This window comes from Collimonas silvisoli, from assembly GCF_018305005.1.
Classification (GTDB): Bacteria; Pseudomonadota; Gammaproteobacteria; order Burkholderiales; family Burkholderiaceae_D; genus Collimonas; species Collimonas silvisoli.
Genome location: NZ_JAGQEG010000031.1, coordinates 1 through 56,972 on the forward strand (window position 1 = coordinate 1; position 56,972 = coordinate 56,972).

Consider the following 56,972-nt stretch of genomic DNA (forward strand, 5'->3'; position numbering starts at 1 on the left):
CAAACAGGCCGACAAACGGCGCGGTAGAACCAACCGACGCCAGTACCGCCATGCCGGTCTGCAATTTGCCTGAGACTTCGTCAATTGCCTGGCGCAATGACAACGTGACCCAGTCGCTGACTGACAATTGATCGTGCAAATGGCCTTTGTGCGCGGCATGGTGGCGCATCGATGAGACGCCAGCCTGGGCTACTTCGGCAAAAGGATTTTCCGTACCTAGCGTGGCGATTCCTTCCGGCAGGCTGGTGGTATCCCAGAACTGGTGGCCGGCAGCGTGGGCGGCACGCTGGAAGCGCAGAATTTGCAGGGCCTTGGTCAGGATCACATACCAGGACGCAATCGACATCGCCACCAACAGTACGGCGACGCTTTTAATGACGAAATCGCCCTGGTCCCAGAGTGCTTCCAATCCGTACGGACTTACTTCCATGATGAACTCCCTTGTATCTGTAAATTGAGTGCGGCTGCTTGGGCGACGCGCCAAGCGCGCCAGTGATTAATTGGATAACTGGAAATTGATAGGCACGATGGCAAACACCGGCAGCGGCTTGCCATCTTCCATATAGGGCTTGAACAAAGCCCGCATCACCGCCTGTTTGGCGGCCTCATCCAGACGGCTGGAGCCGGAGGATTTCTGTAGCTCGACACGCTCGGCGTGGCCTTTTTCGTTTATCAGGACCCGGATCACCGACTTGCCTTCTTCGCCCATGCGCTTGGAGACAGCCGGATATTTCACGTCTGGCGGCTGGATGTATTCGACCCCGGAGGTGATGGTGCGAGGCTGGGCAGGTGCGGCAACTGGCGCAGCTGGCGCCGGTGCAACCGCTGCTGCTTCGTGCTGTGGCGATTGCGGGGCGGCTGTCGGCACTGAAATTGCGGTTTCCGACGGCGTGTTGTTGACGACGGGCGTCGGGCGCGGTGGCGTAATGTTTTTCTTTACCACGGCGACGGTTTTCGGCGTTGCCGGCTGCGGTTTGGGAGGCGTGGGCTCAGGCGCCTTTTCCGGCGTGATGAAGCTGGCGAAGATTTCTTTCGGCATGGCTTGCGCGGCTTGATGAATCAGGCCGCTTTTCAAGGCCCAGAAAAAAGCCGCGTGAAGCAACAAGATCGCCCCTAACGGGCCGATACGTTTGATTTTTTTCCACGCAAGCGCAGGGGAGCTGATTGTTGCTGACGACATGGTTGCGCTGATCCCGCTTGAACTTACATCGCCATTAAGCGGCTTGTATATTTTGTTGGAATACCAATGCTTGAACATGGCGAAGTGCCGCCGGAGCCCGGTTATCCAGGCACTCGCGCAATACGCTTTTTGCACAGGAATGACATTTTCCGCAGCAGGTGGCAATGCCCAGGTTCTCGCGCAATTCGGACATGGAAGACATGCCCGAATCGACTGCTTGTCGAATTTTTCGATCCGAAACGTTATTGCAAACACAAACGATCATTTTTTTACCCTACTGCCATAGCTAGAAGGCAGATTAAGAAATAAAAGTCGGCCGACAAAGATGTTCTTGCGGCCTTTATGGTTTATCGATACTGCTCGATGTTGCTTCAGCACACCCGGTTCGCAGCCACGAATCTGCTGAACAGATTGTATTTCTCCGGCCGCGGCATCGTGCTCTCTACTACCGTGCCCCACTGCTCCGACAATTGCAGGCAGGTTGCGCGTAATACTGGCGCCAGATTCGGCAAATCCGCCAGCGCCTTCAAATGCCGCTCAATTACCGAGGCCAGCTTGACGCAAGCGCTGGTTTCATGGCTGTTCGCGGTGTAATGCGACATCAGGTGCAGCACTGCCGAGACCAGCAACTCCGGCTGCGCCGGCGCACCGTTTGGCTCTACGAAAGCCGGATTGATTTTCTCCGATATCATCAAGCGCTCCTATATCAGTATCTCGCTGGCTGGCGCTTGCTGCGGGCGGGCTGGTTATGGACCAATTAAAAACTGCCGTGCTTAAGCGGTCAGGATCAACTTGTTCAATTGCGTCAACCGCAGCTTGTAAATCCTGCCGCCGTGATCAATTTCCAGTTCGCGCATTTGCTTGAACAGATCCTGGCTCTTGATTCGCGTGACTGCTGATGCAACTGACTTGGTGATGCTGGACACAGGGGTTTTCTCAACTTGTGTTTCGCGTCGTATCGTCTGGCTCATTATAGTCCTTTCTGTAAATGCGAACAATTCGTATTTGTATTATTCGCTACTTGATCAGGGAATGCAAGTGCTTTTAATGTGCGGCGCCGGGGCTATCTGGAAATGATGCAAAACAGGCAATGCTGTTTTCTGGAGAGAGCGGGAGGGGAGCGGGAAGGGGGGTTAACGCAAAACAAGCGCAAATGCGCTTGTTTTATTGGGGGTGCGGCTAACTACGGCTATGCGGTCATTCGGCCTTCGGCTTGGCCGCTTCGCGCCGGTTGAAGCCGGCCACCATGTCGAAACGGAACAGGCGGCATTCGAGCGCGCCGTTGAAGAAAGGCGTTTTGCGCGCTTCTTTCAGGCGCAGCAGCTTGGGCAAGCCGAGATCGGCCGAGAACAAAAATACGCTCCAGCCGGCAAAGCGCTGTTTCAGCGTGGTGCCGAATGCGCTGAAGAAGGCGGTCAGCAAGTCGTCGCTGCTCAGAGTGCTGTCGCCGCGCACGCCGATCCGCTCGCCATACGGCGGGTTGGTCAGCATGATGCCGTGCTCGACTTCGGCAGGCGGTTTGACTTCCTGTGCTTCGATTTGTTTGATCGGCACTTCAAACAGGATGCCGGCGTTGCGCAGGTTGTTCGCCGCAATCTGCACCATGTCGCCGGAAATATCGCTGCCGAAAATGGTTGGCGTGGTCGGCAAAGGATTCGGCTTGAAGCTGCCCTTGATCGCCAGCCATTTCGCGCTTTCGAAATCGTTGAATTTTTCAAAGGCGAAGTGACGGCGGGCGCCGGCCGGGATGCCGGCGACGATCTGGGCTGCTTCGATCAAAATGGTGCCGGAGCCGCACATAGGGTCGAACAATACCGTGCCTGGCTTCCAGCCGGAGGTGCGCAGCAGGCCGGCGGCGAGATTCTCGCGCAACGGGGCATCGCCGGTTTCAGCGCGCCAGCCGCGCTTGAACAATGCCTCGCCGGAAGTATCGAGGTACAGAGTGAAATTGTGGGCGTCGAGAAAGCCAACGATACGCATGTCCGGGATGCCGGTATCTACCGAAGGGCGCTCATTGCACAGGTCACGGAAACGATCGCAAATGCCATCCTTGATCTTGAGCGTAGTGAATTGCAGGCTGCGCAGCGGCGATTTCACCGCAGTAACGTCGACCCGAATGGTGTGGCTGACCGGAAACCAGCTTTCCCATTCCTGTTCCAGCGTCATGTCGTAGATATCGTTTTCATTCTTGTATGCGCCATGCGTCAAACGCAGCAGCACCCGGCTGGCAATCCGCGAGTGCAGATTGATGCGCCAGGCGTCGCTCAGCACGCCGGAGCAATGGACGCCGCCGGGCACCTGGGTGTGGACCTTGAGCGTGACGGCGGGCGCGCTGAATTGTGCTATTTCATTCAGCTCTTCAGCCAGGGCGGCTTCCAGCCCGCGCGGGCAAGGACAAAAATACGAGTGTGAATCTGTTGCTAAGTGTGACATGGGGGACCTTTTATCCGTTGATACTACAGTTTTGCTTAGCTACCGTAATAGCTAACTTGTTTAAACAATCAATTAACTTATTTGGCCAACTTATCTGGCGAATGCGCGCTCCACAAAATCCAGCCGATCCTGGCCCCAGAACGCTTCGCCATCAACCACGTACCAGGGAGCGCCAAAGACATTGGCGGAAATCGCGTCTTCGGTAAAACGTTCGAATTCGCTCTGGACGCTGGCGGTTTCGGCCGATTTCAGCAAGGTCTTGCCGTCATGGCCAAGCTCCGAGGCGATTGCGATCAAAGTAGCGCCGTCGGCGATATTGCGTTGTTCGGCCCAGACTGCGCGCATTATAGCGCCGGTCAATATCATGGCGGCTTCCGTGCCATGCGCCAGCTGGGTGGCGATGATCAGTTTTGCGGCATCATCGCTCTGCACCGGGAAAAAAGCCGGTTGCAGGTTGAGCGGCACTTGCAGGTATTCGCTCCAGCGCCGCAACTCTTCCAGCCGGTAGGCCTGGCGCTGGGGTGCGCGTTTGGCCAGCGGCAAACCGCCGGAGCTGCTGAAGACCTTGGACAAGTCGCAGGGTTTTAATACGATCTTGACATCGTATTGCTTGACCAGGGTCTGCAGGCGCGCGTGGCCCAGGTAGGCGAAGGGCGAATGCGGCGCGAAATAATATTCACAGAGCTTACTCATGGCTAGTCCTCGGACGGCGTTAGAACGGTTTGACAACCACCAGGATGACAATCGCCAGCAGCAGCAGCACCGGTACTTCATTGAAATAGCGGAACCAGGTATGGCTGCGGGTGTTCACCCCGTTTTCAAATTTCTTCAGCAAGCTGCCGCAGGCATGGTGGTAACCGATCACAAGAATCACCAGGAATAATTTCGCGTGCAGCCAGCCATTGCCGGGACCTTTGCCTATGCCGTAACCCAGCCACAGCCAGGCGCCGAATACAATCGCCGGCAGCGACAATATCGACATGAAACGATACAGCTTGCGCGCCATCGTCAGCAATCTTTGGGTGGCTGCGGTATCGGTTTCCTGCGCCAGGTTGACCAGAATCCGTGGCAAATAAAACAAGCCGGCAAACCATGAAGCGATGAAGACGATATGCAGCGATTTGATCCAAAGCATGGTGTTTCCTTTTTTTGATTATTGTGGGAAGGGTAAGTTCGGTTACCTATAACGCCGGAACGCCAGAAAATCGGTTCTACCGGTGTCGGACAATAGCTTAAACGGGACCAGAGTTTTTCGCTCCGGTCCGCAGGCAAGGAACGCGTGAGCGCAGCGGTATCGACATGCCGCGAATGGCACCTTACTCGCGTACTTCTCCGTGTCCGAACACCACATATTTCAGGGAAGTCAAACCTTCCAGGCCGACCGGTCCGCGCGCATGCAGTTTATCGTTGGAGATGCCGATTTCAGCGCCCAGGCCAAATTCGAAACCATCGGCAAAGCGGGTCGAGGCATTGATCATGACCGATGCCGAATCGACTTCGCGCAAGAAACGCATGGCCCGTGAATGGTTCTCGGTGACGATGCTGTCGGTGTGCTGCGAAGAATAGGTGTTGATGTGGGCGATGGCTTCATCCACATCGGCGACGATCTTGACTGCCAGGATTGCCGCCAGGTATTCGGTGCGCCAGTCTTCTTCGGTAGCGGCGGCCAGGTACGGATATGCGGCCAGAATGCCGCGCGCCTCATCGTCGGCGCGCAATTCCACTTCTTTACCTTGATACAACCTGGCCAGTTGCGGCAATACCTGCGGCGCAATCGCGCGCGCCACCAGCAAGGTCTCCATCGTGTTGCAGGTGCCGTAACGATGGCATTTGGCATTGAAGGCAATTTTCAGGGCTTTGTCGAGATCGGCCTGGTCGTCTATGTACACGTGGCAGATGCCGTCGAGATGCTTGATCATCGGTACCGTGGCTTCCTTGATCAGGCGCTCGATCAGGCCCTTGCCGCCACGCGGGACGATAACGTCGACGTATTGCGGCATCGTGATCAGGGCGCCCACCGCGGCGCGATCGGTGGTGTCGACCACTTGTACCGCATCCGGCGGCAGGCCGGCGCCGGCCAGCCCCTCTTGCACCAGCTTGGCCAGCGCCTGATTGCAATGATGGGCCTCGGAGCCGCCGCGCAAGATGGTGGCGTTGCCGCTCTTGATGCACAGGCCGGCGGCATCCACCGTGACGTTGGGCCGGGCTTCGTAAATGATGCCGATGACGCCCAGCGGCACCCGCATCTGGCCCACCTGGATGCCGCTTGGGCGGTACTTCATGTTCGAGATTTCACCGATCGGATCGGGCAGGGCGACAATCTGTTCGAGCCCGGCGATCATGGTGGCGATGGCCTGCTCCGACAGCGTCAGGCGGTCCAGCATTGCCGGCGCCAGGCCGTTGGCGCGGGCGGTATCCAGATCGATCTGGTTGGCTGCGCGCAACAGGTCGGCGTCGCGCCGGATGGCTGCGGCAATCAGGCTCAATGCGCGATTCTTGACGGCGCTGTCGGCGCGCGCCATGGCGCGCGACGCAGCGCGCGCACGTTGTCCGACTTCGGTCATGTAGTGTTGGATGTTCATAAGTTCTATCAAATATGTGCGACTTTTAAACCCAGTTGCAGCAAAGCGTCCCAGGCATCGCCGGCGAAGGTTCTGGTGCGCAAGCCTTTGACCATTTTGTCGACCTGCGCTGCATCTTTCAAGGCCGCTTCCAGTGTCGCCAGACTCAAGCGCCGCAGCGCCGGCTCCATCAGTCTTTCGCGTGGCCCCCAGATGCGATATTCCTTCAGGAGCGCGGGTATCGGTCGGCCCTGGATGGCTGCCGATTTCAATTTTAACAAGGTGCGGATTTCTTCGGAAAGCGCCCACAGCACCAACGGCAGCGCTTCACCTTCACCCTTCAGGCCGTCCATCATGCGTACCAGGCGCGCCGTATCGCCGACCAGCATCGCTTCATTCAGCTTGAAGACATCATAGCGCGCGACGTTGAGCACTGCATCGTGGCATTGTTCGAAACTGAGTTTGCCCGGCGGATGCAGCAAAGCCAGCTTCTGGATTTCCTGATGCGCCGCCAGCAGATTGCCTTCGACCCGATCGGCGATGAAATCCAGCGATTGGCGGTCTGCGCTTTGTTGCTGAGCCGCCAGCCGGACGCCGATCCAGTTCGGCAAGTGGGCCCGCTCCACCAGCGGAATATCGATATACACAGCGCTCTGTTGCAGGGTAGCGACCCAGGCGGCTTTTTGCGTGGCCCAGTCAAGCTTGGGCAGGCTGATAATCGTGACGTTGTCCGGATTGAGCGTAGCGGTATAGTTTTGCAAGGCTTGGCCGCCGTCCTTGCCCGGCTTGCCGGTCGGGATGCGCAACTCGATCAGTTTTTTATCACCGAACAGCGATTGCGACTGATTGGCGGCCAGCAACTCTCCCCATTTGAAACTACGGTCGACCACCAGCACATCGCGCTCGCTGCATCCGTTGCTGCGCGCACTTTTGCGTATCTTGTCGGATGCCTCCAGCGCCAGCAGGTGCTCGTCGCTGGTGATCACATACAAGGGCGCCAGGGTTTTCGCCAGATGGCCGTCGAGCACGTCGAACCGCAATTGCATGATTTAACCTTTAACCTTTGACCCTGTTATTTGGCAGGAGCGGTGCTGGCCGGAGTTGCAGCCGGCGCCGGCTGCTCAGACTGGGTCGGCTGGGCCGTCTTGAGCGCAGCCAACCGGCGCAGAACCTGTTGCACCATGTCGCTTCGCATGTCACGGTACAGCAGCACTTCTTCCGCACCCTTGGACAATTCTTGCGAGGAGTTATAGCTGATGTCGCGCTTCAAGGTGATCAGCGTCGCCGGCAACAACTCCTTCTTTTCCGCATCGGTCACGCGGAAAGTCAGTCGGTAATACAGCATGTATTCGCTGGCGCGGCCTGAGCTGTTGGTAGTCAGGATGACTTTCTCTTGAGTTTCGCCGAGCACTTCCAGTACCGCTTCGGCGCCTTCGGCACTCGGCAGCAGCTGTGTATTGCCGCTGGCCAGAATGTTGCGTTTTAACTCAATCCCCAGCGGCGAGCTGGGGGCAAAATTCATATAGAGCGACTTGAATGGCAGGTTGGCCGAACCGCGCAGATGAAAACCGCAGGCGCACAGCATCGCAGTCATCATCAGTATCAATGGCCAGCGCAGCCATGTGCGGGAATCTGCAGACATTCTGAGGGGCGTTCTATTCAACATTCGGAGATTCCTTGTTTCAAGATTCAAGGCCGGACGCATGGGGCCGGCCATACGATAAGCTAGGCGACGATATTGACCAGTTTCCCCGGCACCACGATGACTTTCTTCGGCGTGCCTTCGAGGTATTTCTGCACGTTCTCGTTAGCCAGCGCCGCCGCCTCGATGCTGGCCTTGTCGGCATCTTTGGCGATGGTGATGCTGCCGCGCAGCTTGCCGTTGACCTGGATCATCATTTCGATTTCGCTTTGTTCCAGCGCCTTGCCATCCACCTGCGGCCAGCTGGCGTCGAGGATATCGCCATGCACGGCGGCAAAGCCGAGTTCCTGCCACAGTGTGTGGGTGATGTGCGGCGCGACCGGATTGAGCACCCGCAGGAAAATCGACAAGCCTTCAGTCAGCACCGCATTGCTGGCCGGCGACTGGTCGAGCTTGGCGGCTTCCAGGGTGTTCAGCATTTTCATGCAGGCCGACACCACGGTGTTGTACTGGATCCGCTTCAAGTCATGGTCGGCCTGTTGCAAAATCTTGTGCACTTCACGACGCAAGGTTTTGTGCACATCGCTCAAGCCGGAAAAATCGGCTGCGACGCTTGGCGCGATGCTGCTGGCGCGGGCATAACTGAAGGCCCAGACCCGGCGCAGGAAACGATTGGCGCCTTCCACTCCGGCGCCGGACCATTCCAGAGTTTGCTCCGGCGGTGACGCAAACATGGTGAACAGGCGCGCGGTATCGGCGCCGTACTGGTCGATCTGGGCTTGCGGATCGATGCCGTTGTTTTTCGACTTCGACATCTTTTCCGTGCCGCCGATCTCAACCGGTGCGCCGTCCGTCTTCAGGATGGCCGTCAGCGGCCGGCCCTTGTCGTCAAATGTCAGTTCGACGTCTTCCGGGTTATGCCAGGTTTTCTTGCCGCTGGCGTCTTCGCGGAAATACGTTTCGTTGAGCACCATGCCCTGCGTCAGCAGATTGGTGAACGGTTCGTCGAACTTGATCAGGCCGAAGTCACGCATGACCTTGGTCCAGAAGCGGGCGTACAGCAGATGCAGCACGGCGTGCTCGATGCCGCCGATGTACTGGTCCATCGGCATCCAGTAATCGTTGCGTGAATCGACCATGGCGTCATTGCTCTTCGGCGAGCAATAGCGCATGTAATACCAGGACGAATCGACGAAGGTGTCCATGGTGTCGGTTTCACGGCGCGCCGGTTTGCCGCACTGGGGACAATCCACATGCAGAAATTTTTCGTGCTTGTTGAGCGGATTGCCGCTGCCGTCCGGCACGCAGTCTTCCGGTAACACCACCGGTAAATCTTTTTCCGGGACCGGCACATCGCCGCAATCGGCGCAGTGGATGATCGGGATCGGCGTGCCCCAATAGCGCTGGCGCGAAATGCCCCAGTCGCGCAGGCGATAAGTGACTTTCTTTTCGCCCAGGCCGCGCGCTGCCAGGTCGGCGGCAATCGCATCCACCGCTTGCTGGTAGTTGAGGCCATCGTATTTGCCGGAATCGACACAGACGCCGTGTTCCTTGTCGCCATACCAGTCGTGCCAGCTTTCTTCGGAATAGATTTTGCCTTCCACCGCAATCACCGGACGAATCGGCAGCACGTATTTCTGGGCGAATGCAAAGTCGCGCTCGTCATGCGCCGGCACGCCCATGACGGCGCCGTCGCCGTAGGTAATCAGCACGTAATTGCCAACCCAGACTTCGATTAGCTGGCCGGTCAGCGGATGCGACACGTACAAGCCGGTCGGCATGCCTTTCTTTTCCATGGTCGCCATGTCGGCTTCGATGACGCTGCCCTTTTTGCATTCGGCGATGAAATCAGCCAGTTCGGAATTGCTCTTGGCGGCGAAAGTGGCCAGCGCATGTTCCGGCGCCACGGCGCAGAAGGTCACGCCCTTGATGGTGTCGGCGCGGGTGGTGAACACCCACAATTTGCCATCGTTGATCAGTTGGCCGTTTTCTTCGATCTTGTGCGGGAAGGCAAAGCGCACACCGGTCGATTTGCCGATCCAGTTGGCCTGCATCAGGCGCACCCGTTCCGGCCAGCCCGGCAACTTGATTTCTACATGTTCCAGCAATTCTTCAGCGTAGTCGGTGATCTTGGCGTAGTACATCGGGATTTCGCGCTTTTCGATCAGCGCGCCGGAACGCCAGCCGCGGCCGTCGATGACTTGCTCGTTGGCCAACACGGTTTGATCGACCGGATCCCAGTTCACGGTGCCGGTTTTTTTGTAGATGATGCCCTGCTCCAGCATCTTCAGGAACATCCACTGGTTCCACTTGTAGTATTCCGGGGTGCAGGCGGTCATTTCGCGCGACCAGTCGATCGCCAGCCCCATCGCCTGCATCTGTTTCTTCATATGGGCGATGTTGGCATAGGTCCATTGCGCCGGCGGCACGTTATTGGCCATTGCGGCGTTTTCCGCCGGCATGCCGAACGCGTCCCAGCCCATCGGCATCAGTACGTTATAGCCATTCATCCGCAGATAGCGGTACATCACATCATTGATGGTGTAGTTGCGCACATGGCCCATGTGCAGCTTGCCCGAAGGGTAAGGCAGCATCGAACAGGCGTAAAACTTCTTTTTGTCCTGGCCGTTCTTGTCCTTGGCATGCTCGACGGCCTTGTAGGCGTCTATGGCTTGCCAATGTTCTTGCGATGATTTTTCGACGTCGGTTGGGCTGTATTTTTCTTGCATGACGGGAGCTAAAAGGTGAATGTTATTCCGCTTTGCAAAACGAACAAGACGCCAGGTCGTCGGCAGTAAGTCATACGTCGGCCGGGACGAAAGCGGTAGTCTGGTTCGTTACGAATCGGAATGGGAACTTGCCGGGCCAATAAATACTATAACGGCCCCGAACCGGTGATTATACTGGTTCGGATGCCGCTTTAGCGCACACGACTCGTGGCGGCAGGCGATACTTGATGGCTGGCCGGAAAACCGCGTCGTTTCAGGCGTCGTTGAATTTGCTGGAAAAGCCTGTCAGCGCCGCTTGGATCGCCCGTTCTGTCAGCTCAATGCGCTTGCGCGCTTCCGAGCGTTTGTGAGACGGGATTTCTTGCAGGTTGGGAGCGGTAATGGCGTCGCAGGAGAGCTGGTATTCGCCGTCGGGACGCCGGATGGCCCCTGATTCTTGCCAAAAATCATCATAATCGGCGAATACCTGGCCGATGCGGACCTGATGGAACAAGACCCGATTCTGATTTCCCACCAGGATCAGCTTCTTGCAGCCATAAGCATGGCCGATTTCTCTCACCAGGCGCAGCATCAGGCTTTTCGGCCGCAGGCCAAACATGTCGCGGGTGGCGTGGCGCACCCGTTCCTGGGCGTCGCTGCCGCGCGGACCCTGCAGGCAACCGATGCCGATGCACGGAATTAACTCGCTGCCGTAAAAAGTGAAGGCAACCGAGAACAGGCGTTGTTGGTCGCTATACAGGTCGAGCGCCAGCTCGCCCTCCCGGTCCAGGGTGGCAATCGCCGATAGCCGGATCTCATAGACGGCTCCGGATTTGCCGCTGAAGCTGCCTAGCAATAGCGGTGCTTTTGTTGCGCACAAAACCAGAGGGCTCAGGCCTTGCCGGAAAATGAAGTCGTAGTGACTGACCAGGATATTCAGCCGGTCCTGGCTGCGCAGGCGCAGCGACTGGTATGGACGATAGATTTTTTGCAGCAGCCGAGGCGTGGCGTGCGCCAGTTTGGCATGCATGGGCGTTGCATTCCAATAGGCCAGCCAGCGCTGCGTCTGTTGATAATGCACCACCGTGCGGATGCTTAGCTTGAGCTGCTTGGCAAAGTATGACAGGCCGCGTGGCGAGTGCATCAGGCAGGTGTACAGAGTAATGCGCGGCCCGCCGTTGCTGGCTGGGGCCGGGGCTGGCCGCAGGTAAAAGAGATGCGATATTTCCGATAGCAATGTCAGATTTTGCAGATGGCTATTGACGAATCTGATCACCTCACGGCTGACCGCCTTGCCATACCTGGTGTTCATGGCCAGCATCATTGCCAGAGAAACCAGGCCGGCGCCGAAAATATCCAGCGGATAATGCATGCCAAGAAATATCTTGGCCCAGCTGACGGCAAGCGACAGCATCACCAGCAACACACCCAGCCATTTGATCTTGATGGTCTTTGCCGTCCACAGCGTCAGGCCGGTGGCCAGGATGATGGCGATAGTGACGCTGGGCGAAATACAATGTGCGTTTTTGGCCTGGTATAGATAATCATTCCAAGCGGCTGGCGCCAAGGCACCCCACAGCAACGTAATGATTTTGCTGGACAATACCGCGGCGGTTGTCGTGACTATGGCTTTGAGAGAGAGCAGGCGGGTAGTTTTATTACCACTAATCCATAAGGCGGCAAGACTGGTCGGCACCAGATAGATCCCCCATTCGGCGATCGCCAGAGCCAGCATGAATGGAAGCCCGATAAACCCGGGAGTAGCATTAAATGTCGACCACAACAGATTGTAAGAGGACGAGGTCATATGCTTGAGCGATTAGAAGAGGGGGGGAAGGAAGTGCCGGAATAGTGATCAAAATGCAAATAAATTAGGTTGGTATTCAATTTATTGTTTTTTTGAAATATAAAGATACAAATGAATATAGAATGTTACATGTAAATTTGCAAACTAGCGCCATTTGATAAAATTATTAAATTGCCAAGCGGAAATTATTGGTATCGGGGCGATGCGCTGGACTGCAGGAGGGAAACTGCGGAAACGCGGGTAGCGTCAGGGAAATAGTCAGGGAAAAAGAAAGAACCCGGTAAGGCCAGGTGAGCGCCGGGTGTGGAACACGATTACTTTGTTGCGCCGTTTTTTCCAGGAACAGTGACGAAGCCGATTTTATTCAAGCCATTGTTTTGCGCCAGCGACATCACCTGCGCCAGGATCTCATAGCGGGTATCTTTGTCTGCGCGCAATTGCAGTTCCGGCTGCGGCTGGCGCTGGGCCGCAGCGATCAGGCGGTTGGTCAGTTCGCTTTCCGCAACCGGGGCGTCATTCCAGAACATCTTGCCGCTACGGTCTATCGACAGCGAAACGGTTTCAGGTTTTTCCGGCGCCGGCGCCGATTGTGCGCTAGGCAAATCGACCTTGATGGCGTGCGTGAAAAGCGGCGCAGTGATGATAAAAATTACCAGCAGCACCAGCATGACGTCGACCATGGGCGTGATATTGATATCCGCCATCGGCGCTTGATTCTGATTATCGTTAAAGCCGCCAAAAGCCATGTTTGCTCCTTAGTTGCTAGTCTTTTAGTCGCTGAATACAGCTGCGTGAATAATTATTTTCCGACCCGGCTGCCGGTAGTCAGGTAGGCGTGCAGGTCATGCGCAAAAGCGTCGAGTTCGGCCAGTGTAATCCGATTCACCCGGGTGAAAGCGTTGTACGCCAGCACTGCAGGAATCGCCACTACCAGGCCGAGGGCCGTCATGATCAGCGCTTCGCCCACCGGGCCCGCCACTTTGTCGATTTGTATGGTGCCGGCGTTGGAAACCGCCTCCAGCGCATGATAAATGCCCCAGACCGTACCGAACAGGCCGACGAACGGCGCGGTCGAACCGACCGAAGCCAGCAAGGTCAAGCCGCTTTCCAGGCGCGACGAAACGCGGTTGATTTCGCGGCGCAAGGTGCGCGTGATCAGTTCGCCCGGATCGGACGCCGCGTTCAGCGATGCTGCCGGCGTGCCGGCCGCCGGCGGTTTGATTGCCGCCGCATCGGCCGCTTGGCTGGCCAATGGCGAGTAGACGTTTTCGCTATCGAAGGGCTTGATGCCGGCAATCGCTACTTCCAGCGTCGGCGCTTGCCAGAAATCTTCCAGCGCCGCCGCACTTCTGCGGATGCGCCACGAACTCCAGGCTTTCGACAAGATGTAAAACCAGCTGACCACCGACATCAGCACCAACACGTAGGCCACCGTATGAGAAATGGCGTCAGTTTGCGCCCAATAACGTGCTAGTCCGAGAGATTGATCCATATCGCCGATCCGAGAAAGTAGGTTGTTGTGCGGCCGGCGTCACACTGCTGCAAGCAGCTTGCCGGCGGCTGCCGACGCTTTAGCGCAGACCCAGCACATCCTGCATGTCGTACAGGCCGCTGCTCTTGTCGCGCAAAAAGCGCGCTGCGCGCAAGCTGCCCTGCGCGTAAGTAACGCGGCTGGAGGATTTATGCGTGATCTCTACACGTTCGCCGATGCCGGCAAACAGCACCGTATGGTCGCCGACGATATCGCCGCCGCGGATGGTGGCAAAACCTATCGATGACGGATCACGCTCCCCGGTCACGCCTTCGCGGGCGTAGACGGCGACATCGTCCAGTTTGCGCCCGAGCGCGTCGGCAATGACTTCGCCCATCATCAGCGCGGTGCCGGAGGGGGCGTCTACCTTGTAACGGTGATGCGCTTCGATCACCTCGATGTCATAGCCGTGGGAAAAACTCTTGGCCGCCATTTCCAGTAATTTCAGCGTGACATTGACGCCCACGCTCATATTGGCAGCAAACACGATGGCGGTCTTTTTTGCCGCCGCCGCGATGGCCGCCTTGCCGGCTTCATCGAAACCGGTGGTGCCGATAATCATCTTGATGCCGTTGGCGGCGCAATAATCCAGATGTTTCAGCGTGCCCTCGGGGCGGGTGAAATCTATCAGGTAAGCCGCTTGCGCCAAACCCTTGGCCAGATCGGCTTCAATCAGGACGTTGGCAGGCTTGCCCAGGAAAGCAGCGGCGTCGGTTCCTAGTTCCGGTGCATCCGGCACGCCCAGCGCGCCGGCCAGTTGTGCGTCATCAGCGTTTTGAATCGCCTCAACCAGCATGCGCCCCATGCGTCCCGAAGCGCCTGCAACGGCTATTTTCATCTGAGTCATTGTTATTTCGACGATCTGAACAATTTGTAAATTAGTTTTTGGCCGGTCCAGGCGCGGTAGGCACCGACGGCGCGATTTCCACGTTCTTGACGCTTTTCTTGGCTTCCGCAGCGCCGCCTGAGATTCTATCCAGGTAGTCGTTCTCGGTCGGCAGGTTGCCGCCATCCACGCGCGCCAGCAGGTTGCCGTTAAAGAAAACGCTGACCCGGCTGGTGGTGACTTCGCCGTTGCCCTTTTGCAGGCGGAAGACGTAATCCCAGCGATCATCGTGGAATACATCTGTGATCAAGGGCGTGCCCAGCGCAAAACGCACTTGTTCACGTGTCATGCCTTCTTTGACCTGAGCTAACATTTCTTTTGAAACGAAGTTCCCCTGCTGGATGTCTATCCGGTATGGGGAAAAAACGCCCAGAAAGCGGCGATGCTTGATGGTCTGAACCCCGCTGGCGTCAGCGGAGTCCGTGCCTGCGGCAGTGCCGGCGGACTGAGCAGTGGGCTGCGCATTATTGGGCTGATCTATCAGCGGATTTTTTGAAGCGCAGCCGGCCAAGGCGGCCATGAAGACAACTGCAACGGTCAAAGCGGAGGTACGGGCAGGGGAGAGCAACATTCGCATAAGGATCTCAATTGATTGAGCAACTGTGCTAAAACGCTATATGATAAAGCAGATCATCCATTTGTGACCAAAACATGCCGAACAATCCATCCGAACTGAAAGCCAGCGGCCTTAAAGCCACCTTGCCACGTCTGAAAATCCTGGAGATTTTCCAGAATAGCGAGGTGCGCCATCTGAGCGCTGAAGACGTCTATAAAATTCTGCTGAACGACAATCTCGATGTCGGTCTGGCAACCGTGTATCGTGTGCTGACCCAATTCGAGCAGGCCGGGCTGTTGCAGCGCAACCATTTTGAAACCGGCAAAGCCGTATTTGAACTCAACGAAGGCTCGCATCACGACCACCTGGTCTGCCTGGATTGCGGTCTGGTCGAAGAGTTTTACGACGAAGAAATTGAAAAACGCCAGAAAATCGTTGCCAAGGATCACGGCTTTGAAATCGCCGACCATGCGCTGGCCCTGTATGGGCACTGCCGGGATTGCCGTAAAAAGAAGGGCTGATGTAGCGCGATCGTTCAGCGTTTGCGTGCCTTGGGCGCAGGCTTTGCATTAGCCTTGCGCAATGCGGCGGCATAGGCAAGCCGCGCCCATGGCGTCATTGCCGCAGCCGAATCCATGGCCTCCTCTGGCGCAGACCAGTAGCTCATCTGAATCGTTCTTCCTTTGTTCTCGACGACGAAAGGCCGGCAATCGGCGGCCGCAAATTGCTGCCGGGTTTCCTCATCGGTCTTGAGAAACAGAGCGCCGTCGGCAACCAGGCCGATCATCACACCATCGTGGTAAATGCCATAACCGCCGAACATCCTGCGCGCGCTGATCGCGCCAAGCGGCGCCAGCAGCTCGCGGATATAGTCGATGATCGGGTCGTTTGGGGGCATGCTGTTGCCAACCACGGTCAGCTGTGGCTCAGGGCATTCGACAGCAGTTTGGCAGTGATATTCACAATCGGAATCACGCGCTCATACGCCATCCGCGTAGGGCCGATCACGCCCAGCGTGCCGACGATCTTGCCATTGACTTCATAAGGCGCGGTCACCACGCTCATTTCATCCATCGGCACCAGTTGCGATTCGCCGCCGATGAAAATCTGGACGCCGGTCGCTTTGCCGGAGATGTCGAGCAGTTGCATCAAGCTGGTTTTGTGTTCGAACATGTCGAACAGCTTGCGCAAGGAATCCATGTTGGACGACAAGTCGGTGACGCTGAGCAGATTGCGCTCGCCTGAAATCACCACTTCGTCGCTATTGTCGGTCATGGCGTCGCTGCCGGCTTCAACCGCCGCCTGCATCAGCCAGGTCATGTCGTCGCGCAGCTTGCGCAGTTCGCCTTGCAGGCGCAGGCGGACGTCGTCCAGGCTGAGGCCGCCGTAATGCAGGTTGATGTAGTTGGCGGCCTGCACTAGCTTGGCCGGGCTGTAATCGACATCGGTCAGCAGCAGCCGGTTCTGAACGTCGCCATTGGGGCTGACGATCACCAGCAGAATGCGTTTTTCCGAAAGCCGCAGGAATTCGATCTGCTGGAAGATCGATTCGCGCCGCGGTGACAGCACCACGCCCGCAAAATGCGATAAAGATGACAACACCTGGGCCGCGTTGGTGATGATTTTTTGTTGCGAATTCGGCTGCAGGCGCGCCTGCATCTTGGATTCCAATGCCGTTTCGTCAATCGGCTCGACCGTCAGCAGGGTATCGACGAACATGCGGTAGCCGCGCGGCGTCGGCACCCGGCCGGCGGAAGTGTGGGGGCTGGCAACAAAACCCATTTCTTCCAGGTCGGCCATGATGTTGCGTATCGTCGCCGGCGACAGTTCCAGGCCGGAGATCTTGGACAAGGCACGCGAGCCAACCGGCTGGCCGTCGGCGATATACCGTTCGACCAGGGCTTTGAGCAGGGTTTGAGCGCGATTATCTAATTGCATATAGGTCTATTTTAACTAGCGCCGGGCTTGCGTGCCAGCGGCTTATGAAGCACTTATACACTGTTTTTGTTAGCCAATCGCAGTTTGTTCCAGCCACGCCTCCAGCTCATGCAAACTGGTGCAACTGGCTTGCGCGCTGACGCCCGCCGGCAGTGCTCGTTCAAAACGATTGATCCAGACCGCCTGCAAGCCGGCTTGTTGAGCGCCGACCACATCCAGCAAGGGATCGTCGCCGACATAGACGGTTTGTTCCGGGGCCACATCCAGGGCGGTGCAAGCGGCGTGGAAAATGCTCGGGTCGGGTTTGCCGCAGCCAAAGCTATACGCTGCTATCGATACCTGGAAATGCTGGGCCAGGCCGATTTTGTCAAGATCGGCAAAACCATTCGAGACCGTGCCCAGCGGCAGGCGCCGGCTTAGTCTGGCCAGGGCCGGCTCGACGTCGTCGAACGGCGTCACCGCGTGGCGCGCTTCGGAAAACACCGCCATCGCCGCATCCACTTTACCGGCGTCTTCGCCGACGCTGTTGAAAGCGCTGGTCAACGCCGCATGGCGCAGCTGCCAGAGGTCAAACTTGAAGACCGGATTGCTTGCCACCAGATCCAGACGTTGCTGGCGCAGGCTTTCAATCGTGAATTGGCGGGTGACGGCGGGGGCGTGGTCGCGCAACCAGTCAAACAGCAATTGTTCGGCGCGCGCGATTACCGGCTCAATCGGCCATAGCGTATCGTCGAGGTCGAACAGCACTGCTTTGATGGCAGCCGGCTTGCCAGACCGGGACGGCGGGATGATAGTTGAATTATTCGTCAGAGCCATGTGCGTATCCTTCATTGCAAGCCTAAATTATGGTCTAATCGCCAGCATGTCGCCTATAAAATTACCTTCTCAGCCCGGTTCGTCAACATCCTTGCCGAAAACGATTGCTATCGTCGGCAAGTATTTTGCCGTCGGTATTTCGGAGTCGCTGACTGAAATCGTCGATTTTCTGCAAGGTCGCGGCCATAACGTCGTGTTCGAAGCCGAGACCGCGCAGAATGTCGCGATGGCCGGCATTGCCGCCATGACGCCGGCTGAGATCGGCGAACAGGCGGACGCCGCGATTATTGTCGGCGGCGACGGCACCATGCTCGGCATTGCCCGCCAGCTGGCGCCTTATGACGTGCCCTTGATCGGCATCAACCAGGGCCGGCTCGGATTCATTACCGATATTTCGCTGGAGCGGATGCTGCCGGTGCTGGGCGAAATGCTGGATGGAAATGTCGAATCGGAGCGGCGCAGCTTGCTGCAAGGATCCGTCATGCGTGACGGTCAGCAGATTTTCAGCGCGCTGGCGTTCAACGATGTGGTGGTGTCGCGCGGCGCCGCTTCCGGCATGGCGGAACTGATGGTCGAGGTCGATGGCCGCTTCATGTACAACCAGCGTTCCGACGGCTTGATCGTGGCGACGCCGACCGGCTCCACCGCGTATGCCTTGTCCGCCGGCGGCCCCTTGCTGCATCCTTCCTTGGGCGGCATCGTGCTGGTGCCGATTGCGCCGCACGCGCTGTCGAACCGGCCCATCGTGATTCCAGACAGCAGTGAAATCGTGATTGAAATCGTGAATGGCCGCGATATCAGCGCCAATTTCGACATGCAGTCGCTGGCCAGCCTGCAGCATGGCGACCGCATCCTGATCCGGCGTTCCGAGCACACCATCACCTTTTTACACCCGGCCGGCTGGAGTTATTACGATACCCTGCGACAAAAGTTGCACTGGAACGAATATCCGTCGGTGGAAGGACACTTGAAGTAAGCTGCTTAGGTATTTTTTTACAGTAATTTTCTTGCGACTTTGCTACTGCTTGAGCGGAGCCCGGTCCGCGCTGAATTTACCCTTATTTCTACATCTATTTTTGAGCCACCCCAGACTCCCATGCTGCGCACACTTTCCATTCGCGATTTTGTCATTGTCGATGCCATCGAGCTTGAGTTCGCCGCTGGCTTCACCGTATTCACCGGCGAAACCGGCGCCGGCAAATCTATCCTGATCGACGCCCTGGCCCTGGCGCTGGGCGGCCGCGGCGACGCCAGCGTAGTGCGCGAAGGCGCCGCCAAGGCCGATGTGACGGCGGAATTTGCGTTGACTGGCGATGCTGACGGCGAGGCCAATGCCTGGCTGGATCGGAACGAGTTCGCCAGCGAAGAGGGGGTGATCCTGATGCGGCGCGTGATCGACAATGCCGGCCGCTCCAAGGCGTTTATCAACGGCGTCGCGGCAACTGCCGGGCAACTGCGCGAGCTGGGTGAAATGCTGGTCGATATTCACGGCCAGCACGCCCACCAGTCTTTGCTGAAGAGCGACGCCCAACGGCTGTTGCTGGATGGGCAAGCCGGCTTGCAGGATGACTTGCTGGCGGTCGCCGGTGCCTTTAAAAGCTGGCGTTCGCTGGCGCGCCAACGCGAAGAATTTGAAACCAACGCCAAGAATGTGTTGCTGGAGCGCGAACGGCTGGAGTGGCAGGTGGGCGAGCTGGAAAAGCTGGCGGTCAAGCCCGGCGAATGGGATGAGATCACCAATGAGCACAGCCGCCTGTCGCATGCCGCCAGCCTGATCGAGGGCGCGCAAGAAGCGCTCAATGTGATTTCCGAAAACGACGCAAACGACAGCCCGCCGATGTTGTCGCAGTTGTCGGCGCTGAATCAGAAAATCGGCAAGCTGGTCGACGTCGACAGCAGCCTCAAGCCGGTGCTGGAAGCTCTGGAGCCGGCTCGCATCCAGTTGCAGGAAGCGGTCTACGCGCTGAATGATTATCTGAGCCGGGTCGAGCTTGATCCGGCGCGTCTGCATCAGGTTGAAGACCGGATGGAAGCGATCCATTCGGCGGGCCGCAAATTCCGCCTGGCGCCGGACGAACTGCCGCAGGAACTGGAGAGTTTGTCGCTGCAGCTGCGGCAACTGGCGGACGCCAGCGATCTCGACGCCATGCGGGCGCAGGAAGAGAAGCTGAAAGCCGCCTATCTGACGCTGGCGCAAAAATTGTCGAAAGCGCGGGCCAAGGCCGCGCAGGCGCTGGGTACGGCAGTGACCGCGGCGATGCAGGATTTGAGCATGAGCGGCGGCCGCTTTGCGGTTGCGCTGAATCCTTGCGAAGCGGCCGGTTATGGCGTCGAGCAAGTGGAGTTCCTGGTTGCCGGCCATGCCGGCGTCGCGCCGCGGCCCTTGGCCAAGGTCGCCTCCGGTGGCGAGCTGGCGCGGATAGCGCTGGCGATTTCGGTGATCACCTCCAGTTCAACCGCGACCCCGACCCTGATTTTCGATGAAGTCGATAGCGGTATCGGCGGCGGCGTGGCGGAAGTGGTTGGGCGCCTGTTGAAGCGCCTGGGCCAGGATCGCCAGGTGCTGTGCGTAACCCATTTGCCCCAGGTTGCCAGCCAGGCCAATCAGCATTTCCAAGTCAGCAAGCAAAGCCAGGGCAACAAAACGGTATCGGCGATCGACGGTCTCGACGCCAAGAACCGGATTGAGGAAATCGCCCGCATGCTGGGTGGTCTGGAAATCACTGCAACTACGCGCAAGCATGCGCGTGAATTACTGGCGCTTTAAGCCGCCATTTTGGATATCCTGCATGGCATTTCGTAAAGAACCCCCGTTCACGCATGGCAAGACTGGCAAGACTGCGGTGCTGCTGGTCAATCTGGGCACCCCGGATGCGCCGACCACCAAGGCGGTGCGCAGCTACCTGAAGCAATTCCTGTCCGATCCGCGCGTGGTGGAAATCCCGCGGGCGATCTGGTGGTGGATTTTGCATTGTGTGATTCTGCCGTTCCGTTCCAGCAAGTCGGCGCATAAATATGCGTCCATCTGGAGCAACGAAGGTTCACCGCTCAAGGTCCATACCAGCAAGCAGGCGATTTTGCTGCGCGGTTATCTGGGGCAGCGCGGGCATCAGCTCCAAGTGGCTTATGCAATGCGCTACGGCACGCCGGCGATAGCGGAAGTGCTGGAGCAGCTGAAAGCGGAGGGTTGCGAGCGGATCCTGATCTTGCCCGCCTATCCGCAATATTCGGCAACCACCACAGCGTCGATCTATGACGCGGTATTTGCCCATTATGCGCAAGTGCGCAATGTTCCCGAACTACGTTTCATCAAGCATTATCACGATCACGAAGCGTATATCCAGGCGTTGAAAGAGTCGGTGCTGGCCTACTGGGCAATGCATGGCACGCCAGACAAACTGATCATGAGTTTTCATGGGGTGCCGAAGCGTACTTTGGCGCTGGGCGATCCCTATCATTGCGAATGTCAAAAAACCGCGCGCTTGCTGGCGCAGCAGCTGGGACTGGGGCCTGAGCAATATCAGCTGACTTTCCAGTCGCGCTTCGGCAAGGCTGAATGGCTGCAGCCCTATACCGCGCCGACTTTGCAAAAACTGGCAAAGCAGGGTGTCGGCCGCGTCGACGTGATGTGCCCAGGCTTCACCAGCGATTGCCTGGAGACATTGGAGGAAATTGCGATAGAGGCGAAACAGGATTTCCTGGCGGCGGGCGGCAAGGAGTTCCATTTCATCGCGTGCCTGAACCAGGCGCCGGGCTGGATATCCGCCATGGCTAACTTGGTGGAGGAACATCTGATCGGCTGGCCGACTCACCTGACCGAGAGCGAACGGCAAGAAGCGAAACAGCGGGCCGAAGCCTCACGGCAACAAGCTGTGCGTCTGGGCGCAAGCCAATAAAACAGCCGGTCCGATACAGAAATTTTGGGTGTTTGTGCGCCGTTCAGGCAAGGCACAACTATAATGAGCGCCCAGTGTTGAGGGCGTATGGAAGATTGTTGCTTGTTTTGCAAGTGGTAGATATCGAGGCAAGCAGTCACTCTTAATACAGGGCGACCAGTTGCGAATAGCTGATCCAGCTTGCCGCAAGCAAAATATAAACGACCAGAAATGCGGAAATTAACGATAGTTTCACGGTATTCCCCTTTTTGTTTGTTGCGGGAAAAGTAATTCTCCAAAAGCGCTGTTCCTTGCTTGAACCCACACCTTCAGCATAGTTCCGATGTCGCGTTGCAGCAAACCCATGGTTGGTAAATATTGTTTCAATTTGTTGCCAGGCTTTGATGCGGTTGCGGTCCGTTGTTGCCCTTTACCTGCCATTGGATCAAGCCTATCAAGGCCGAATCAAGGCGCAAATTTTTTAACCCTTGAAAAAGTAAGGGCATAGCCTCATTTGGCTCTTTATACTTACTAAGTTATTGATTGTTGGAGGTTTTTGAATGGAACACATGGAAAATCAGAACGAACAGACGCAAGCGGAAAAGAACTCCGTTGCCGAGGATGCAACGGTAATCCCTGAGTCGACGCTGGAAGTGCAGTTGTCGGAAGCGCAAGCCAAGATCGCCGAGATGCAAGATGCTTTCCTGCGCGCCAAGGCCGAAGCCGAAAACGTGCGCCGCCGTGCCCAGGAAGATATTGCGCGCGCTCATAAATTTGCGATTGAAGGTTTTGCCGAGGCGCTGGTGCCGGTCAAGGACAATCTTGAAATGGCGTTGAAAATCGAAACGCCATCGGTGGAGTCGCTCAAGGAAGGCGTGGAAATGACCTTGAAGCAGATGTCCTCAGCCTTCGAAAGAAATCGTTTGCTGGAAATTTCGCCGCAAGTCGGCGACAAGCTTGATCCGATGAAACACCAGGCAATTTCAACCGTGCCGGCAGAGCAAGAATCCAATACCGTGGTGACTGTGCTGCAAAAGGGATACACCATTGCCGACCGCCTGTTGCGGCCTGCACTGGTCGTGGTGGCGCAAGGAAAATAGAAAAAAAGCCAAAAGTGAACAGGTCAGCGCTTGAAAGCGCTGCTTTTCTCCCTATATTCAGACCATCAAAACATTAACCATATATTCAGTAAAGGGCATACACCATGGGTAAAATCATCGGCATTGACTTGGGTACTACCAATTCTTGCGTTTCAGTTATCGAAGGCGGTCAACCTAAAGTGATCGAAAACTCGGAAGGCGCGCGTACTACGCCTTCTATCATCGCTTATCAAGAAGACGGCGAAATCCTGGTTGGCGCCCCTGCCAAACGCCAGGCCGTGACTAATCCGAAAAACACGCTGTACGCAACCAAGCGTCTGATCGGCCGCAAATTCGACGAAAAAGAAGTGCAAAAAGACATCGCCCTGATGCCTTACCAAATCCTCAAAGCCGACAACGGCGATGCATGGGTTGGCGTGCGCGACCAAAAACTGGCGCCACCGCAAATTTCCGCGGAAGTGCTGCGCAAGATGAAGAAGACTGCCGAAGATTACCTTGGCGAAGAAGTCACCGAAGCCGTGATCACGGTGCCGGCTTACTTTAACGATGCGCAGCGCCAGGCTACCAAGGATGCCGGCCGTATCGCCGGTCTGGACGTCAAGCGCATCATCAACGAGCCGACTGCGGCTGCGCTGGCATTCGGCCTGGACAAGGCGGAAAAAGGCGATCGCAAGATTGCCGTGTATGACCTGGGCGGCGGTACTTTCGACGTTTCCATCATTGAAATCGCCGATGTCGATGGCGAAAAGCAATTTGAAGTGCTGTCCACCAATGGCGACACTTTCCTCGGCGGCGAAGACTTCGACCAACGCATCATCGATTACATCCTGGACGAGTTCAAGAAGATCAACGGCATCGACCTGGGCAAGGATGCGATTGCGCTGCAACGTATCAAGGCGTCGGCCGAGCGCGCCAAGATCGAACTGTCGTCCTCGCAACAGACAGAAATCAACGAACCGTACATCGCCATGGCGAACGGCGCGCCTATCCACTTGAACCTGAAGATGACCCGCGCCAAGCTGGAATCGCTGGTGGAAGAGCTGATTGCCAAGACCATCGAGCCTTGCCGCATCGCGATCAAGGACGCCGGCGTCAAAGTGTCCGACATCGACGACATCATCCTGGTCGGCGGCATGACCCGTATGCCTAAGGTGCAGGAAAAGGTGAAGGAATTCTTCGGCAAGGATCCGCGCAAGGACGTCAACCCTGACGAAGCAGTGGCTGTCGGCGCCGCGATCCAGGGCTCGGTATTGTCGGGCGACCGCAAGGACTTGCTGCTGCTGGACGTGACGCCGTTGTCGCTGGGTATCGAAACCATGGGCGGCGTGATGACCAAGATGATCCAGAAGAACACCACCATCCCGACCAAATTCAGTCAGGTGTTCTCGACTGCCGACGACAACCAGCCGGCCGTGACCATCAAGGTTTTCCAAGGTGAGCGCGAGATGGCAGCCGGCAACAAGGGCCTGGGCGAATTCAATCTGGAAGGCATCCCGCCGGCAGCACGCGGCACGCCGCAGATCGAAGTGACCTTCGACATCGACGCCAACGGTATTCTCCACGTCGGCGCCAAGGACAAGGCCACCGGCAAGGAAAACAAGATCACCATCAAGGCTAACTCCGGTCTGACCGAAGAAGAGATCCAGAAGATGGTGCGCGACGCCGAGGCGAATGCCGAAGAAGACAAGCGCCTGAAAGAACTGGCAGAAGCGCATAATCAAGGCGATGCACTGGTCCATTCGACCCGCAAATCCCTGACTGAATACGGCGACAAGCTGGAAGCCGGCGAGAAGGCCAGCATCGAAGCAGCGATCAAGGAACTGGAAGAAGTATTGAAGGGCAGCGACAAGGCCGCCATCGATAACAAGACAGCAGCCCTGACTACTGCAGCGCAAAAGCTCGGCGAAAAGATGTACGCTGACATGCAGGCCCAGCAAGCTGCCGCAGGCGGTGCTGAAGCCGGTGCAGCGGGTGCTGAAGCCAAGCCGAAAGAAGACGACGTGGTTGATGCTGACTTCAAGGAAGTGAAGGATAAGTAAGGTCTTGTCAGTGCTGGTCTGCCAATTTAAATTGGCAAGCTAGTGCGAAGACGCGCCGGGCAGATGCTATTGCAGCTCTGTTCGGCGTTTTCGCTTAAACAACAGGGTGCAAAAAGATGGCGAAGCGTGATTTTTACGAAATATTGGGTGTGGCGAAAAACGCTTCTGATGAAGAAATCAAGAAGGCGTATCGCAAGCTCGCAATGAAGCATCATCCGGACCGCAATCCGGATAGCAAAGGTGCGGAAGAAAAATTCAAAGAGGCGAAAGAAGCCTACGAAATGCTGGCTGATCCGCAAAAGCGCGAAGCCTACGATCGCTACGGCCATGCCGGCGTCGACCCGAATATGGGCGGCGGCGGTGGCGGCGGCGGTTTTGCCGACGCGATTGGCGATATCTTCGGCGATATCTTCGGCGGCGGCGGCGGTCGCGGCGGCCGCGGCGGGCCGCAAGTGTATCGCGGCGCCGATTTGCGCTACAACCTCGAAATCACGCTGGAGCAAGCCGCACACGGTTTCGATACCACCATCCGCGTGCCGTCCTGGGATGAATGCGAGCCTTGCCACGGCAGCGGCGCCAAGGCCGGCACCGAGCCGATCACCTGTCCGACCTGCGGCGGCCACGGCCAGGTCAGGATGCAGCAAGGCTTTTTCAGCATCCAGCAGACTTGCCCGAAATGCCATGGCAGCGGCAAGATCATTCCCGAACCTTGCCCGTCTTGCAGCGGCGCCGGCCGTATCAAGCGCAACAAGACACTGGAAGTGAAGATCCCGGCCGGAATCGACGACGGCATGCGGATTCGTTCTTCCGGCAACGGCGAGCCAGGCATGAACGGCGGACCGACCGGCGATTTGTATGTGGAAATCCACATCAAGCCGCACGCGGTGTTCCAGCGCGAAGGCGACGATCTCCATTGCGAAATGCCGATCTCGTTTGCCAAAGCCGCTTTGGGCGGGGAAATCGAAGTGCCGACCTTGAACGGCAAAGCCTCGTTCACGATTCCCGACGGCACCCAGTCCGGCAAGACTTTCCGTCTGCGCAGCAAGGGCATCAAGGGCGTGCGCTCGGGTTATGCCGGCGATCTGTTCTGCCACGTGGTGGTGGAAACTCCGGTCAAGCTGAGCGACAGGCAAAAGGAATTGCTGCAGGAATTCGAGCAACTGACCAGCGAAGGCGGCGCCAAGCACAGCCCGCAGAGCAAGTCCTGGAAAGACAAGGTGAAAGAGTTTTTCGAGTAAGAAAGCCTGCTCTGAGCCCTGCAAAAGCCGCCAACCATGCAAGGTTGGCGGCTTTTTCCATGTCCGTCGGGCGGACTGTCCAGCCATCTTTAATAATTTCTTTATTGCATAATTTTGTTCAGCTCTCTATTCTGTATAAGGTAATAATAAAACGATCGTTCTTTTATTTGCGATCAACACAAACTCCATATACAAACCATAGGAGGAGACATGAAAGTAGTTGCTCGTTTGAAGCGTGCAGGGGCTTGCGCCTGCGTATTGTCTGCGCTGTTATTGGCGCAGAGCGCATTTGCGCTGGATGTGGCTGGCGTCAAGATCGACGAAACGGCAAAAGTCGGCAGTCAGGACTTGAAGCTGAACGGCGCCGGGATTCGCTATAAAGTGATTTTCAAGGTCTATACCGCGGCCTTATATTTGACCGAGAAGAAAACCACGGTGCCGGATGTGCTGGCTGCTGCCGGGCCGCGGCGTATCGAACTGGTCATGCTGCGCGATGTCAGCAGCGAAGATTTCAGCCGGGCTTTCATGGCGGGCATCCAAAACAATGTGGATAAGGCTGATAAATCGAAGATCGTTAATCAGCTGCTGAAATTCGGCGAACTGTTTGCCTCGATCCCGGAGCTGAAAAAGGGTGACGTGCTGACCACCGACTGGATTCCAGGCGTTGGCACGCAGATCCACTTTAACGGCAAGCCGGTATCGGAGACCTTGCCCGATCAGGTTTTCTATAACGCTTTGCTGAAAATCTGGCTGGGCGAGAAACCTGCCGACAGCAAATTGAAGCTCTCGCTGTTAGGTCAGCAGGGATAGGTAGGGCCGGAAGGAATGGCGGCTATCGGATAAAAGCAGATGGGAATAGCCAAGTTTCTATAAAATAAGGCCCAGGATGTCGTGCATGTAATGTAAAAATAACATGCAGATGGAACTTTATTTAATGGAAAACAATGACAGCAAACAACAAGCAATCCCTGACCCGAGAAGACCTTTTCCAGAGAAACCGTGAGTGGGCGGCGGCAATCACCGCCCGCGATCCGGATTTTTTCAAGACCCTGGCGTCGCAACAGGCGCCGGAGTATTTCTGGATTGGGTGTTCCGACAGCAGGGTGCCGGCAAATGAGTTGCTGGGCTTGCTGCCGGGTGAGTTATTCGTTCACCGCAATATCGCCAACGTGGTTGCGCATAGCGACCTGAATTGCTTGTCGGTATTGCAGTTCGCGGTAGATGTACTGAAGGTAAAGCATGTTTTCGTGGTCGGCCATTATGGCTGCTCCGGCGTCCATGCTGCGCTGACCAAGCGTCGTGTCGGGCTGGCCGACAACTGGCTGCGCTATGTCGAGGATGTGCATCAGAAGCATGAGCGCTATCTGGGCGAAGCCTTGCCGGAAAGCGTACGCCACGATCGTCTGTGTGAGCTGAATTCCATGGAACAGGTTGCCAATATTTGCCGCACCACCATCGTCCAGGACGCCTGGGACCGTGGCCAACCGCTGACCATTCATAGCTGGGTGTACAGCGTGCGGGACGGCTTGTTGCGGGATCTGGAAGTGACCGTCAGCTGCATGTCCGATCTGGACAAAGGAATGGCGGCCAGTTTGAAGCGCTATGAAGATTAAAGCTGCTTGAGATTGTGTTGTAGCGCCGCAGTCATTAAATAAAACACGAAAAAAAACGACCGATAAATCGGTCGTCTTTTTTTGAGGCTTCGTCCCGCAATAATTAGACTACGATCGTTTGCGCTTCACCCTCGGCGCGGGCACGGATTTCGCCAATCCGGCTGACGGTTTCCCCTGCGGCTTGCAACTGCGCGATTGCGGCGTCGGCGTTTTCCTTGGCGACGATGACAGTCATGCCGATACCGCAGTTGAAGACCCGATGCATTTCTGCGTCGGCAACCTGGCCGTGCTGTTGCAGCCAGGTAAACAGCGGCGGCATGGTCCAGCTATCGCTGTGCAATACCGCAGTCAGATTGTCTTGCAGCACGCGCGGGATATTTTCCACCAGGCCGCCGCCGGTGATATGCACCATGCCTTTGACTTCCATCGACTCCATCAGCGCCAGCAACGGCTTGACGTAAATCCGGGTCGGCTCCATCAGCACGTCGGCCAGCTTGCGGCCGTGGAAATCGGCATCGAGATCAGGCTGGGCGACTTCGATGATCTTGCGCACCAGCGAATAACCGTTGGAGTGCGCGCCCGACGACGCCAGGCCCAGCACCACGTCGCCCGGTACGATCTTGCTGCCGTCGATCAGCTTGGATTTTTCAACCGCGCCGACGGCGAAGCCGGCCAGGTCGTATTCGCCATCGGGATACATGCTTGGCATTTCAGCGGTTTCGCCGCCGATCAGGGCGCAGCCTGCCAGCTCGCAGCCTTTGGCGATGCCCTTGATAACGTCGGTGGCGCTAGGCACATCGAGTTTGCCGCAAGCGAAGTAATCCAGGAAAAACAAGGGTTCGGCGCCTTGCACCAGAATGTCGTTGACGCTCATCGCGACCAGGTCGATGCCGACCGTATCGTGACGTTTCAGGTGGAAAGCCAGTTTCAGCTTGGTGCCGACGCCGTCGGTGCCGGAGACCAGCACCGGCTCCTTGAATTTCTTGCTGATTTCGAACAAGGCGCCGAAACCGCCGATGCCGCCCATCACGCCTTCACGCATGGTGCGCTTGGCAAAAGGCTTGATGGCCTCGACCAGGGCGTCGCCGGCGTCGATGTCGACACCCGCATCGCGATAAGAGAGAGGCACGTTGGAAACGTTTGAAGTGGAAGTCATGATGTGATTGGCGGCAGAGGCGGTAAAATAGAGGGAATTCGGCCACGCACCCGATATTCATCGCCGTTTCAGCGTTGTCTATCAGGTCAAATAACCGGCCAAAAACAGCCAAACAAGAGGGCAGCTAGTGGAAAATACGCGAAATACGTCTTTTCCACGGGCTTTGTCTTTTTTTTTAGCTTATCAATCGCTTGGTTTCGGCCGGGTTATTGCGCGGTAAAAGCGGTATTTTATCAAACCGATCCACCAAACTTTCGAGTCCATGCCATTTTCTTTTACCGACGAACAAAAACAAACTGCGTTGTGGCTGGGAATTGGGCTATTGCTTGTGGCGTTAATGGTCGCCTTGGGGCCGATTCTGACGCCTTTCATCGCTTCCGCCATTCTTGCCTACGCACTTAATCCAGGAGTGGATTGGCTGTCGCGCCGGCGCATCGGCAAATTTCCTTTCCCGCGCGCGCTGGCGGTGCTGGTCGTGATACTGCTGCTAGTGTTCGCCATCCTGGCGGTGATCTTGATCGTGATACCGGTGTTGCGCAAAGAATTTCCTTTGTTGCAAGATCAGATCCCGAGTTTCCTGAACAAGCTGGACGGCCTGATCGGCCCGCATTTGCAGGATTTCGGCATCAATGTGCGGCTGGACGGGACCGGCATCAAGGAAATGCTGACCAAGCAATTGTCTACCAGCGGCGAAGAGATCTGGAGCTCGGTGCTGGCCTCGGTCAAGGTCGGCGGCACCGCAGTGCTGGGCTGGATTGCCACCATACTGCTGGTGCCGGTCGTGCTGTTTTATCTGTTGCAGGACTGGCATTCGATTGTCGAGCGGGTCGGCAGGCTGGTGCCGCGCCGCTGGCAAGGCAAGACCGGCAACATGACGCAAGAGGTGGATAGCCTGCTGGCGCAGTATTTGCGCGGTCAATTGCTGGTAATGTTGGTTCTGGCGATTTATTATTCGACCGGGCTGGCGATTGCCGGCTTCGATGTGGCGTTGCCGGTCGGCATTATTACCGGTTTGCTGGTATTCATTCCGTATGTCGGCTTCGGCCTTGGACTGGTGCTGGCGCTGATTGCGGCGATGCTGCAGTTCAGCGGCTGGCATGGCCTGATTGCGGTCGCCATCGTGTATGGCGTCGGCCAGGTGCTGGAAAGTTTTATCCTGACGCCGCGCCTGGTAGGCGAACGTATCGGTCTGCATCCGCTGGTAGTGATTTTTGCGTTGATGGCCTTTGGCCAGCTATTCGGCTTCGTCGGCATACTATTGGCGCTGCCATGTTCGGCGATCATGTCGGTTGTGGTCAAGCATGTGCGCGCACACTACCTCAACAGTAGTTTTTATCAACACTAATTAAATTAAAAAGGAGGCTCGATAGACCGTAGCGAGCCTCCTTAGAAGAAACGAGTATGAGGCAGTTAACGCTGGACATAACTGCGGAAGAACCGCAGACCCTGGACACTTTTGTGGTCGGGCAGAACCAAGAAGCCTTACAGTTCTTGCAGCGTCTGGTCGCGCCGTCGGCGACATCCCTCACCGCGCCGGGCGATCGTTTTGTCTACCTGTGGGGCGACGCCGGCGCCGGCAAAAGCCATGTGCTGCATGCATTGGCCAGCAGCACTGGCGCCCGCTTGATCCGTGGCAGCCAATATAACGGCGATGTCTTTAATTTCTCGCCGGATGTGACCGGCTACCTGATCGACGACTGCGATAAATTGTCGGCGGGCGATCAGATTGAAGCTTTCAACCTGTTCAACCAGATTCGCGAGCACGGCGGCTGGCTGGTCACCAGCGGCGAATTGCCGCCGTCCGAGCTGAGTGTGCGCGAAGACTTGCGGACCCGCCTCGGCTGGGGCCTTATTTATCAATTGCACGGTTTGAGCGATGAAGAAAAGATCGCCGCGCTGACACATGCCGCGCTGGCGCGCGGCCTGCATCTGTCGAACGGCGTGTTACCCTATCTGATTACGCATTTCCGGCGCGATATGCGGTCTTTGTCGGCCATGCTGGACGAGCTCGACCGCTATTCGCTGGAGACCCAGCGCCCTATAACGCTGCCTTTGTTACGCAGTTTGTTGCAACTCGAATCCGAAGATAAACAATCACTATGAACCTGGCCTTATTCGACCTTGACCATACGCTGTTGCCCGTCGACTCAGACTATGAATGGGGGCAGTTCCTGGCGCGCATCGGCGCGGTTGATCCCAACGCGTTTGAAAAGAGCAACGCCGAGTGGTTTGCGCAATACCAGGCCGGCACGCTCGATCCGGTCAAATACCTGGAATTCGCCTTCGGCACGCTGGCAAAATTTCCGCGCAAGCAGCTCGACGCCTGGCATGAGCAGTTCATGGCGCAAGTGATCCTGCCGCAAATTACTCCGGCGGCGCGCGCCTTGCTGCAAAAACATCAGGATGCCGGCGACCTGGTGGCAATCGTGACGGCCACCAACAGTTTTGTGACAGAGCCGATTGCCAAAGCCCTGGGCGTCGATTTCCTGATCGCCTCGGACCCGGAAACCACCGGCGACGGCGAGATTACCGGCAAGCTGGCGGATACGCCAACCTACGGCCCCGGCAAAGTCACTCATACCCATGCCTGGCTGGCGACCATGGACATGACGCTGGCCAGTTTCCCGCGCAGTTATTTCTATAGCGATTCGCACAACGACCTGCCGCTGATGGCGCTGGTCACCGACCCCATCGCCACCAATCCGAACGCTCGCCTGAAAGAGCATGCAATTACCCACGGCTGGCCCATCCTGAATTTATTCGACGCGCAATGATCAAGAAGCTGATTCGCTCCATCCTCGGGAAAAAGAAAAAAGATCCCACCCAACCGTTGATACTCGGCCCGAAACAGCACGGCATCAATCCGCAACTGGTTTCTCCTAATGCAGTAAGAGTCACCAAGACCCTGCAGGATAACGGCTACAAAGCCTTCATCGTCGGCGGTGCAGTGCGCGATCTGCTGCTGGGCGTGAAGCCTAAGGATTTCGACGTCGCCACCAACGCCACGCCGGAACAGGTCAAGCGTTTGTTCCGGCGCGCTTTCATCATCGGCAAGCGGTTCCAGATCGTGCATGTGATGTTCGGCCAGGAGCTGATCGAAGTCACCACTTTCCGCGGTGCGTCCTCCGACGGTTCGCCGAAAGACGAGCATGGCCGCGTATTGCGCGACAACACCTTCGGCGAGCAGCACGAAGATGCGGTACGGCGCGATTTCACCATCAATGCGATGTACTACGATCCGGCTACCGAGAGCGTGCTCGACTACCACGGCGGCATAGACGATATCCGTGCCAAGACCCTGCGCATTATCGGCGAACCGGAAGCGCGTTACCGGGAAGACCCGGTGCGCATGCTGCGCATCGTGCGCTTCGCCGCCAAGCTCAAATTTACTATCGATCCGGCCACCCGGGCGCCGATACCGGTGATGGCGGCGCTGATCGACAATGTACCCGCCGCACGGGTATTCGACGAAATGCTGAAACTGCTGATGAGCGGCCATGCGCTGGCTTGCCTGCAGCAATTGCGCCAGGAAGGTTTGCATCATGGCTTGCTGCCGTTGCTGGACGTGGTGCTGGAACAACCGCTAGGCGAAAAATTCGTCACGCTGGCGCTGGCCAACACCGATATCCGCGTGCAGCAAGGCAAACCGGTTTCTCCCGGCTTCCTGTTTGCCTCGTTGCTGTGGCACCAGGTATTGGAAAAATGGAGCGCCTACAAGGCTGCTGGCGAATTCCCGATCCCGGCGCTGCATCTGGCCGCCGACGATGTCCTGGAAGCGCAAACCGACAAACTGGCTCTGCAACGCAAGATCGCCTCCGACATGCGCGATATCTGGGCCATGCAGCCGCGTTTTGAGCGCCGTACCGGCAAGACGCCTTACAAGTTGTTGGAGCATTTGCGCTTGCGCGCCGGCTACGATTTCCTGCTGCTGCGTTGCGCCTCGGGCGAGATCGACAGCGAAATCGGCGAGTGGTGGACGGCTTTCATGGAAGGCGACGGCGCTCAGCGTGAAGTGCTGATAGCGCAAAAACCGAAAGCCGCTGCCGAAGCTGCTCCGGCAAAAAAACGTCCACGCCGGCGCGGTTCGCGTAGCGGCGCCAAGACGGTCAATCCAGGCAGCCGCAGCAACGACGATCAAGGTGGTCAATGACGGCAATCTCTCCTGCTGCCGAAGCGGTCACCGCTTACATCGGCATCGGCGCCAATCTGGGTGACGCCCAAGCCCAGGTTCAGCGCGCCATTCTGCAACTAGGCAAGTTGCCTGAGAGCAGGCTGGATGCGCAATCGAGCCTGTTTTGCACGGCGCCGCTGGACGCCGGCGGCGACGATTACATCAACGCCGTGGCGCGCGTCAAAACCCGCTTGAGCGCGCATGCCTTGCTGCAGGGCTTGCAGCAGATCGAACAGGATTTCGGCCGCCAGCGTCCTTATCCCAATGCACCGCGCACACTGGATCTGGACTTGTTGTTGTATGGCCAGGCGACGTTCCAGGACGCGCTGCTAACCGTACCGCACCCGCGCATGACGCAACGCGCTTTCGTTCTGATTCCGCTATTGCAGATCGATCCCTTCATCGTCATTCCCCAGCAAGGCCCAGCACATCAGTTTGCCCCGCAAGTCGCCGACCAGGCCATCCGCAAAGTATAAGAATCGTATAAGAATCTGCGCATAAAATCTGTTTAATGACGGCCGTCTGCCGGATGCGTCAGCTTCTGGCACACTGTTCCCTTCACGCATACAGCGTTTCACTCTTAAACATGAATCTAGACAGTTATAAATATATCGTCGTAGAAGGCCCGATCGGGGTCGGCAAGACTACGCTGGTGAACAAGATCGCCATGCATCTGGGGTGTAAAGTCTTGCTGGAGCAACCGCAAGCCAATCCCTTTCTGGAGAAGTTTTACCGTGACGCTCCGCGCTACGCGCTGTCGACACAAATGTTTTTCCTGTTCCAGCGCATCAACCAGTTGCGCGACTCGGCGCAGAACGATTTGTTCGACAGCCCCAATCATCTGGTTGCCGATTTCATGCTGGCCAAGGATCCGATTTTTGCCAGCCTGACCCTGGCCGACGAGGAACTCAAGTTATACCAGCAAATGTACGATCATCTGCGGCCGCAGGTAGCGACGCCGGACCTGGTGATCTATCTGCAAGCCGAGCCGGAAACCTTGATCGAACGCATCAAAAAGCGCGGCATCGAAATGGAAGCGGCGATCTCGCCGGAGTATCTGACGCATCTGTGCGAAAGCTACAGCCGCTTCTTCTATCACTACGACGACGCGCCGCTGCTGATCGTCAATAACGAACATCTGGAGCTGGCCGGCAACGACGCCGATTTCAACTTGCTCTTGGCGCGCATCGACGGCATGCGCGGCAAGCGTGAATTTTTCAATCGTGGAGAATGACAATGGCAGGATATATACAGAGCAGTGATCCGGCGGCGCATGCTACCAAGCGCAGCAAACCGGTCACCATCCCGGCCTTGCAGGCCCTGCGCGACAAAGGTGAAAAAATCACCATGCTGACTTGTTACGACGCCAGCTTCGCCGCCTTGATGGACCGCTGCGGCGTTGAAACCCTGCTGATCGGCGATTCGCTCGGCATGGTGTGCCAAGGCCACACATCGACCCTGCCAGTCACCATCCAAGACATCGTGTACCACACCGCCAGCGTAGCGCGCGGCAATCGTAGCGCACTGGTGCTGGCCGACCTGCCGTTCGGCGCTTACGCTACGCCGCAAAGCGCGTTCGAGAACGCAGTGCCGGTAATCCAGGCCGGCGCGCAAATGGTCAAGATCGAAGGCGGCACCTGGCTGGCGCCCACCGTGCGTTTCCTCACCGAGCGCGCGATTCCGGTCTGCGGCCATCTCGGCCTGACGCCGCAATCGGTGCATCAGATGGGCGGATACAAGGTGCAGGGCAAGTCGACCGCGGCCGCCGAGCAGCTGAAGGCCGACGCCATGGCGCTACAAGAAGCGGGCGCCAGCCTGCTGGTGCTGGAAGCGATTCCAGCGGCGCTGGGCAAGGAAGTCAGCGAGATGCTGAGCATTCCGACCATCGGCATCGGCGCCGGCCCGGACTGCTCCGGCCAGGTGCTGGTGATGCACGATCTGATGGGTGTTTTCCCCGGCCACAAAGCGCGTTTCGTGAAAGACTTCATGCAGGGCCAGACCAGTATCGATGCGGCTGTGCTGGCGTATGTCAGCGCGGTGAAGGATAAATCGTTTCCTGCGCCGGAGCATTGTTTCTGAGATGGTCTGAGGCTGCAAACTAATGCAAACTAAAACGGCGACGCCTTGCTCAAGGAGTCGCCGTGAATGCCGATACGTCGGTTTTCAGTGCTGCTTTTTTAGTGTTGCTTATTGCTGTCAGCGCCTTGCGCCAAGGTTTGCAATGGCGCCGGCTGACTGCCGCCGCGGCTTACCAGAGGCGGCGCCAATACCAGCGGTTCGTTGATAGAACCCTTTGCCAGCACCACATTCGAGGCGGTTTCCGGGTTGGCGTTCCAGACCGGATCGGCGATGCCGTTAAACACGGCTTTCAGTTGCTTGCCCCAGTTTTCGTGAATCATCTGGAAGTATTGATTTTTCTCGTCGATCGTTACGAAGCGCGTAACGGCCAGCGTGTCTGCGCCATACAGCAACAGGTCCAGCGGCAAACCGACTGAGATGTTGGAGCGCATGGTGGAATCCATGGAAATCAGCGCGCATTTTGCGGCCTCATCCAGGGTCGATGCGGGGGTGATCACGCGGTCGAGGATCGGCTTGCCGTATTTCGCTTCGCCGATCTGGAAATAGGTGTTTTCATTCAGCGATTCGATGAAATTGCCGGCCGCATACACCTGGAACAGACGGCAGCCTTCGCCCTTGATCTGGCCGCCGAAAATGATGCCGACATTAAAATCGATGCCGAATTTTTCCAGTTTCTGGGCGTCGCGGTCATACACGATGCGTACCGCTTCGCCGACTATCTGTGCCGCTTCGTACATCGAGCTGACGGTCCAGATGGTCTTGCCGGCAGCATTCACGTGTTCGCCGATGACCTGTTTGATGGACTGCGAAATCGACAGATTGCCGGCGGTCATGAACACCATCAGGCGTTCGCCGGGATTTTCGAACACGCTCATCTTGCGCGCGGTGGCGACATGGTCGACTCCCGCATTGGTGCGTGAGTCGGAAAGAAAGACCAGGCCGGAACCCAGGCGTAGGGCAACGCAGTAAGTCATGATGTCGAAGAAAAATACAAAATGGCGATTTTACAGGAAGCTAAAGCGGTTTCCCGGTCAGATTGAGGTTTTGTGTTGCAGGTGCGACAAGTTATTGTGAATTAATGTGAACTGCTTATTGAACCCCTTATTGCTCCGATGGCAAAGCAGAAACATTGACCTGCACAGTCAGGGTTTCTTCGCCGCCGCCGCGACGCACACCGCGCACCGGCGCGGCCGAATCGTAATCGCGCCCAATTGCCAGCCTGCAATAATTGTCGCTGGCAAAACATGCGTGGGTCACGTCGATGCTAAGCCAGCCGGCAAAATCGCTGTCCTGCACCCAGACATCGACCCAGGCATGGCTTTCGGCATGGCTGGTATTGCCGGGATCGATATAGCCAGACACATAGCGCGCCGGGATACCGGCTATGTGACAGCAAGCCAGGAACAAATGCGCATGATCCTGGCACACCCCCTGGCCCAGCGCCAGCGCATCGTCGGCGCTGCTGGTGACGGCGGTGGAGCCGCCTTGATAGGCGACAGCAACACAGATAGCTTGTGCCAGATCCAGCAGTTGTTTGCTGCCGGCGCCCGCGCACAGATTCCGATGCGCAAAATCCATCACGGCGGCGGTAGCCTGCGTCAGCTGGGTCGGCACCGTAAATACCAGGGGTGAGAATTCCCCCGCTTGCGGCAGCCGGCCCTGTTGCAGCGGCGTCACCGCTACCGTGCCTTCGGCGATGATGCGCACCTCAGGGTGGGGTTTGGTGATGGTCAGCATATGGCTGAGATTGCCGAACGCATCGGTGAACGGATGACGGCTGCCGGAACTGCTGATCTGCCACGCCAGCGTGCGCTGCTGGGCTTCGGCACGGGGCGTCAGCCGCAGCTGCTGAATCGTGTAAGTCAGCGCTGCGGTGTAGTGATAAACCGTTTCATGCCGGATGGTCAGTAGCATGTCAGGTCAGGTATTGAGGGGCACCAGGAAATCGCGGCTGATCCGGTTGCCGAGCTCGAAAATGCGCTCGAAGAAACGGGTCAGGTAGTCATGCAGGCCGGCGTCGAGAATTTCATCGAGATTGCTGAATTTCAGGTCGGCGTGCAATTTCCCGGCGAACCGTTCGGTATCGGAAGACGTGTCGTTGTGCACATGCTTCAGATTGCCGACCACCTGTTCCATGCAAGACAGCAGCGAGCGCGGCATGTCCGGGCGCAAGATCAGCAGGTCGGCCACGCGGGCCGGGGTGATCACATCGCGGTACACCTTGCGGTAAATTTCAAAACCGGAGACGGAACGCAGAATCGCCGCCCAGTAGTAGAAATCGATTTGCGGATCGGCGATGGCGTCCTGTTCCTGGCTTTGGCTTTGTTGCTGGCCGTTTTGCAAGCCTTTCTTGTAAGCGCCTTCCTTGGCGCCATGGAATTTGACATCGATGATGCGCGCGGTGTTGTCAGCGCGTTCCAGGAAGGTGCCCAGGCGGATAAAGTGAAATGCTTCGTCCTTGAGCATGGTGCCGATGGTGACGCCGCGTGACAGATGCGAGCGATGCTTGACCCACTCGAAAAACTCGCTCGGATTTTGTTCCAGCGCATCGGTCTGCAGATAACTCTGCATCTTGATCCAGGTGGCGTTCTGGATTTCCCAGGCTTCGGTAGTCAGCGCGCCACGTACCGCCCGTGCGTTCTCGCGCGCCTGTTTCAGGCAGGAGGCGATCGAGGACGAATTGCTGGGATCGCGCACCATGAAGTCAATCACGTCTTTTTGCGTGACTACGCTGTATTTCTTGTCGTAGGCCTGGGTCAGTTCGGAAATGCCGAGGACTGCGCGCCAGCCTTTTTCGACATCTTCGACCGATTGCGGCAGCAAGCCGGTTTGCACGTGCACATCGAGCATGCGCGCGGTATTTTCTGCCCGCTCGGTGTAGCGGGCCATCCAGAATAAATGATCGGCGGTGCGACTCAGCATGTTATTTCTCCAGAATCCAAGTGTCTTTAGTGCCGCCGCCTTGCGACGAGTTGACTACCAGCGAGCCTTCCTTGAGGGCGACGCGGGTCAGGCCGCCGCGCACCAGGGAGACATTTTTTCCGGATAGTACAAACGGCCTCAGATCCAGGTGGCGCGGCGCGATGCCGGACTCGACATAGGTTGGGCAAGCGGATAACGCCAGGGTCGGCTGGGAAATATAACCGTCCGGCTTGGCAATCACGCGCTGGCGGAAATCTTCGATTTCCTGCTTGGTCGACGCCGGTCCGACCAGCATGCCGTAACCGCCGGCGCCATGCACTTCCTTGACCACCAGGTCCTTGAGATTATCGAGGGTGTACTGCAAATCCTCTTTCTTGCGGCACTGGAAAGTCGGGACATTGTTGAGGATCGGCTTCTCCGACAGATAGAACTGCACCATGTCCGGCACAAACGGATATACCGATTTGTCATCGGCAACGCCGGTGCCGATGGCGTTGGCCAGCGTGACATTGCCGGCGCGGTACACCGACAGCAAGCCCGGCACGCCGAGCGATGAATCGGCGCGGAAGGCGAGCGGATCGAGATAATCGTCGTCGATCCGGCGGTAGATCACGTCGACCCGCTTGGGGCCGCGCGTGGTACGCATGTAGACCGCGTTATCGCTAACAAAAAGATCCTGGCCTTCGACCAGTTCCACGCCCATTTGCTGAGCCAGGAAAGCGTGTTCGAAGTAGGCCGAGTTATACATCCCCGGCGTCATCACCACCACGGTCGGATCGGTCACGCCCACCGGCGCCACCGAACGCAGATTATCCAGCAGCATGTCGGGATAGTGATCGACCGGCGCAATCTTGTGGCGCAGGAACAGCTCGGGGAACAGCCGCATCATCATCTTGCGATTTTCCAGCATGTAAGACACGCCTGAAGGCACCCGCAGATTATCTTCCAGCACGTAAAACTCGCCCTGGCCGGCACGCACGATATCAACCCCGGCAATATGCGCATAGATATCCGAAGCGACCGAGATGCCCTGCATTTCGGGGCGGTACTGGGCGTTGCGGAAAATCTGTTCAGCCGGTATCACGCCTGCCTTGACGATATTCTGGTCGTGATAGATATCGTGGATGAACATGTTGAGCGCCTTGACGCGCTGGATCAGGCCGGCTTCGAGTTGCGCCCACTCTTGCGCATGGATGATGCGCGGAATGATGTCGAAGGGGATCAGACGTTCAGTGCCGGCGTCGTTGCCATACACGGCGAAGGTAATCCCGACTCGCCGGAAAATCAGGTCGGCTTCAGCGCGTTTGCGGGCGATCGTTTCAGCGGACTGGGCCGCCAGCCAGGAAGCAAATTCGTCATAGTGCGGACGCACCGACGACTTGCCATCGGAGTACATTTCATCGAAAAAATTTGCCATAATCTTGCTTTGCTGTGGTTTGATCGGAAACTATCAAGTAGCTATCAAGAAGCGTGCCCGTAGCGAGCTGTCAGGAGCTGTTTGTTGCTGTTTGTTGCCGATTTTTTCGCCTGGATTGCTGCTTAAATATTGCTGATAATATTGCATATTAAGCATCAACTGATTCAAAGACTAACATGCGGTCTTGGTTTTTTTGAATAGGCTTTATTTTCGGCAATGCTACGTCCGCTCTTAGCAAATTTTGCGTAATCTGGGTGATGGCCTCCGTGATGTTTTGATTGCAAAAAGGTATATATCAAATCTCGCTCAATCGGCCTGAACCCATGGCGTTGGCGCCGGCACGGCGCATGGCGCGGGCATATCGATCGAAGTGAATGCCGCCGGGCTAACGATTTCAAGATACTCCATGTCTTTCGAGTAGTCGAATAAAAAATGCACGATGCCGGGGCGTTGATGCACGCAGTCGCCGGCTTTAACCAGCGTTTCCTTATCTTCGTACATGAAACGGGCCCAACCCTTGAGCATGTAGACGATATGGAAATCGGCTTCATGCCGATGCCAGCCGGTGCCCACTTCCGGCGCCATATTGGCCTTCACCAGATGCGCCACCACCTTGCCGCCGGTGGCGGCGGCGATGCCGAGATCGCGATACAGGAAGAAATCGCGCAGGCCGCCCGACTGGAATTCAGTGTCGCCTTCACGGACATGGGAGAACAAATTGGTCGAGCTGGTTTCGGTATTTGTTTCCATCGCAGCTATCCTTTTACAGTGACAGTGGGCTAAGTGAGCAGCCTCTCAAAATTCTACATCCAGTTCATTGATATCGTCCGGCTCCAGCTTGGCGGCGTTGACCCATTCCTGCATTTCCGGCATCGCCATGATGCGCTTGCAATAGGCGCTGCAGACCGAATCCAGTTTCACATCGTAAGTCAGGAAACGGCTCGCCACTGGCGCATACATGGCGTCGGCCATTGAGCGTTCGCCAAACAGGTACGGTCCGCCATAGGTTGCCAGGCATTGTTTCCAGATGGTGGTGATGCGCTTGATGTCGGCCTCGGCACGCGACCATACCTTGAAGTCGGGGAAGTGCGCCTTGATGTTCATCGGCAGCGCCGAGCGCAGGGCGCTGAAGCCGGAATGCATTTCGCCGCAGATCGAACGGCAGTGGGCGCGCGCGGCGCGATCCGCCGGCAGCAGCCCGGCCTTGGGCCGGATTTCGTGCAGATATTCACCGATGGCCAAGGTATCCCACACCACGATATTGCCGTGATACAGGCAGGGCACCAGGATCGACGACGACAGCAGCAGGATTTCGGCGCGCGCATCCGGATCGTCCGGCGAGATCGGGTTCTCCTGGAATTCCAGACCGGAGAATCTGGTCATGAGCCAGCCGCGCAACGACCATGACGAATAGTTTTTACTGGTAATGCTCAAAGTGGTCTTAGGCATGGCAATATTCTTCCGTATTGGATCGAAAGTGTTTTTGATTGGCAAACCGTTTGATGACTACTGAGCAAGGGTCGTGCCAGAGATATGGGCATGGATATTGCACCAGCAATGTTTGCCTGCACTCCAATAACAGGGTAGTACCATGACGAAAATTTACCAGGCATATCAGGGCTATGCGGATTTCAGCGATCCGATGCGCTTACTCGCTGGCACCGCTGCACCATTGTTGAGCTATCGCTGGCCGGGCTGGCCGGACAGTCTGATGCTGCGCAAGCTGGCTGCGGCCTGCGAAGTGTTTTCATGCACCCAGTTGACGCACCAGCGCCCTGCATTCGGGATAACTAGCGTGGCGGAAAATGGCTGCACGATTTCGGTGCATGAAGAGGTGGCCGACCAGACGCCGTTCTGTACTTTGTTGCGTTTCCGCAAGGAAACTGAGGTGGCGCAACCACGCGTGTTGTTGATAGCGCCGATGTCGGGACATTTTGCCACCTTGTTGCGCGGTACCGTCAGCACGCTCTTGCGCGATCACGATGTCTATATCACCGATTGGCACAATGCCCGCGATGTCGCCCTCAGCGACGGCCGTTTCGGCTTTGACGAATATGTCGCCCATCTGATCCGCTTCATCGAAAAGATCGGCCCCGGCACGCATCTGGTGGCGGTCTGCCAGCCGACCGTAGCGGCGCTGGCGGCGGTGACGCTGATGGCAGCCGAACAGCATCCGGCGCAACCCGCCAGCATGACCCTGATGGCCGGCCCGATCGATACCCGCATCAATCCGACTGCGGTCAATGAGCTGGCGAAAAGCAAGCCGATAGAATGGTTCGAAAGCAATCTGGTGAGCACCGTTCCCTGTCGTTTCGTCGGCAGCCAGCGTCAGGTCTATCCCGGCTTTCTGCAACTGAATGCCTTCATGAGCATGAATCTGGAACGGCACCTCAAAGCCTTTCAAAACCTGTACAACTATCTGGTCGACGGCGACGATGAAAAAGCCCATGCCATCAAGATCTTTTACGCCGAGTATTTCTCCATGTCGGATCTGGCCGCAGAGTTTTACCTGGAAACCGTACAGAGCGTGTTCCAGGATCATGCGTTGCCGCTAGGGGAATTGCAGGCGTTAGGGCGTACCATAGAACCGGCGGTGATCCGCCGCACCGCATTGTTTACCGTAGAGGGGGAGAGGGATGATATCTGCGCGGTAGGCCAGACCGTGGCCGCCCAGGACATGTGCAGCGGCATACGGCCGTATATGAAGACGCATCATGTGCAAATCGGGGTCGGTCATTACGGTGTGTTCAACGGCCGCCGCTGGGACAATGAAATTTATCCGCGTTTGCGCGATTTCATCCATAGTCACCATCAATATCAATGACGATTTTTTGTTTTTCTGTTGGTTAATAAAAGTGGCAGCAGCGGAAGTTCATAAGCTGAACGATTATTGATTGTCGCAAAGGATATCCATGTCAATTCACGTAGCACTCAATCATCTCACCACCTATCGTTACGAGCGCCCGATCAGCCTGGGGCCTCAAATCATCCGCCTGCGGCCGGCGCCGCATTGCCGCACCCGCATCCTCAGTTATTCGTTGCGGATACTGCCGGAGCCGCACTTCATCAACTGGCAGCAAGACCCGCAGGCCAACTACCTGGCGCGGCTGGTGTTTCCGGAAAAGACCAGCGAGTTCCGGATCGAGGTCGATCTGGTAGCCGAAATGTCGGTGCTCAATCCCTTCGATTTTTTTCTTGAGCCGTATGCCGAGAAGGTACCGTTTTCCTACGCGCCGGAATTGCAGAACGAGCTGGAGCCGTATCGCAAGAAACTGCCGCTGACGCCCTTGCTGCAAAAATTCCTGGATCAGGTGCCGCGTGAAAGAATCCGCAGCGAGGATTTCCTGGTCAGCCTGAATCAGCAACTGGCGCAGATGATCAGCTATACCATCCGCATGGAGCCGGGCGTGCAAACGCCGGAGCAGACCTTAAGCCTGGGCTCCGGCTCATGCCGCGATTCTTCATGGCTGCTGGTGCAGATACTGCGCTATCTGGGGCTGGCGGCGCGGTTTGTGTCGGGTTACCTGATCCAGCTGACGGCCGATCAGAAATCGCTGGATGGCCCATCCGGGCCGCAAGCAGATTTCACCGATCTGCACGCCTGGTGCGAGGTGTATCTGCCCGGCGCCGGCTGGATCGGACTCGATCCCACCTCCGGCTTGTTTGCCGGAGAAGGGCATATCCCGTTGTCATGCACGCCGGAGCCATCCTCGGCTGCGCCGGTCAGCGGCATGGTCGAACCATGCGAAGTCAGTTTCGAACACGCCATGAGCGTGCGCCGGATCTGGGAATCGCCGCGCGTCACCAAGCCGTATAGCGAGCAGCAATGGGAAGAAATCGAAGAACTGGGCCATGCCATCGATGACGATCTGGATACGCTCGACGTCCGGTTGACGATGGGCGGAGAGCCGACTTTCGTGGCGCTCGATCATCCCGACGGCGAGGAATGGAACACCGCCGCCATGGGCCCCACCAAGAAACCGCTGGCAGCCGAACTCTATCATCGGCTGCGCCAGCAATACGCGGCGCAAGGCTTGCCGCATTTCGGCCAAGGCAAATGGTATCCGGGCGAACAGCTGCCGCGCTGGTCGCTGAATTGCTACTGGCGCCGTGACGGCGAGCCGATCTGGGCCACGCCAGAATTGATCGCCGACGAAACCAAGGAGCAAGCCAGCGATGACAATATCGCCGAACGCTTTCTGCAAGGAGTGGCCGCGCGCCTGACGCTGGATCGCCAACACGTATTTGCCGCCTATGAAGACATCTACTATTACCTGTGGCGCGAACGCCGCCTGGCGATCAACGTCGATCCATCCGATGCGCGGCTGGACGACAAGCAGGAGCGGGCAAGACTGGCCCGGGTGTTTTCGCAAGGTCTGCGCAAAGTTGCCGGCTACGTACTGCCGCTGGCCCGCACCGCGGATGAACGCGGCTGGCAAAGCAGCAGCTGGTATTTGCGCGGCGAATACTGTTATCTGCTGCCCGGCGATTCGCCTTTAGGCTATCGGCTGCCGCTCGATTCGCAGCCATGGGTCAAGAAGGCCGATTATCCGTATGTGCATCAGCCGGATCCGAGCCAGCAATTCGAGCCGTTGCCGATTGCCCGGCAAATCCGCCAGCAACTGGCAACCCCGGCCTCTGTTTCTGCCGCCGTCAAGGCAACCGCGGCGGATGTACCGAAATACAGCACGGCCTTCAGCAGCGAAGCACAGGCCGTACCCGCGCCATTCGAGTCGGCCGATAAGATTGCCCGCACTGCCTTGTGCGCAGAAGTACGGCAGGGTGTGCTGTACCTGTTCATGCCGCCGCTGGCGCGGCTGGAGGATTACCTGGAACTGGTAGCGGCGATCGAAGCCACGGCCCAGAGTTTGAAGCAGCCGATGTTGATGGAGGGTTATGAGCCGCCCAACGACCCGCGCCTGGGCAAGTTCAGCGTCACCCCCGATCCCGGCGTGATTGAAGTAAATATCCAGCCCATGCACAGCTGGAGCGAGCTGGTCGCCAACACCACCTATTTATACGATGTCGCCCGCGAGACCCGGCTGACCACCGAGAAATTCATGCTCGACGGCCATCATTCCGGCACCGGCGGCGGCAACCATCTGGTGTTGGGCGGCGCTACCACCAGCGATTCGCCGTTCCTGCGGCGGCCCGATCTGTTGCGCAGCCTGATCAGTTATTGGCACAACCATCCGGCCTTGTCCTATCTGTTTTCCGGCATGTTCATCGGCCCCACTTCGCAAGCGCCGCGGGTCGATGAAGCGCGCAACGATGCAGTGGTCGAACTGGAACTGGCGTTTACCGAGATGGACAGGCAACTCGCCGCCGACGGCTGCGCGCCGTGGCTGGTCGACCGGCTGCTGCGCAATCTGCTGATCGACGTTACCGGCAACACGCATCGCGCCGAGTTCTGCATCGACAAACTGTATTCGCCCGACAGCAGCACCGGCCGCCTCGGCCTGCTGGAATTGCGCGCCTTCGAAATGCCGCCGCATGCGCGCATGAGCCTGACCCAGCAGTTGTTGCTACGAGCGCTGGTAGCGCGCTTCTGGAAGACGCCCTACAAGCCGCCGCGCCTGGTGCGCTGGGGCACCGAGCTGCACGACCGTTTCCTGCTGCCGCATTTCATCTGGCAGGATTTTTGCGATGTGATGGACGATATGCAGCAAGCCGGTTATGGGCTCAAACCGGAATGGTTCGCGCCGCACTTCGAGTTCCGCTTTCCGAAAATCGGCGACTTCGCCGTCAACGGCATCGCGCTCGAACTACGCACCGCGCTGGAACCCTGGCATGTGCTGGGCGAGGAAAGCCGTTCCGGCGGCAACGCCCGTTACGTCGATTCATCGCTCGAACGTGTACAGGTGAAAGTCAGCGGCATGGCGCCGGACCGCTATGTGCTGACTTGCAACGGCGTGCCGGTGCCGCTGCAGCCGACCGGCCGCGTCGGCGAGTTTGTCAGCGGCGTGCGCTACCGCGCATGGCAGCCGCCGTCGGCCCTGCATCCGACCATCGGCATCGACTCGCCGCTGACCTTCGATCTGGTCGATACCTGGAACGGCCGCAGCCTGGGCGGTTGCCAATACCATGTGGTGCATCCGGGCGGGCGCAGTTATGAGACGTTCCCGGTCAATGCATTCGAAGCGGAAAGCCGGCGTCTGGCGCGCTATTTCCGTCTCAATCACACGCCGGGTGCTATGCAGGTAACTACGCCGATAGCGTCCATCGAGTTCCCATTTACGTTAGACTTACGTCACTTCTAAACAAGCTCGGCTTCATGGCATAGAAGAGCCGCAGCGCAACTTTTTTAGTTTGCGCTGCGGTTTTCCTCGCCCTGACGCCAGAGCTTGCATTCAACCATTTCAAGTGACGCAAGCGATCAACTATGTACCAGCGGCTACTCGAAAGTTATCCCGCAGAGGCGGATCGTTACGACGAAATGCTGGAACCCGGCGGCCGTCTGCGGCCGCATTGGCGCACTTTGATCGATCAGCTCGAAGGCTTGTCGCCAGAGATTCTGCGGCGCCGTGCGCGCGAAGTGCGCGAAGCAATTGCCGCAGACGGCGTTACCTACAATGTGTACGCCGATCCGCAAGGCGCCAACCGGCCCTGGGAACTGGATCTGTTGCCGCAGATCATCTCCGCCGACGAATGGCAAACCTTGTCCGCCGCGGTAATCCAGCGTGCGCGCCTGCTCAACGCGGTGCTGGCCGATCTGTACGGCCCGCAAACGCTGCTTTCCGAAGGCTTGCTGCCACCGGCGCTGGTATTCGGCCAGCATGGCTACCTGTGGCCTTGTCGCGGCATTGAACCGCCAGCGGGAATACATCTGCATTTGTATGCGATTGACCTGGCGCGTTCGCCGGACGGTCACTGGTGGGTCATGTCGGACCGTACCCAAGGACCGTCAGGCGCCGGTTATGCCTTGCAGAACCGGCAGATCATGTCGCGTGCGCTGCCGGATATGGTGCGCGACATGCATGTCCAATCGCTGCTGAAATTTTTCCACACCCTGCATGACAGTCTGAGCGCGCTGGCGCCCGCTGACGGCGAAGCGCCGCTGGTAGTGTTGCTGACGCCGGGGCCGTATAACGAAACCTATTCCGAACACGCTTTCCTGGCGCATACCTTGGGTTTCCCGCTGGTCGAAGGGGCTGATCTGATGGTGCGCGGCGACATGGTGTATCTGAAAACGCTGAGTGGTTTGCGGCGCGTCCATGCGATCTTGCGGCGGCTGGACGACGACTATTGCGATCCGCTCGAATTGCGCGCCGATTCCGCCCTCGGCATTCCCGGCCTGGTGCAGGCAGCACGCCTCGGCAACGTGCTGATCGCCAATTCGCTCGGCAGCGGCGTGCTGGAATCTGGCGCCTTGCACGGTTTCCTGCCGGCCATCTGTCAGCGTTTGCTTGGCCAGCCGCTGGCGCTGCCGGCGGTGGCCTCGTGGTGGTGCGGCGAAAAACCGGCGCTCGATTACACCCTGGCCAATCTGGAACAGCTGGTGATCATGCCGGCGTTTCCATCGATGCGGATGCAGCCGGTCTACGGCCACAGCCTGAACGCGCAATCGCGGCAACGCCTGATCGAGAGCCTGCAGGCCCAGCCGCATGCCTACGTGGCGCAGGAATGGGTGCGCTTGTCGCAGGCGCCGGTATTGTCGCGCAGCGGCGAATATCGTTTGATGAGCCGCGCGGTCAGCTTGCGGGTATTCGTGGTTGCCGCTGCCGACGGCAGTTATCACGTGATGCCCGGCGGCCTGACGCGGGTTGCACCGCGCCAGCGCAAGGATGTGGTGTCGATGCAGCAGGGCGGCGCCAGCAAGGATGTCTGGGTCTTGAGCCCGATGCGTCCGGATGTGAGCGACGCGGCTGCGCCGATGGCAGCGCCGCTGGAAGATATCGACGGCCGCCAGAGCGCGTTGGATAGCGCGCTCAATATGATCCGCAGCACGGTCGACATTTCCTCGCACGCCGGCGAAAACCTGTTCTGGATGGGCCGTTACGCCGAGCGTTGCGACAATCTGGCGCATCTGCTCCGGGCCACCCTGCAACGCAGCACCGATCTGCAGGGCGAAGCACGCGAGACTTTCTACCAGCTCTGCGAAATCTGCCGCGGCCTCGGCATTGCTTTGCCGAGCGCATCGGCGGCAGGACGGCCAACCGTCAGCGCCATGCAACAAGGATTGATTGCCGCCATCGCCGATCCTGTCGCCAGCGTCGGCATTGCCGGCAATCTGCGGCATTTGCACCATTGCGGTTACCAGGTGCGCGAGCATCTTTCCCTGGACAACTGGCAGGCGCTCAACCGCATGCCCGGCCTGGTGGCAGACGGTAGCGGCCATGCCGGCGTGACGCCGGCCGCCGCGCTGCATATGCTCAATAACGTGATCCAGGCTTGCGTCGGTTTGGCCGGCCACGCGCTGGACGACATGACGCGCGACGAAGGCTGGCATTTCCTGATGCTGGGCCGGCATATAGAACGCATGACCCATCTGGCAACCTTGTTCGGCCAGTTCCTGCGGCTGCCGCCGGAGCGCCAGAACCGGACGCTGCCGTGGCTGTTGGAATCGGCCAACAGCGTGGTCACCTACCGCGTGCGCTATCGGCGTGCGCCGGAATGGCTGCCGGTATTGCATCTGCTGGTGTTCGATGTCAGCAATCCGCACGGCATCGCCTTCCAGTTCCATATGCTGGAGCGCTATTTAAGCGATATCGCGGAACAGCTCGGCACGCTCAGCATGGATACGCCGGCGCATTTGTCAGCCACGTTGCGCGAATTCGAATTGCAAGACCTGAGCCACGATTCCTTGTTTGTGGCCGACGCCCGCGCGCGCCTGGTGCAACTGATGCGCGACGCTATCGGCGGCGCTTTTTCCTTGTCCGACGAATTGGCGCGCCATTTCTTTACGCCCTTGAACGCGCCGGTCAGCCAGGGAGTGTCATGATGAGCGAGCACACTTACCACATCCGTCACGACACCCATTACGCGTATTCGCAAGCGGTGCGCCTGTCGCATCAGATGCTGCGCCTGACGCCGCGTTCGCTGCCATGGCAAACCTGCACTTCGCACGGCATCAGCATCACGCCCGAACCGCAGAATCTGCGCATGCTGCTGGATAGTTTCGGCAATCCGATGCAATCGTTTTCACTGGAAAGCGACCATACCGATCTGCGCGCCCTGGCCGAATCCTGGGTGACGCTGACGCCGCGCCAAATGCCGTCGATTACGCCATCTTGGGAACAGGCGCGCGCCGCGCTCTCGTACCAAGCCGGCCAATTCCTATTGCCTGACGACTTGGAAGCCACGCGTTATCTATTTGAATCGGCCCATGTGCGGATCAAACGCGAGCTGCTGGCTTATGCCGCGGAATCGTTTACGCCCGGCTTGCCTTTGCTGGCCGGGATAGAAGCCTTGATGACACGGATCTTCCAAGAGTTCACCTTCGACCCGCTGGCCACCACCGTCTCCACCCCGGTCACCGAGGTGTTCGCTACCCGCCGCGGCGTCTGCCAGGATTTCGCGCACTTCATGTTGTCCTGCCTGCGCTCATTGGGTTTAGCGGCGCGCTATGTCAGCGGCTATCTGCTGACCGAACCGCCGCCCGGACAGCCGCGCCTGATCGGCGCCGACGCCTCGCACGCCTGGGTATCCGTGTATTGCCCCGGCTTCAATGGACAAGCCAGCAGCTGGATCGACGCCGATCCAACCAACGGCATCTTCCCGGACACCAGCCACATCACGCTCGGCTGGGGCCGCGATTTTCTCGACGTCTCGCCCTTGCGCGGCGTACTGATCGGCGGCGGCGAGCAAACCATGGATGTTGCGGTAACGGTATTGCCGGCGCATGAGGCGCCGGGGTTTGGGTTTGCGGTTTGAGGCGGCAGGGGTTTCTTGCCACTATTGAGAGTTTCATAAAACATGAGAAAGCCCGTGCCCGGTTGCGCCTGACAAACGCAGCTAACTGGGGTCAGAGTGAACTTTCTGCGCGTCTTTTGCAGAAACTTCACTCTGACCCCACTTAGCGGGCCACGGAGTACCTGCCTTATCGTTAAAAAAGAACAAAGCCGCGTAGTGCGCACTGTCTTTCTCCGACCCCAGATGACTCTGCTGAGCATCAGCTTGCGACTTGTCAATAGCGAGTCCCTTTTAAATCTGCTGGCGTCTTTCCAGAGGATCACAGCCTTTCACTCTTTGAGAATTTTCTTGCCCTTATTTGGCTTAAATTGCGATACGTTTGATCAAGCGGACGATGGTGCATCCGCTACGAACCGGGGGTTCGCGACGACTACGATAAGCAAACTTACAACATAAACTGTTTAAGATGTTATAAGGGGAAATACTGAAATACTCATGCTCCGTGTTATGCCAACTCTACATTGTGAGCTATATAAAAATGACCTTGGTCAAAAAAGTGATTTCAATATGTTTTATAGTTTTGGGCATGGTCTCGTTCGCGGGGAACGTGGCACTTTATTTTTCCTCAACGTTGAGACTATATATTCCAGGCATGGATAACGCGAACCAATTTTTTGGTTTGCTCTGCGCGCTAACGTCAGCAATCGGTGGAGTACAGGCGCTAAGAAATAGAATCAGCGCCATTCCAGTATTGTTGGCATCGTGTTTGTTCTATTTTCTGGGCGCCGCTTATTCAGCATTGAATCAGTACGGAATCCAAGCGTTCTCGATGTTGATGAACGCCTTCTACTACTCGCTGGGAGGCAGAATAATCGGGGCCGGGATAATCGCGACGCAGTTGATTCGCACGCGCGCAGCGCACTACAGCGAAAAGCCCTCCCACGACCGACCATACCCGAATGAAAAAATAGCGCTTGCTTGCCTATTGCTATTAATCGGGCTGGTAGAGGCAATTTACACACACCTGCAATTACGCGGATACCCTATACCCGCGTGGCTTCAATTTGGCGCGGCCATCGTGTTCCTCTTCCTTATTTTTTTCTGGTTTCACAACGACACAAAAACACATGCCTACAAGCGGTCAACATGGCTGGTCGGCGGCATCCTCTGTATGTCGGTTGTGACCATCCCGTATTATCTGGTGCGTAGCCGAGGGAAAGGGGAAAAGGTAATGGCGCTCATACGATTATGCGGTTTCTTCATGTTGATGCTTATGTCGTCGCTGATTGGTGACAGCGGAGCGCGCTTCCTTGGCTGACTTCAGCGTCAGGTTAAATCGAGGCCTGAAACCATGAAATACGGCGGCCGATTACCTTAACCGTTAGTGGTAATGTTCATTGCGACAGCCGCTAACGGCCAAGAGCGGAAGTTCAAATACGATCGCCGAATGCCTGCTCACCGATCGTGAGCTGCCGTCGGGACTAGAAGGCTGGCCAATAACGGGACCGATGATTCTGTATGTCGCTTGTCTGCTTCTCACCAATTTGGCGTCGAAACGAGGAAAATGCCTCCTCAGATTGGAAGGCAGGACGAAATTCAAGGGGGAAGCATGACACTTAAGGTGACGAAGGAACACTTGGTGCGGTTGCTCGGCGAAGTCGACAACAGCGTTATCGCGTTATCAGGAAAGTGGGGCACCGGCAAGACTCATCTCTGGAACGAAGTCAAGAGAGAATCGAGCGATGATAAGCTCAAGAAAGCGCTTTATGTGTCGCTATTTGGGCAGTCGAGCATTGACCAAGTGAAAAGAAAGCTCATCGAGTCGTCCGTCCCTGTCATTGAATCGCACAGCGGCGCTTTTGACGCGTTGAAGCAGCTTTTTCGGATCGGCGTAAAGGTCGGCTCTGAGCACTACAAGGCATTAGCGGCAGTCAACGACCTCAATTTGCTGTTGATGGCCCCAGTGGTGCTGCGAAACTCCGTCATCGTCCTTGACGACATCGAGCGCAAGCATGACAAGCTAGGCATTGACGAGGTGCTTGGCTTCATAGACGAGTATTCGACTCAGTATGGCTCCCGCTTCGTCCTAGTTCTCAATGACGATCAGCTTGCCAATCAAGAGTTGTGGAAGACCTTTCGTGAGAAGGTTATCGACCAAGAGCTCAAGCTGGCCACGACGCCGGAGGAGGCGTTCGCCATCGCGATCGAGTTGACGCCTTCGCCATACGCAGATGCGCTCAAACGGGCGTTGATCTCATGCCAGCTGACCAACATTCGCATCGTCGGAAAGGTCATCAAGGCCACCAATCGCATCTTGGATAATCGCCAGCTGGACGAGGCAACCATCGCTCGAGTTGTTCCGTCAATCGTCTTGTTTTCGGCAATATATTACAGGGGCTTGGAGGACGGTCCGGATTTTCAGTTCGCTTTGAACACCGGATCTCCCGACTGGTCGAACATCGCCAGGGACAAGAACAAGGAGCCCACCGAAGAGGACAAGCGTAAGGACAGTTGGAGACTGCTCATGCAAGATTTGGGCATCCATGGCTGTGATGAATTCGAGGCGGTACTGGTCGAATTCTTGGAGTCTGGACTGTTCGACGCCGGCAAGATCGCTACGATCATAGACGGCTACATCGCCGAGAAGCAGAACTTGGAAGCCAGGGAGATGGCCAACCAGTTCCTGTTCAAGGTCTTCTGGGATTACCGCGTCGACGACACTCAGTTGGTTGTCGAGGCCGCCGCGCTTCCGAAGATTGCTGGAATGCTAGATCCGTTCGTGGCCTCGGAGCTGGATCAGGCGTTGGCAACGCTCCCTGGCGGCGAGACCATCGGCAAAGCAATCGTGGATGGTTGGATCGTTGCACTCAGGGATCGGAAGCTCGAAGAGGTGAACGACGATAACCCGTTCAACCGTCCGCTGCACCCAGCAATCAAGGCCGAGTTCGCCGCGATCAATGCCAACGCCCAAGCTCGGACTACTGTCTTGGATGCGTGCATGCACATCATCGAGAGCGGCGGGTGGGGTACCATGCAGGAAGTGGCCATGAAAAGGGCCACCGCTGCCGATTTCGAGATGGCTATTCGCGAGATAGATCTTGATAAGTTACGGCGGTTCATGCGCCACATGATCGAAATGAGGCTTCAAAGGCAAACCTACGACCTGCACTTTGGGACAGCCACCCAACGCTTCGTCGAGGCATGCAGAGCCATCGCTAACGACGCCGCGTCTCCTCGATTGGCAGGGCTGATCAAGCGCCTCTTCGAGCGAACCGCCATTGCGTCCGAGCTGGCACTGCAAGAGGCGACGGAGACCGGCGCTGTGGCCAAAGTTCAAACTGGCGAATAGCCGCAGGCGCTGCTAAGCGGTCATTTGCTGGAATCCATCGACGGATCGCAACGGGTCGTTTGCTGTCTGTCGCAACACGTATCAGTTGGCCATGACGTACCGTGTGGTCAACGAGGCCCACCGCAGTCGATCCACTAGAACCGGCGCAGGGTCATTTCGCGCCAGCGCCTGCAGTAACCAGCACTTGCCCTCAATTGCGAATATGTGGTCCACGTCGAAATTCGTACATTCCACCTACACGTGATGTTAGGTCGCTGACTAGTGGCTACTTTGCGATGCGAATGGGTGGCTACTTTCACATGCGAAGCTATGGCTGTTTTAATGCGAATATGCAGAAACGATTACGACTTCTTAGTCGTCATGGTTTTTCCTGCATGCGGTGGTGCTTTTTCCAGAGTGCGAGCAAATTTCATCAATCGAATTCTCGCTGCGCCAGTGGCCTGTCTGTAGAGGAGCGTCAGCTCTACCAATTCGTCCAGGTCGTTCGTCTCTTGCGAAGCAAGTTCTTGTTCCCTGACAAATTTCGGTAAAGCTCCCTTTAGTATCCAGTCAACCCGATAGCCGAGATCTTTCTCTACGTTCTTGGCATATTGGTAGCCCAGATCCTGACCTGGATTTCTCATCAATTGACCGATCAAGGCCTTTGTACAACCAGCAATGTTCGCCAGCCTGGTTTGCTTGCCACGTTCCGGGCCGTCTAATTCGATAAGGATCACTTTGATCCGGTCGCCTATGTTTTCCATGGATAGCAATCTATACGAGCTTATGGATATTTAACTTTACATATATGTATATCTAAATATACTTAAGATGCAAATATTGAAACATTGCGGCCACCATCAAAGGTGGCGACAAATCATCCGCATTGATTGCAGCCGCAGATCACAAGGAAAGCACAATGAACCAACTTTCAAATTACTTCCCCCTCAAAAACAAAGTTGCCCTGATCACCGGCGCAGCACGCGGCATGGCCGGCAAGCGAGAGGATTCAACCGATCATGCGTCGCAAGCGGCGCTGCGCATGACTGGGATCAACGCCAAACGTTATGCCTCGCTGAATATCCGGGTGCATTCCGTCCAGCCCAGTGTGATCAGGCCGCCGGCACTGGCGGCGATGCTGAGCAAGCAGGGCGATCTGAGTCAGGCCTTGGCCGACCGCGCCGAAGTGGAGCTGCGGGTAGGGCGCGGCTCGGCCACCGATGTCGCAGCGGCGATCTTGTATCTGGTGTCGGATGCGAGCCGCTTTGTCAGTGGCAGCGAATTAGTGATTGACGCCGGATTCCGTTAAGGCTCCCGAATCTGATGCATCAACGCAACCGCCCGCGAATCCGGCGGCGGCGTCAGCAGGCTGACCAAGATCAGCGCCAGCAATCCGGCCGGCACGCCGAAGATGCCGGCGGCCATCGGCGCGATATGGAACCATTGGCCGCTGGCCGAGCCGCCGAGCGCCGGATAGGTGTGCAGCATGTAATAGATGCAGGTGCCGAAACCGACCACAATCGCGGCAATCGCGCCTTGCTGGTTGCCGCGTTTCCAGAACACGCCCAGCGCCAGCGCCGGAAACAAGGCTGAGGCCGCCAGCGAAAACGCAGCGCCCACCATCGACAGGATATCGCCCGGTTTCAAGGAGGCGGTATACGCCGCCAGCAAGGCCACCACCAGCAACAGCAATTTGGACACGGTGACGCGCTTGGCGGTGGAGGCGTGCGGATCGATCATCTTGTAATACACATCGTGCGACAGGGCGTTGGAAATCGTCAGCAGCAAACCATCTGCGGTGGATAGCGCTGCCGCCAGTCCGCCCGCCGCCACCAGCCCCGAGATGTAATACGGCAGGCCGGCAATCTCCGGCGTCGCCAGCATGATCATGTCGCCATCCAGGTTTATTTCCGACAGTTGCACAATGCCGTCATGGTTGAAATCGGTAATGCTGACCAGGGGATGGCTCTTGTCGATATTGGCCCAGTACGATACCCATTCCGGCAGATGCGCATAATCGGAGCCGACCAGCGAGGTGTAGATGGTGTATTTCACCAGCACCGCCAGCGCCGGCACGGTGAGATAAATCAGCAGGATGAAAAACAGCGTCCAGAATACCGATTTGCGGGTTTCCTGCACCGACGGCGTGGTGTAGTAGCGCATCAGGATATGCGGCAGGGAAGCGGTGCCCAGCATCAGGCAAAACACCAAAGCCAGAAAGTTATTCCGTTTGATATCGGAGGCCTCCGTGGTGGCGCCGGGGAACGGCGTCGCCTGCGCAACCGGCGGCTCGGCGCGCGCCAGGTTGCTGGCTTTGTCCTGCTGCCATTTGCGCTCGGCCTCTTCCGGCGTCTTGGGATAGCTGTTCAAGGCTCGATTGGCGGCGCGGATTTCGATCAGAGAGCTGTTGTTGCGCTTCAGGTTTTCCAGATGCAGTTGCGCTTCTATGCGCCCCTGTTCCCACGATTTCGGTAAATTGCGCAGGCGCGCATCGTAATCATCCGCAGTGGCCTTGAAGATCGCTCGTACCTGGATTTCTTTCGGGGCAGCATCGAGTTTCTTTTCGATCTCGCTGATCTGCGATAGCACCGATCCGTAAGTGAATGGCGCTACCGGATTGTGCGTATGTTTTGCCGACAGCAAGATCACCGGGATCAGGTAGGCGAACAGGATGATGATGTACTGCGCCACCTGGGTCCAGGTAATCGCCCGCATGCCGCCCAGGAAAGAGCAGACCAGGATGCTGGCCAGGCCGAGAAAAATGCCGACCGAAAAATCGACGCCGGTAAAGCGCGAGGTAATCAAGCCGACACCGTAGATTTGCGCCACCACGTAAATGAAGGAAATCACCACCGTGGCCGCCACCGCCAGTATTCTTATCGGATTGCTGTTGGTGTGGCCGCGGTAGCGCGCCGCCAGGAAATCCGGGATCGTGTATTGGCCGAACTTGCGCAGATACGGTGCGATCAGCAGGGCCACCAGGCAATAGCCGCCGGTCCAGCCGACGATGTAGGCCAGGCCGTCGAACCCTTGCAGGAAGAGGCCGCCGGCCAGGCTGATGAAGGTGGCTGCCGAAATCCAGTCGGCGGCGGTCGCCATGCCGTTGAACATGCCCGGCACCCGGCGCCCAGCCACATAGTATTCGGAGACATCGGAAGTGCGGCTCACGATGCCGATGCCGGCATACAGGACGATGGTGGCAAACATGAACAGATAGCCGATCCAGGTGCGCGGCAAGCCTTCTTTTTCCAATATCGCCAGCACAGTCAGCAGCAGGATGAAACCGCCGGTGTACCAGCCGTAGTAGCGGACCAGCCGCCAGAAGAAAGATTTGTCGTTCATTGCTGCTCGCGGTCTGACTGGCGTTGATCTATTTTTTTCATTTGCCAGGTATATACCGCGACGATCAGCAGATACAGCAGCGCCAATCCCTGCGCCACCAGATAAAACGATAGCGGCCAGCCGAACCAGCTCAGGCCGGCCAGCTCACGCGCAAAGAAGATGACGCCAAAGGTCGGCACAAACCAGATCAGCAACAGGCCCAGCGTCAGTCGTCTGGTGCTTTGCCAGTGGCTGGCGGGATGGCGTGGGCGGGTTTTGAACATAGGCATGCTGGTCCGGTTGCTGGCTGTGGTTGTTGATGGTGAAAGTCTGGTGAATGGCAGTTAAGGCAGTTAACGGAAATCCGGATTGAAATCTGGCGCCGGCTTTTTTTGCAAATGGAAAGCGACCCGTAACAGGCTGCCCGGCAGTTCCGGATCGTTGCTGCGCGGGTTGTAGGAAATCGTCACTTCGGCGCCATGCTGCTGCGCGATTTCGCGCACGATCGCCAGCCCCAGGCCGCTGCCGCCGCGGCCGCTGTCGAGGATGCGGTAAAAGCGCTGGAACACATGGTCGCGCTCGGCCGGCGGAATGCCTGGCCCGGTATCTTCGACTTCCAGTATTGCCAATTCTGTCGCCATGCCAGTCATCGGTTCACCGCGCACGCGCACCGTGACGCTGCCCTCGACCGGGGTGTAGTGCAAGGCATTGTCGATCAGGTTGCCCAGCAACTCGCGCAGCATGAGCGGATTGCACAGCACCGGCAGCGCCTGCTCGGCCTGTTCGAAACCGAAATCGATGCG

At 57.4% G+C, this 56,972-nt stretch carries 54 protein-coding genes (1 of these 54 running past the window's edge); 23 read left to right on the plus strand and 31 right to left on the minus strand.

Translation table 11 applies throughout. The annotated features are described in order from the left end of the window. The 17 genes from KHU33_RS10515 to bamE form a co-directional block, all read right to left on the minus strand. Positions 1-430 (minus strand): MotA/TolQ/ExbB proton channel family protein (locus tag KHU33_RS10515; protein ID WP_211462803.1); only part of this gene is annotated, 430 nt, incomplete at its 3' end. 66 nt (positions 431-496) lie between these two features. After that, positions 497-1,180, minus strand: a complete 684-nt coding sequence (locus KHU33_RS10520) for an energy transducer TonB (protein WP_211462804.1) — start codon at positions 1,178-1,180, stop codon at positions 497-499. A 34-nt stretch (positions 1,181-1,214) separates the two neighbouring features. Then, complete coding sequence (locus KHU33_RS10525) at positions 1,215-1,445, minus strand: (2Fe-2S)-binding protein (RefSeq protein WP_092397171.1); 231 nt, start codon at positions 1,443-1,445, stop codon at positions 1,215-1,217. Between the two features lie 106 nt (positions 1,446-1,551). After that, a complete protein-coding gene (locus tag KHU33_RS10530; protein WP_211462805.1) occupies positions 1,552-1,872 on the minus strand; it encodes a hypothetical protein in 321 nt (106 codons plus the stop codon). Positions 1,873-1,953: 81 nt separating this feature from the next. Beyond that, entirely contained in the window at positions 1,954-2,151 is a 198-nt protein-coding gene (gene hemP / locus KHU33_RS10535) for a hemin uptake protein HemP (RefSeq protein WP_061541685.1), read from the minus strand. Positions 2,152-2,377: 226 nt separating this feature from the next. Then, a complete protein-coding gene (locus KHU33_RS10540; protein ID WP_211462806.1) occupies positions 2,378-3,613 on the minus strand; it encodes a THUMP domain-containing class I SAM-dependent RNA methyltransferase in 1,236 nt (411 codons plus the stop codon). Positions 3,614-3,703: 90 nt separating this feature from the next. Next, entirely contained in the window at positions 3,704-4,306 is a 603-nt protein-coding gene (locus KHU33_RS10545; RefSeq protein WP_211462807.1) for a 2-hydroxychromene-2-carboxylate isomerase, read from the minus strand. Between the two features lie 19 nt (positions 4,307-4,325). Next, positions 4,326-4,748, minus strand: coding sequence for a CopD family protein (locus KHU33_RS10550; protein WP_211462808.1), 423 nt, complete (start codon positions 4,746-4,748; stop codon positions 4,326-4,328). 181 nt (positions 4,749-4,929) lie between these two features. Beyond that, entirely contained in the window at positions 4,930-6,195 is a 1,266-nt protein-coding gene (locus KHU33_RS10555; protein ID WP_211462809.1) for a glutamate-5-semialdehyde dehydrogenase, read from the minus strand. A gap of 8 nt (positions 6,196-6,203) precedes the next feature. Beyond that, the gene (holA, locus tag KHU33_RS10560) at positions 6,204-7,220 is read right to left on the minus strand and encodes a DNA polymerase III subunit delta (RefSeq protein WP_211462810.1); all 1,017 of its coding nucleotides are present in this window, start codon (positions 7,218-7,220) and stop codon (positions 6,204-6,206) included. A 26-nt stretch (positions 7,221-7,246) separates the two neighbouring features. Then, positions 7,247-7,816, minus strand: coding sequence for an LPS-assembly lipoprotein LptE (locus tag KHU33_RS10565; protein WP_230414181.1), 570 nt, complete (start codon positions 7,814-7,816; stop codon positions 7,247-7,249). 83 nt (positions 7,817-7,899) lie between these two features. After that, positions 7,900-10,545, minus strand: coding sequence for a leucine--tRNA ligase (leuS, locus tag KHU33_RS10570; protein ID WP_211462812.1), 2,646 nt, complete (start codon positions 10,543-10,545; stop codon positions 7,900-7,902). A gap of 253 nt (positions 10,546-10,798) precedes the next feature. Further along, the gene (locus tag KHU33_RS10575; RefSeq protein ID WP_211462813.1) at positions 10,799-12,331 is read right to left on the minus strand and encodes a DUF535 family protein; all 1,533 of its coding nucleotides are present in this window, start codon (positions 12,329-12,331) and stop codon (positions 10,799-10,801) included. A gap of 314 nt (positions 12,332-12,645) precedes the next feature. Continuing rightward, positions 12,646-13,077, minus strand: coding sequence for an ExbD/TolR family protein (locus KHU33_RS10580; protein ID WP_211462814.1), 432 nt, complete (start codon positions 13,075-13,077; stop codon positions 12,646-12,648). Between the two features lie 53 nt (positions 13,078-13,130). Then, positions 13,131-13,823, minus strand: coding sequence for a MotA/TolQ/ExbB proton channel family protein (locus KHU33_RS10585; RefSeq protein WP_211462815.1), 693 nt, complete (start codon positions 13,821-13,823; stop codon positions 13,131-13,133). Positions 13,824-13,902: 79 nt separating this feature from the next. Next, complete coding sequence (gene dapB / locus KHU33_RS10590; RefSeq protein WP_211462816.1) at positions 13,903-14,709, minus strand: 4-hydroxy-tetrahydrodipicolinate reductase; 807 nt, start codon at positions 14,707-14,709, stop codon at positions 13,903-13,905. 31 nt (positions 14,710-14,740) lie between these two features. After that, positions 14,741-15,325, minus strand: coding sequence for an outer membrane protein assembly factor BamE (bamE, locus tag KHU33_RS10595; protein ID WP_211462817.1), 585 nt, complete (start codon positions 15,323-15,325; stop codon positions 14,741-14,743). A gap of 74 nt (positions 15,326-15,399) precedes the next feature. Here bamE and fur point away from each other — a divergent pair, with 74 nt between their 5' ends. Then, positions 15,400-15,825 (plus strand): ferric iron uptake transcriptional regulator, encoded by a 426-nt coding sequence (gene fur / locus KHU33_RS10600; protein WP_211462818.1) that lies wholly within the window; start codon positions 15,400-15,402, stop codon positions 15,823-15,825. Positions 15,826-15,839: 14 nt separating this feature from the next. On the opposite strand, the gene KHU33_RS10605 is transcribed toward fur, so the two are convergent. The 3 genes from KHU33_RS10605 to KHU33_RS10615 form a co-directional block, all read right to left on the minus strand. Then, on the minus strand, positions 15,840-16,202 hold the full coding sequence (locus KHU33_RS10605) for a TfoX/Sxy family protein (RefSeq protein ID WP_211462819.1): 363 nt from the start codon (positions 16,200-16,202) through the stop codon (positions 15,840-15,842). 17 nt (positions 16,203-16,219) lie between these two features. Next, a complete protein-coding gene (hrcA, locus tag KHU33_RS10610; RefSeq protein WP_211462820.1) occupies positions 16,220-17,242 on the minus strand; it encodes a heat-inducible transcriptional repressor HrcA in 1,023 nt (340 codons plus the stop codon). Between the two features lie 69 nt (positions 17,243-17,311). After that, positions 17,312-18,058 carry an HAD family hydrolase gene (locus tag KHU33_RS10615; protein WP_230414182.1) on the minus strand — a complete coding sequence of 249 codons (747 nt, stop codon included), beginning with the start codon at positions 18,056-18,058 and terminating at the stop codon, positions 17,312-17,314. A 46-nt stretch (positions 18,059-18,104) separates the two neighbouring features. Here KHU33_RS10615 and KHU33_RS10620 point away from each other — a divergent pair, with 46 nt between their 5' ends. The 8 genes from KHU33_RS10620 (at position 18,105) to can (ending at position 27,923) form a co-directional block, all read left to right on the plus strand. Then, on the plus strand, positions 18,105-19,034 hold the full coding sequence (locus KHU33_RS10620; protein WP_211462822.1) for an NAD kinase: 930 nt from the start codon (positions 18,105-18,107) through the stop codon (positions 19,032-19,034). Between the two features lie 120 nt (positions 19,035-19,154). After that, a complete protein-coding gene (gene recN, locus KHU33_RS10625) occupies positions 19,155-20,825 on the plus strand; it encodes a DNA repair protein RecN (RefSeq protein ID WP_211462823.1) in 1,671 nt (556 codons plus the stop codon). Positions 20,826-20,847: 22 nt separating this feature from the next. After that, positions 20,848-21,954, plus strand: a complete 1,107-nt coding sequence (gene hemH, locus KHU33_RS10630; protein ID WP_211462824.1) for a ferrochelatase — start codon at positions 20,848-20,850, stop codon at positions 21,952-21,954. A 539-nt stretch (positions 21,955-22,493) separates the two neighbouring features. Further along, positions 22,494-23,033, plus strand: coding sequence for a nucleotide exchange factor GrpE (gene grpE, locus KHU33_RS10635; protein WP_211462825.1), 540 nt, complete (start codon positions 22,494-22,496; stop codon positions 23,031-23,033). A 104-nt stretch (positions 23,034-23,137) separates the two neighbouring features. Next, a complete protein-coding gene (gene dnaK, locus KHU33_RS10640) occupies positions 23,138-25,072 on the plus strand; it encodes a molecular chaperone DnaK (RefSeq protein WP_211462826.1) in 1,935 nt (644 codons plus the stop codon). A 116-nt stretch (positions 25,073-25,188) separates the two neighbouring features. Then, positions 25,189-26,310 carry a molecular chaperone DnaJ gene (gene dnaJ / locus KHU33_RS10645; protein ID WP_211462827.1) on the plus strand — a complete coding sequence of 374 codons (1,122 nt, stop codon included), beginning with the start codon at positions 25,189-25,191 and terminating at the stop codon, positions 26,308-26,310. Between the two features lie 210 nt (positions 26,311-26,520). Next, on the plus strand, positions 26,521-27,120 hold the full coding sequence (locus KHU33_RS10650; RefSeq protein WP_211462828.1) for a chalcone isomerase family protein: 600 nt from the start codon (positions 26,521-26,523) through the stop codon (positions 27,118-27,120). Between the two features lie 134 nt (positions 27,121-27,254). Then, positions 27,255-27,923, plus strand: a complete 669-nt coding sequence (gene can / locus KHU33_RS10655) for a carbonate dehydratase (RefSeq protein WP_211462829.1) — start codon at positions 27,255-27,257, stop codon at positions 27,921-27,923. A gap of 103 nt (positions 27,924-28,026) precedes the next feature. Here can and purM read toward each other — a convergent pair whose 3' ends face one another. Then, positions 28,027-29,079 carry a phosphoribosylformylglycinamidine cyclo-ligase gene (gene purM / locus KHU33_RS10660; protein WP_211462830.1) on the minus strand — a complete coding sequence of 351 codons (1,053 nt, stop codon included), beginning with the start codon at positions 29,077-29,079 and terminating at the stop codon, positions 28,027-28,029. A 262-nt stretch (positions 29,080-29,341) separates the two neighbouring features. Between purM and KHU33_RS10665 the strand changes: the two genes are divergently transcribed. The 7 genes from KHU33_RS10665 (at position 29,342) to panB (ending at position 35,329) form a co-directional block, all read left to right on the plus strand. Then, entirely contained in the window at positions 29,342-30,424 is a 1,083-nt protein-coding gene (locus KHU33_RS10665; protein WP_211462831.1) for an AI-2E family transporter, read from the plus strand. A 56-nt stretch (positions 30,425-30,480) separates the two neighbouring features. Then, positions 30,481-31,182 carry a DnaA regulatory inactivator Hda gene (gene hda / locus KHU33_RS10670; RefSeq protein WP_211462832.1) on the plus strand — a complete coding sequence of 234 codons (702 nt, stop codon included), beginning with the start codon at positions 30,481-30,483 and terminating at the stop codon, positions 31,180-31,182. Beyond that, positions 31,179-31,853: a histidinol-phosphatase gene (locus KHU33_RS10675; protein WP_211462833.1), complete on the plus strand. Its 675-nt coding sequence runs from the start codon at positions 31,179-31,181 to the stop codon at positions 31,851-31,853. Before hda ends, KHU33_RS10675 begins: the two co-directional genes overlap by 4 nt. Next, complete coding sequence (gene pcnB, locus KHU33_RS10680) at positions 31,850-33,229, plus strand: polynucleotide adenylyltransferase PcnB (RefSeq protein WP_211462834.1); 1,380 nt, start codon at positions 31,850-31,852, stop codon at positions 33,227-33,229. The genes KHU33_RS10675 and pcnB overlap by 4 nt, the downstream gene beginning before the upstream one ends. Beyond that, the gene (gene folK, locus KHU33_RS10685; RefSeq protein ID WP_211462835.1) at positions 33,226-33,726 is read left to right on the plus strand and encodes a 2-amino-4-hydroxy-6-hydroxymethyldihydropteridine diphosphokinase; all 501 of its coding nucleotides are present in this window, start codon (positions 33,226-33,228) and stop codon (positions 33,724-33,726) included. The genes pcnB and folK overlap by 4 nt, the downstream gene beginning before the upstream one ends. A 110-nt stretch (positions 33,727-33,836) precedes the next feature. After that, the gene (locus tag KHU33_RS10690; RefSeq protein ID WP_211462836.1) at positions 33,837-34,484 is read left to right on the plus strand and encodes a deoxynucleoside kinase; all 648 of its coding nucleotides are present in this window, start codon (positions 33,837-33,839) and stop codon (positions 34,482-34,484) included. Positions 34,485-34,486: 2 nt separating this feature from the next. Continuing rightward, complete coding sequence (panB, locus tag KHU33_RS10695; protein ID WP_211462837.1) at positions 34,487-35,329, plus strand: 3-methyl-2-oxobutanoate hydroxymethyltransferase; 843 nt, start codon at positions 34,487-34,489, stop codon at positions 35,327-35,329. A 98-nt stretch (positions 35,330-35,427) separates the two neighbouring features. On the opposite strand, the gene KHU33_RS10700 is transcribed toward panB, so the two are convergent. From KHU33_RS10700 to KHU33_RS10725, 6 genes are all read right to left on the minus strand, one after another. After that, entirely contained in the window at positions 35,428-36,303 is an 876-nt protein-coding gene (locus tag KHU33_RS10700; protein ID WP_211462838.1) for a peptidase, read from the minus strand. A gap of 127 nt (positions 36,304-36,430) precedes the next feature. Then, positions 36,431-37,243, minus strand: coding sequence for a transglutaminase family protein (locus tag KHU33_RS10705; RefSeq protein WP_211462839.1), 813 nt, complete (start codon positions 37,241-37,243; stop codon positions 36,431-36,433). A 6-nt stretch (positions 37,244-37,249) separates the two neighbouring features. After that, complete coding sequence (locus KHU33_RS10710; RefSeq protein WP_211462840.1) at positions 37,250-38,251, minus strand: alpha-E domain-containing protein; 1,002 nt, start codon at positions 38,249-38,251, stop codon at positions 37,250-37,252. Between the two features lies 1 nt (position 38,252). Continuing rightward, the gene (locus KHU33_RS10715; protein WP_211462841.1) at positions 38,253-39,668 is read right to left on the minus strand and encodes a circularly permuted type 2 ATP-grasp protein; all 1,416 of its coding nucleotides are present in this window, start codon (positions 39,666-39,668) and stop codon (positions 38,253-38,255) included. A gap of 306 nt (positions 39,669-39,974) precedes the next feature. Further along, positions 39,975-40,418, minus strand: coding sequence for a cupin domain-containing protein (locus KHU33_RS10720; RefSeq protein ID WP_211462842.1), 444 nt, complete (start codon positions 40,416-40,418; stop codon positions 39,975-39,977). A gap of 45 nt (positions 40,419-40,463) precedes the next feature. Continuing rightward, on the minus strand, positions 40,464-41,117 hold the full coding sequence (locus tag KHU33_RS10725) for a glutathione S-transferase family protein (protein ID WP_211462843.1): 654 nt from the start codon (positions 41,115-41,117) through the stop codon (positions 40,464-40,466). 142 nt (positions 41,118-41,259) lie between these two features. On the opposite strand from KHU33_RS10725, the gene KHU33_RS10730 reads away from it, so the two are divergent. The 6 genes from KHU33_RS10730 (at position 41,260) to KHU33_RS10755 (ending at position 52,869) form a co-directional block, all read left to right on the plus strand. Next, a complete protein-coding gene (locus KHU33_RS10730; protein ID WP_211462844.1) occupies positions 41,260-42,492 on the plus strand; it encodes a polyhydroxyalkanoate depolymerase in 1,233 nt (410 codons plus the stop codon). Positions 42,493-42,580: 88 nt separating this feature from the next. After that, a complete protein-coding gene (locus KHU33_RS10735) occupies positions 42,581-45,928 on the plus strand; it encodes a transglutaminase family protein (RefSeq protein WP_211462845.1) in 3,348 nt (1,115 codons plus the stop codon). Between the two features lie 122 nt (positions 45,929-46,050). Beyond that, a complete protein-coding gene (locus KHU33_RS10740; protein WP_211462846.1) occupies positions 46,051-48,609 on the plus strand; it encodes a circularly permuted type 2 ATP-grasp protein in 2,559 nt (852 codons plus the stop codon). Then, positions 48,606-49,541 (plus strand): transglutaminase family protein, encoded by a 936-nt coding sequence (locus KHU33_RS10745; RefSeq protein WP_211462847.1) that lies wholly within the window; start codon positions 48,606-48,608, stop codon positions 49,539-49,541. Before KHU33_RS10740 ends, KHU33_RS10745 begins: the two co-directional genes overlap by 4 nt. Before the next feature lie 517 nt (positions 49,542-50,058). After that, positions 50,059-50,838 (plus strand): hypothetical protein, encoded by a 780-nt coding sequence (locus KHU33_RS10750; protein ID WP_211462848.1) that lies wholly within the window; start codon positions 50,059-50,061, stop codon positions 50,836-50,838. A 291-nt stretch (positions 50,839-51,129) separates the two neighbouring features. Continuing rightward, positions 51,130-52,869: a P-loop NTPase fold protein gene (locus KHU33_RS10755; RefSeq protein ID WP_211462849.1), complete on the plus strand. Its 1,740-nt coding sequence runs from the start codon at positions 51,130-51,132 to the stop codon at positions 52,867-52,869. 341 nt (positions 52,870-53,210) lie between these two features. On the opposite strand, the gene KHU33_RS10760 is transcribed toward KHU33_RS10755, so the two are convergent. Further along, positions 53,211-53,612, minus strand: a complete 402-nt coding sequence (locus KHU33_RS10760) for a hypothetical protein (protein ID WP_211462850.1) — start codon at positions 53,610-53,612, stop codon at positions 53,211-53,213. Positions 53,613-53,767: 155 nt separating this feature from the next. Here KHU33_RS10760 and KHU33_RS10765 point away from each other — a divergent pair, with 155 nt between their 5' ends. Next, the gene (locus KHU33_RS10765; protein WP_211462851.1) at positions 53,768-54,157 is read left to right on the plus strand and encodes an SDR family oxidoreductase; all 390 of its coding nucleotides are present in this window, start codon (positions 53,768-53,770) and stop codon (positions 54,155-54,157) included. On the opposite strand, the gene KHU33_RS10770 is transcribed toward KHU33_RS10765, so the two are convergent. From KHU33_RS10770 to KHU33_RS10780, 3 genes are all read right to left on the minus strand, one after another. Further along, entirely contained in the window at positions 54,154-56,190 is a 2,037-nt protein-coding gene (locus tag KHU33_RS10770; RefSeq protein ID WP_211462852.1) for a sodium:solute symporter family protein, read from the minus strand. The two genes, KHU33_RS10765 and KHU33_RS10770, sit on opposite strands and share 4 nt — an antisense overlap. Further along, entirely contained in the window at positions 56,187-56,459 is a 273-nt protein-coding gene (locus KHU33_RS10775; protein WP_230414183.1) for a DUF4212 domain-containing protein, read from the minus strand. The genes KHU33_RS10770 and KHU33_RS10775 overlap by 4 nt, the downstream gene beginning before the upstream one ends. Before the next feature lie 63 nt (positions 56,460-56,522). Next, on the minus strand, positions 56,523-56,972 hold the final stretch of the coding sequence (locus KHU33_RS10780) for a sensor histidine kinase (RefSeq protein ID WP_211462853.1). 1,146 nt of this gene lie beyond the right edge of the window; only the last 450 of its 1,596 coding nucleotides appear in the window; the start codon falls outside the window, past its right edge — the gene reads right to left on this strand; its stop codon occupies positions 56,523-56,525.

What these genes read in the sequence shown, in the direction of transcription:
- KHU33_RS10520 (WP_211462804.1), bottom strand. Translation starts at nt 1,180, where the DNA reads ATGTCGTCAGCAACAATCAGCTCCCCTGCGCTTGCGTGGAAAAAAATC.
- KHU33_RS10525 (WP_092397171.1), bottom strand. Translation starts at nt 1,445, where the DNA reads ATGATCGTTTGTGTTTGCAATAACGTTTCGGATCGAAAAATTCGACAA.
- KHU33_RS10530 (WP_211462805.1), bottom strand. Translation starts at nt 1,872, where the DNA reads ATGATATCGGAGAAAATCAATCCGGCTTTCGTAGAGCCAAACGGTGCG.
- hemP (WP_061541685.1), bottom strand. Translation starts at nt 2,151, where the DNA reads ATGAGCCAGACGATACGACGCGAAACACAAGTTGAGAAAACCCCTGTG.
- KHU33_RS10540 (WP_211462806.1), bottom strand. Translation starts at nt 3,613, where the DNA reads ATGTCACACTTAGCAACAGATTCACACTCGTATTTTTGTCCTTGCCCG.
- KHU33_RS10545 (WP_211462807.1), bottom strand. Translation starts at nt 4,306, where the DNA reads ATGAGTAAGCTCTGTGAATATTATTTCGCGCCGCATTCGCCCTTCGCC.
- KHU33_RS10550 (WP_211462808.1), bottom strand. Translation starts at nt 4,748, where the DNA reads ATGCTTTGGATCAAATCGCTGCATATCGTCTTCATCGCTTCATGGTTT.
- KHU33_RS10555 (WP_211462809.1), bottom strand. Translation starts at nt 6,195, where the DNA reads ATGAACATCCAACACTACATGACCGAAGTCGGACAACGTGCGCGCGCT.
- holA (WP_211462810.1), bottom strand. Translation starts at nt 7,220, where the DNA reads ATGCAATTGCGGTTCGACGTGCTCGACGGCCATCTGGCGAAAACCCTG.
- KHU33_RS10565 (WP_230414181.1), bottom strand. Translation starts at nt 7,816, where the DNA reads ATGTCTGCAGATTCCCGCACATGGCTGCGCTGGCCATTGATACTGATG.
- leuS (WP_211462812.1), bottom strand. Translation starts at nt 10,545, where the DNA reads ATGCAAGAAAAATACAGCCCAACCGACGTCGAAAAATCATCGCAAGAA.
- KHU33_RS10575 (WP_211462813.1), bottom strand. Translation starts at nt 12,331, where the DNA reads ATGACCTCGTCCTCTTACAATCTGTTGTGGTCGACATTTAATGCTACT.
- KHU33_RS10580 (WP_211462814.1), bottom strand. Translation starts at nt 13,077, where the DNA reads ATGGCTTTTGGCGGCTTTAACGATAATCAGAATCAAGCGCCGATGGCG.
- KHU33_RS10585 (WP_211462815.1), bottom strand. Translation starts at nt 13,823, where the DNA reads ATGGATCAATCTCTCGGACTAGCACGTTATTGGGCGCAAACTGACGCC.
- dapB (WP_211462816.1), bottom strand. Translation starts at nt 14,709, where the DNA reads ATGACTCAGATGAAAATAGCCGTTGCAGGCGCTTCGGGACGCATGGGG.
- bamE (WP_211462817.1), bottom strand. Translation starts at nt 15,325, where the DNA reads ATGCGAATGTTGCTCTCCCCTGCCCGTACCTCCGCTTTGACCGTTGCA.
- fur (WP_211462818.1), top strand. Translation starts at nt 15,400, where the DNA reads ATGCCGAACAATCCATCCGAACTGAAAGCCAGCGGCCTTAAAGCCACC.
- KHU33_RS10605 (WP_211462819.1), bottom strand. Translation starts at nt 16,202, where the DNA reads ATGCCCCCAAACGACCCGATCATCGACTATATCCGCGAGCTGCTGGCG.
- hrcA (WP_211462820.1), bottom strand. Translation starts at nt 17,242, where the DNA reads ATGCAATTAGATAATCGCGCTCAAACCCTGCTCAAAGCCCTGGTCGAA.
- KHU33_RS10615 (WP_230414182.1), bottom strand. Translation starts at nt 18,058, where the DNA reads ATGGCTCTGACGAATAATTCAACTATCATCCCGCCGTCCCGGTCTGGC.
- KHU33_RS10620 (WP_211462822.1), top strand. Translation starts at nt 18,105, where the DNA reads ATGTCGCCTATAAAATTACCTTCTCAGCCCGGTTCGTCAACATCCTTG.
- recN (WP_211462823.1), top strand. Translation starts at nt 19,155, where the DNA reads ATGCTGCGCACACTTTCCATTCGCGATTTTGTCATTGTCGATGCCATC.
- hemH (WP_211462824.1), top strand. Translation starts at nt 20,848, where the DNA reads ATGGCATTTCGTAAAGAACCCCCGTTCACGCATGGCAAGACTGGCAAG.
- grpE (WP_211462825.1), top strand. Translation starts at nt 22,494, where the DNA reads ATGGAACACATGGAAAATCAGAACGAACAGACGCAAGCGGAAAAGAAC.
- dnaK (WP_211462826.1), top strand. Translation starts at nt 23,138, where the DNA reads ATGGGTAAAATCATCGGCATTGACTTGGGTACTACCAATTCTTGCGTT.
- dnaJ (WP_211462827.1), top strand. Translation starts at nt 25,189, where the DNA reads ATGGCGAAGCGTGATTTTTACGAAATATTGGGTGTGGCGAAAAACGCT.
- KHU33_RS10650 (WP_211462828.1), top strand. Translation starts at nt 26,521, where the DNA reads ATGAAAGTAGTTGCTCGTTTGAAGCGTGCAGGGGCTTGCGCCTGCGTA.
- can (WP_211462829.1), top strand. Translation starts at nt 27,255, where the DNA reads ATGACAGCAAACAACAAGCAATCCCTGACCCGAGAAGACCTTTTCCAG.
- purM (WP_211462830.1), bottom strand. Translation starts at nt 29,079, where the DNA reads ATGACTTCCACTTCAAACGTTTCCAACGTGCCTCTCTCTTATCGCGAT.
- KHU33_RS10665 (WP_211462831.1), top strand. Translation starts at nt 29,342, where the DNA reads ATGCCATTTTCTTTTACCGACGAACAAAAACAAACTGCGTTGTGGCTG.
- hda (WP_211462832.1), top strand. Translation starts at nt 30,481, where the DNA reads ATGAGGCAGTTAACGCTGGACATAACTGCGGAAGAACCGCAGACCCTG.
- KHU33_RS10675 (WP_211462833.1), top strand. Translation starts at nt 31,179, where the DNA reads ATGAACCTGGCCTTATTCGACCTTGACCATACGCTGTTGCCCGTCGAC.
- pcnB (WP_211462834.1), top strand. Translation starts at nt 31,850, where the DNA reads ATGATCAAGAAGCTGATTCGCTCCATCCTCGGGAAAAAGAAAAAAGAT.
- folK (WP_211462835.1), top strand. Translation starts at nt 33,226, where the DNA reads ATGACGGCAATCTCTCCTGCTGCCGAAGCGGTCACCGCTTACATCGGC.
- KHU33_RS10690 (WP_211462836.1), top strand. Translation starts at nt 33,837, where the DNA reads ATGAATCTAGACAGTTATAAATATATCGTCGTAGAAGGCCCGATCGGG.
- panB (WP_211462837.1), top strand. Translation starts at nt 34,487, where the DNA reads ATGGCAGGATATATACAGAGCAGTGATCCGGCGGCGCATGCTACCAAG.
- KHU33_RS10700 (WP_211462838.1), bottom strand. Translation starts at nt 36,303, where the DNA reads ATGACTTACTGCGTTGCCCTACGCCTGGGTTCCGGCCTGGTCTTTCTT.
- KHU33_RS10705 (WP_211462839.1), bottom strand. Translation starts at nt 37,243, where the DNA reads ATGCTACTGACCATCCGGCATGAAACGGTTTATCACTACACCGCAGCG.
- KHU33_RS10710 (WP_211462840.1), bottom strand. Translation starts at nt 38,251, where the DNA reads ATGCTGAGTCGCACCGCCGATCATTTATTCTGGATGGCCCGCTACACC.
- KHU33_RS10715 (WP_211462841.1), bottom strand. Translation starts at nt 39,668, where the DNA reads ATGGCAAATTTTTTCGATGAAATGTACTCCGATGGCAAGTCGTCGGTG.
- KHU33_RS10720 (WP_211462842.1), bottom strand. Translation starts at nt 40,418, where the DNA reads ATGGAAACAAATACCGAAACCAGCTCGACCAATTTGTTCTCCCATGTC.
- KHU33_RS10725 (WP_211462843.1), bottom strand. Translation starts at nt 41,117, where the DNA reads ATGCCTAAGACCACTTTGAGCATTACCAGTAAAAACTATTCGTCATGG.
- KHU33_RS10730 (WP_211462844.1), top strand. Translation starts at nt 41,260, where the DNA reads ATGACGAAAATTTACCAGGCATATCAGGGCTATGCGGATTTCAGCGAT.
- KHU33_RS10735 (WP_211462845.1), top strand. Translation starts at nt 42,581, where the DNA reads ATGTCAATTCACGTAGCACTCAATCATCTCACCACCTATCGTTACGAG.
- KHU33_RS10740 (WP_211462846.1), top strand. Translation starts at nt 46,051, where the DNA reads ATGTACCAGCGGCTACTCGAAAGTTATCCCGCAGAGGCGGATCGTTAC.
- KHU33_RS10745 (WP_211462847.1), top strand. Translation starts at nt 48,606, where the DNA reads ATGATGAGCGAGCACACTTACCACATCCGTCACGACACCCATTACGCG.
- KHU33_RS10750 (WP_211462848.1), top strand. Translation starts at nt 50,059, where the DNA reads ATGACCTTGGTCAAAAAAGTGATTTCAATATGTTTTATAGTTTTGGGC.
- KHU33_RS10755 (WP_211462849.1), top strand. Translation starts at nt 51,130, where the DNA reads ATGACACTTAAGGTGACGAAGGAACACTTGGTGCGGTTGCTCGGCGAA.
- KHU33_RS10760 (WP_211462850.1), bottom strand. Translation starts at nt 53,612, where the DNA reads ATGGAAAACATAGGCGACCGGATCAAAGTGATCCTTATCGAATTAGAC.
- KHU33_RS10765 (WP_211462851.1), top strand. Translation starts at nt 53,768, where the DNA reads ATGAACCAACTTTCAAATTACTTCCCCCTCAAAAACAAAGTTGCCCTG.
- KHU33_RS10770 (WP_211462852.1), bottom strand. Translation starts at nt 56,190, where the DNA reads ATGAACGACAAATCTTTCTTCTGGCGGCTGGTCCGCTACTACGGCTGG.
- KHU33_RS10775 (WP_230414183.1), bottom strand. Translation starts at nt 56,459, where the DNA reads ATGCCTATGTTCAAAACCCGCCCACGCCATCCCGCCAGCCACTGGCAA.